Genomic DNA, 44,693 nt, shown 5'->3' with positions numbered 1-44,693 from the left:
GCCGCTGCGCGGCCCGCGCCGCCCCATGCCGCCGCGCTACCAGGCGAATCCGGCGCGTCGGCCCCCGCGCCCCGCGCCGCCGCCCTTGCCCTACCTGCCGCCGCGCTACCGGGGCTGGGGCGGCTATCCGGCCATCTATCCCACGCTTTATCCGGCACCCTATCCCGTGGCGGAACCCGCGTTTGGCGACCAGCAGGAGCCGGAACCTGACCAGGATCAAGGGCAGGATCAGGGACAGGATGACGGCCAGCAGCAGGGCGAAATCCCGCCGACCCTGGCCGGCACCATGGGCCGGGTGCCGGAAGCGGCCGCCCTGAGTTACCTGGCACTGGGGACGCTGGACAATGCCTTGCGCGATCCGAATGGCCGGGGGCCGGGCCTGTATGTGATCGAATTCGATGCGGGCGGGCGCCGCCGCGCCTACAGCGGCCAGACGGACGATCTGCACCGGCGCCTGCTGCAGCACCGGCTGTGCGGCCAGATGATGGGCGTCGACTTGAGCACGCACCAGGTGTACGTGGCGCCCCTGTCCTCGCCGGCGCAGCGGCGCCGCATCGAGCAGCGCATCCACGACGACATGTTCGCCCACCAGCGCGGCGTGCTGACCAACCAGCGGCGCGAACTGGAACTGGCCGTGCTCGGTGAAATGTGGAGCTGAATGTGGACCTGGTGGCCACGCCTTGATCATTGCAAAGGAGAGCATCATGCACCAACTCGAATGCGCATGCGCACAATGCCGGCAGCGGGCCGGCATCGCGTTTGAAGTGCTGGAATTTGGCCGGGACTGGCCCGGCAAGGGCACGGCGCCGGCCGTCTTGAGCGAAGAGGAGGAATTGCAGCTGGCCATGGAATTGCTGGAAGTGGCCAGCGAGGAGGAACTGGAGCAGTTTCTCGGCAAGGTCTTCAAGAGCGTGTGGAAGGGCGTCAAGAAAGTGGGTGCCACCGTCGCCAAGGTGGCCCAGCCCCTGGGTGGCGCCTTGAAGGCCATGGCCAAGACGGCCTTGCCCTTTGTCGGCGGCGCCCTCGGTTCGATGATACCGATACCGGGCGTGGGCACGGCGCTCGGTTCGGCCCTGGGGCGCGCGGCCAGCGATGCGCTGGAGCTGGAAATGGAGAGCGAAGCGCCGACCGACCGCGAACTGGAGATGGCGCGCCGCTTCGTGCGCATCGCCGGACAGGCGGCGCGATTGGCGGCCGACGGCGATGGCAGTGCGCGCGCCGTCGAGAGCGCGCTGACGCGGGCCCTGCATCAGCAATTGCCGCAGTTCCGCTCGCCTGCGCCGCAGCAGGAAGAGGAAAGCGGGCGCTGGCGCCGGCGCGGCAACCGCATCGTCGTCATGGGCGACTGGCATTAGCGCGCCATCATGATCATCGATTGCCATTGCCATGCGGGACCGGGCGACGGCTTGAGCGGGCCGTGGGACAGCGATGCGCCGCTGCGCGCCTATCTGCGCCGTGCCCAGGCGGCCGGCATCGCCCGCAGCGTGCTGTTCGCTGCCTTCCACTCCGATTACGCGATCGCCAACCACGGCGTGGCACGCCTGGTCGCCTCTGATCCGCAGCGTTTTTATGGCTTTGCCTTCGTGCATGCGCGGCGCGACCGGGGCCGCATCATGGACCTGGTGCGCACGGCTGTCGAGCGCTACGGCTTTGTTGGCATCAAGGCGCACCGGTTTGACGCGCGCATCAGCGGCGAAGTGTGCGACGCGGCGCGTTTCTTCGGCTTGCCCGTGCTGTACGACCCGGCCGGCGAGGTGGCCGTGGCCGAACTGCTGGCGCAGCAGTATCCCGACGTCAACTTTATCCTGCCCCACCTGGGCAGCTTCGGCGACGACTGGGCGGCCCAGCTGGCGCTGATCGACCATCTGGTACGCCACCGCAACATCCATACGGACAGCTCGGGCGTGCGCCGCTACGACTTGCTGGAGCAGGCCGTACGCCGCGCGGGGCCGCACAAGGTCTTGTTCGGCTCGGATGGTCCCTGGCTGCATCCGGGGCTGGAATTGCACAAGATTCACTTGCTGGGCTTGCCGCCGCGGGATGCGGCGCTGATCACGGGCGGCAATTTTCTACGGCTGGCGGGGCTGGCGTGAGGAGGGGCATGGGGCGGACATGAGGTCGATTACGGAGCGGCCGGCGTGGCAGGCGGTGTTGCGGCGGCGGCAGCGGCCAGCTGCGCCGCGCAGGCGGCCGCCTTGCGGCGTATCTGCAGGGCGCGGTCCGTCACGCCCAGGCGGGCGGCGGCGCGCTGGTTGTTGCCGTGTTCCTCGGCCAGCACCAGGCGGATGGCCACGTCGGCGGCGCAGCGTGTGATGTGCGACAGCTTGCAGCCCTGGGCCAGGGCGCGTCGCACGGCCGCCTCGAAATGCTGGTCGGGCCAGGCCGGCGCCAGCAGCCGTTCCTCGGGCGGCAGGGCGCCGATGGTGATGGGGCCGGTGCCGCAATGGCGGTGCCAGATGCGCGTGACGGTCTGGCGCAGTTCGCGCACATTGCCCGGATAATCGCGCAGCAGCAGGTATTCGCGCACGGCGGCGTCCAGCGGGGGCGGTTCTTGTTGGGCCAGTTCGGCCAGGAAATGCCGGGCCAGCGGCAGGATGTCGTCCTGGCGCTCGCGCAGGGGCGGCGTCTGGCAACGCCAGCCGGCGATGCGGTAATACAGGTCGGCGCGGAAGGCGCCGCGCGCCACTTCGTCTTCCAGCGCGCGGTTGGTGGCGCACACGAGGCGGAACTGCGTCGGCTGCCAGGTATTGCCGCCCACGCGCTTGTATTTGCGCTCCTGGATGGCGCGCAGCAGCTGGGCCTGCAGCGGCAGCGGCAGTTCGCCCACCTCGTCGAGGAAGAGCACGCCGCCGTCCGCGAGGGCAAAAGCGCCGTCGCGCGCGGCCGCCGCGCCCGTAAAGGCGCCCCTTTCATGGCCGAACAGTTCGCTGCCCGCCAGTTCCGGCGACAGGGTGGCGCAGTCGAGGATGGTGAAGCCGCCGCTGCAGTTGCCGAGGCGGTGCACCAGTTGCGCCAGTAAATCCTTGCCCGTGCCCGTTTCGCCCGTGATCAGCATCGACGCCTGGCTGAAGGCGGCCATTTCCACCACCTGGTGCAGCAGGGCGGTCCAAGCCGCGCTGTCGCCCACCAGTTGCCGGCGCACGGCGCCGGACGCCAGCAGCTGCGCCACGGCTTGCCAGCGCTGCAATCGCGCCAACACCTGGCCCGCATCGATGCTGCCCGCCGGCCACAGCAGCACGTCGAGCGCGCCTGCCGCCAGCAGGGCGCGCTGTTGCGCGCAGCTGGTAGGCTGGCCGCAGGCGGCAATGGCCAGCACCGAGGTGTGGCGGCACAGCGCCGGCAGCGCTTGCAGCAGCGCCGTATTGGCTTCGGCGAACAGCACGATACCCGCAGCCTCCGCCTCGCCGTCGTGCCGCCGGGCTATAGTTACCTGAGCCTGCTTCAAGGCCGCCGCCAGCAAGGCGCCACTGCCAGCCGCCGCCTGCTGCATGATTTCCAGCCACACCTTGAGCGTCATAGGTCTGCCGTCACGAGGGCACGAGTCGCCCATCTTAGGAGCCCGATACCCCAGCCGTTTGATCTGGCGCAAGCGTGCGCGCTAGCCCACAATGAAAAACGCCGCCTGATCTGCATCAGGCGGCGCTATTGACTGAAGTTCAACGAACATCATGATGACGTTCAACGAACATCACGACGGTTCATCCAATCGTAGCGAACGGAAGCGAATTGTGGCCGAGAAGCGCAACCGTACTGAAGTACGGTGAGCCTCGCAGGCCGCAAGTCGCGGCGCGCGGTAGATTGGATGGGCCTTCACTAATCATCCAATTTGACACAATCTACAAAATAGCCGCGCTTGCCATCGACTTCGCGTTTCACCAGGCCATGCACATCCGTCTCGAAGCCGGGGAAGCGCTCGTTGAAGTCGCGCGCGAAGCGCAGGTAGTCGACGATGGTCTTGTTGAAGCGCTCGCCCGGGATCAAGAGCGGGATGCCCGGCGGGTACGGCGTCAGCAGGATGGACGTGATGCGGCCTTCCAGTTCGTCGATGGCCACGCGCTCGATTTCGCGGTGCGCCATCTTGGCGAACGCGTCCGACGGCTTCATGGCGGGGATCATGTCCGACAGATACATTTCCGTCGTCAGGCGGGCCACGTCGTAAGCCTTGTAGAAATCGTGGATTTGCTGGCACAGGTCGCGCAAGCCCATTTTTTCGTAGCGCGGGTTGGCCGCCGCGAACTCCGGCAGGATGCGCCACATCGGCTGGTTCTTGTCGTAATCGTCCTTGAACTGCTGCAAGGCCGTCAGCAAGGTATTCCAGCGGCCCTTGGTGATGCCGATGGTAAACATGATGAAGAACGAGTACAGGCCGCACTTTTCAATGATGACGCCGTGCTCGGCCAGGTATTTGGTGACGATGGACGCGGGAATGCCCGTGTCGCCGAACTGGCCGTCCAGCGACAGGCCCGGGTTGACGATGGTCGCCTTGATCGGGTCGAGCATATTGAATCCGGGAGCGAGGTCGCCGAAGCCGTGCCAGTCATCCTCGGCGCGTATCATCCAGTCTTCCTGCTGGCCCATGCCTTCGTCATTGAAGCTGGACGGACCCCACACCTGGAACCACCAGTCCTGGCCCCATTCCTGGTCGATCTTCTTCATGGCGCGGCGGAAATCGAGCGCTTCCAGGATCGATTCTTCCACCAGGGCCGTGCCGCCCGGCGCTTCCATCATGGCCGCGGCCACGTCGCACGAGGCGATGATGGAATACTGCGGCGAAGTCGACGTGTGCATCAGGTAAGCCTCGTTGAAGGCGTCCTGGTCCAGCTTGACCGTGTCCGATTCGCGCACGAGGATTTGCGAGGCCTGCGACAGGCCGGCCAGCAATTTGTGCGTGGACTGGGTCGAGAAGATCATCGATTCCTTGGCGCGCGGACGGTCCTTGCCGATGGCGTGCATATTCTTGTAGAAATCGTGGAAGGTCGCGTGCGGCAGCCATGCTTCATCGAAGTGCAGGGTGTCGATCTTGCCGTCGAGCATTTCGCGCAGGGTTTCCACGTTGTAGATCACGCCATCGTAGGTCGATTGCGTGATGGTCAGGATGCGCGGTTTCTTGTTCTTCGCTTCGCGCGCGAACGGGTTCGCTTCGATCTTGCGGGCAATGCTTTCCGGCGTGAATTCGTGCAGCGGGATGGGGCCGATGATGCCCAGGTGATTGCGCGTCGGCATCAGGAACACGGGAATGGCGCCGCACATGATGATCGAATGCAAGATCGACTTGTGGCAGTTGCGGTCGACGACGACGATGTCGCCCGGCGCCACGGTCGAGTGCCACACCATCTTGTTCGAGGTCGACGTGCCGTTGGTGACGAAATAGCAATGGTCGGCATTGAAGATGCGCGCCGCATTGCGTTCCGAGGCGGCGACAGGACCCGTATGGTCGAGCAGCTGGCCCAGTTCCTCGACGGCGTTGCAGACGTCGGCGCGCAGCATGTTTTCACCGAAGAACTGGTGGAACATCTGGCCGATCGGCGACTTCAGGAAAGCCACGCCGCCCGAGTGGCCGGGGCAGTGCCACGAATAGGAGCCGTCGTTGGCGTAGTGCACCAGCGCGCGGAAGAACGGCGGCGACAGGCCGTCCAGGTAGGATTTCGCTTCGCGGATGATGTGGCGCGCGACGAATTCCGGCGTATCTTCGAACATGTGGATGAAACCATGCAGTTCGCGCAGGATATCGTTGGGGATGTGGCGCGAAGTGCGCGTTTCGCCATACAGATAAATGGGGATGTCGGCGTTCTTGTAGCGGATTTCCTCGACGAAAGCGCGCAGCGATTTCAAGGCGTGATCGGTTTCCTCGATGGAACCGCCGCCGAATTCTTCATCGTCGATCGACAGCACGAAGGCCGATGCGCGCGATTGTTGTTGGGCAAATTGCGACAAATCGCCGTAGCTGGTCACGCCCAGCACTTCCATGCCTTCTTTTTCCATTGCGGCGGCAAGGGCGCGAATACCCAGGCCGGACGTATTTTCAGAACGGAAATCCTCGTCAATGATGACGATGGGGAAACGAAATTTCATGCATGTCTCCAAAAAAGCAAGCCGCCCCTGACAGATGTGAAGGGGCGGACTAGGGCGCGACGGTCAGGCGGTGGTACAACCCGGCAGCCGCAGAAAAAAAATAAGAACGGGATTCTCGCAGAAATGCGGCGTCTGCGGGAAAAAAATATCGCACCAAAGCGTCACAATCGTACGCTAGCGTGACGCATGGGTGTGACAGGGGTATTACAGCAACATTCTGGCTATCAACATCACCTTATCAGGCTTTGCGTTCCAGCGTGACAAAGGCGTAAGGCAGGCCGGATTTCTCCGAAACATGGGCCTCGCGCGCGGTTTCTTGCCACATGGCATGGTCCACGGCAGGGAAAAACGCGTCGCAATCAAAGGTCTGGCCGATTTCCGTGATGACTAAACGCTGGGCCAGGGCCAGTGACTGCCGGTAAATTTCGGCGCCGCCGATGACATAGCCTTCGGCGCCATCGAGCAGGGCGATGGCCGCTTCCACCGATGGCACCGCTTCCACGCCCTCATGGCGCCAGTCGGCATTGCGCGTGATGACGATGTTGCGGCGGTTCGGCAGCGGGCGGCCGATGGAATCGAAGGTCTTGCGGCCCATGAGGATGGGGTGGCCCGTCGTCAAACGCTTGAAATGCGCGAGGTCTTCCGGCAACTTCCACGGCAAGGTGTTGTTGATGCCGATGCCGCCTTGCTGGTCGGTGGCGACGATGATGGTCAAATGGCTCATTGGTTCTGTGAAAAAGGTGGGGGCGGGGCCCGATGCCCGTCATTATCGTTGAAATCGCCGGCAGCCTCCAGATGCGCACGCATGGCGTCGGCCAGCGGACCCGGCGCTTCCAGCGGAATCATGTGGCCCGTGTTCTCTTTCAGTATGTGCAGGGTGGCTTGCGGCAGGCGGGCCGCCATGGCGCGCAAATCGTCGGGGTTGACGAGCTTGTCGTCTTCGGCGCCCACGATCAGCACGGGGAAATCGAGCTCCGGCAAGCGTTCCATCAGGTCGGGGCGGGCTATCGTGGTGATGAATTGCGCCAGCAACACGTCCTTGCCCAGGTCCAGGCCCATTTGCTGGATCAGGCCCGTGATGGCGATATCGTCCAGGTGCGACGGGTGCAGCAGTTCGCGCAGGCGCTGGCGCGTGATGCCCGTATAGGCGTTGCGCTCCAGCATGGCGACGATGCGCTGGCGCGCTTCGATTTCGGCCGGCAGCAAACCCTTGGCGGAATTGGCGATCAACGTCAAGGATTGCACGCGCCGCGGCTGTGCCAGCGCGTGTTCGAGCGCCAGGTAGGCGCCCAGCGAAAAGCCCACCAAATGGGCTTGGGGCGCACTGTGGCTGGCGATCATCGATTGCATCTGCTGGCGCGTGCGCGCCTGGTGCAGGTGCACGTGGCGTAGATCAAAGGCGCGGCCCAGGGCAGGCGCCAGGCGCGACCACAGGCGTTCGTCGCACAAGGTGCCGGGGATGCAGTCGAGTTGTATCTTGTTCAAGGACAATCCCGGGATCAAGTCGCTCATGAGGGTGAAAATTTTCGTCGAGCGGCATTATCCGTCATTTTGCGCATCGGGGCAGCGGTATGGTATTTTCCCTATAGCATTATTTTCAATAGTGCGCGGCTGACAAGCAGGCACTTTATGGTAGGCTCATGGCTCATCAAGCCGGGTACCGGCGAGGTGACCTGAAACACCGAATGCAACCCACTCATTAAACAAAGGGAAATACCATGGCGATCAGTTTGCAAAAAGGCGGCAATGTCAACCTGAGCAAGGAAGCTCCTGGCTTGAAGAAAATCGTGATTGGCCTGGGCTGGGACCCGCGCGCCACCGATGGCGCCGCTTTCGACCTGGACGGCAGCGCCTTCCTGCTGAAAACGGATGGCAAGGCCCGTTCCGATGCCGATTTCATTTTCTACAACAACCTGAAGTCGGCCGACGGCTCCATCGTCCACGCGGGCGACAACACGACGGGCGGCGGCGATGGCGATGACGAAAAAGTGGCCGTCGACTTGGCCAACGTGCCGGCCGACATCGACAAGATCGCCGTGGCCGTCACCATCCATGACGCGGAAAACCGCAAGCAAAACTTCGGCATGGTAGGCAAGGCCTATATCCGCTGCCTGAACGGCGACAACGGCGCGGAAATCGCCCGCTACGACCTGTCGGAAGACGGCTCGACGGAAGCGGCCATGATCTTCGGCGAAATCTACCGCGCCGGCAGCGAATGGAAATTCAAGGCCATCGGCCAGGGTTTCAAAGGCGGCCTGGGTCCTCTGGCACGCTCGTTCGGAATTAATGCATAAAAAGTAATTGTTTGCGTCAATGTACCGGGTGGCGTCGCTGCCCGGTTCTGTATCCCCTTCTTTTCTACCTGATCCCATGGAAAACCTGATCAAGGGGCAGCGCCTGGCGCTGTCCGGCCTCATCACGGGCAACGTCGTGCAACTGGGCCTCGCCAGTGCCGGCGTGCCGCTCGATTTCGCGTGTTTCGGCCTCGATGCCGCCGGTAAATTGTCCGATGACCGCTACATGACGTTCTTCAACCAGCCGCGCACGCCGTGCGGCGGCGTGGAAGCGGCGGCGCCGTCCGGCGATGCGGCCGGCTTCAGCTACCAGCTGGACCGCTTGCCTGCGTCCATCGAGCGCCTGGTCGTCACGGCCGCCATCGATGGCGCGGCCACCATGGCGCAGCTGGGCAGCGGCTACCTGCGGCTGCTCGACGGCGGGAGAGAATTGGCCCGCTACACCTATGCGGGTGCTGATTTTGCGCAAGAAAAAGCCGTCATGCTGGGCGAGTTCTACCGCAAGGACGGGGGCTGGCGCTTCATGGCCGTGGGCCAGGGTTTTAACGGCGGCCTGGACGCACTGGTCGCGCATTTCGGCGGCGAAGTGGCGCCGGCGGCAGCGGAACCGGCGCCGCCGCCCAAGATTTCCTTGTCGAAAATTTCGCTGACCAAGGCGGGGCAGACGCACAAGGTGTCGCTGGAAAAGGGCGCGGGCGCGCCGGGCAAACTGACCGTCAAGGCCACCTGGGTCGATAACGGCGATGGCGACGACGATAACGACGACCTCGATTTAAGAGTCGGCATCCTCTTGCCGAATGGCCAGATGCGCTTCATCCAGGCGCCCGATGCGGCCGGGAACTTCGACAGCATGCCTTTCGTGCGCCACCTGGGCGACGTGGCGGGCGCATCGGGCAAGGAGCCATCCACGGAAACGGTGGAAGTCAATCCTGCGCTGGCGCAACATTACGGCGGCACGGTGGGCCTCGTCTTCAGCGTGTATTCGGCGCTGGCCAATGGCGCCGTGTCGGTGGCGTCCATGCGGCCGAAGATGGTCATGCAGTATGGCCAGCAGGTCGTCGAGTGCGATTTCGATTTCCGTTTGTCCAAGGCGGCCGACGACGATACCGTCTACACCTATGTGATCGGCATGGCGCGCGTCACGCCCGACAGCATCATCCTTGAACCGTCCGGCAAGACGTCGGAGCCGGGCAGCGAAGCGACGCCGTGGCTGAGCTGGCAGGGCGAGCACCTGCAGCTGGCCTTCAACGGTCCCGTCGTCTTCAAGGGCGAGGACAAGGAAGATGAAGATGATTGCAATGCGGACAATCCACGCCGCTATATCGCCTAGGAGGCACTGATGGAAACCTTGTCCAAAGGTCAGCGCTTGCCGCTGGCCAATCTCGTTCCCGACGGCGTGCTGGACATCGGCGTCGCCGCGCTGGGCCTGGCGCTCGACGTGGCCTGTTTCGGCCTCGATGCGGCCGGCAAGCTGTCCGACGAGCGCTACATGACTTTTTTCAACCAGCCGCGCACGCCGTGCGGCGGCGTGGAAGCGCGCGCCGGCAGCGGTGGCGACATGGCCGCGTTCGCCTTGCAGTTGGCGCGCCTGCCGGCCAGCGTGGACCGTCTCGTCGTGACGGCGTCGATTGATGGCGGCGGCGTGATGTCGCAGCTGCAAGCTGGCCATGTGCGCCTGCAGGCGGGCGGACGCGAACTGGCCCGCTTCGCGTTTGCGGGCAGTGATTTCGCACAGGAAAAAGCCGTCATGCTGGCGGAAATTTACCGCAAGGATGGCGGCTGGCGCTGCATGGCCGTGGGCCAGGGCTTCAATGGCGGACTCGATGCGCTGGTGCGCCACTTTGGCGGCGAAGTCGACCAGGCCGCGCCTGCCAAGCCGGCGGCTTCGGCCGCTTCGGCCATCCAGCAGGCGAAGATCAACCTGGAAAAGCGCGTCGAACGCGAGGCGCCGCAACTGGTGAGCCTGGTCAAGCAGGCGGGCGTGTCGCTGCAAAAAGTGGGCCTGTCCGACCATCGGGCCAAGGTCTGCCTGTGCCTCGATATTTCCGGCTCCATGGGACGGTTATATAAAGAGGGGCTGGTGCAGCGCTTTGCCGAGCGCATCCTGGCCCTGGGCTGCAAGTTCGACGACGATGGCGAGATCGACGTTTTCCTGTTCGGCAAGAATGTCCACCATCCGGCACCGATGGCCTTGAGCAACTGCAATACCTATGTGGGCCAGGCCATACAGCGCCATCCGCTCGAGGGCGACACGCGTTACGGCGCCGCCATGCAGGCGATCCGCGCGTTTTATTTCCCGGACAAGGCCGGCGGCGAGCGCACGCGCCCCGTCGCTGCCGAGTTGCCCGTGTACGTGATGTTCGTCACCGATGGCGGCACCAGCGACCAGGCGACGACGGAAAAACAATTGCGCTGGGCCAGTAACGAGCCCATCTTCTGGCAATTCATGGGCATCGGCAAGGGACGCAAATCGAAAAGCAAGTTCCTCGCCGCCTTTGCCGATTCCGACTTCCCGTTCCTGGAAAAGCTCGACGAATTGCAGGGCCGTCTGGTCGATAACGCCAATTATTTTTCCGTCAGCTCGCCCGACGAGCACAGCGATGCGGAACTGTATGACTTATTGATGACGGAATATCCGGGCTGGCTGACACTGGCGCGCGGCAAGGGCTTGCTGAGCTAACGTCAAGATAGCGCAAAGCTCATCGGATGAGGCCGTACGGCCACAAGTGCCGGAGATTTGTAAATTGAAGTAAATAACAATGGTTCGCATTTGCTTTGCTGCTTGCAATCGTGGCATGCTTGGAATGTGCTCTCACGCTGCGGCGTAGTGCCTCATCCGTAGCGTCTCGATTATTTTAGCCAAATGCATAAACTTCTTTTCCATTGCCTGGCGGGCGGCAGCCTGCTCGTCTCCGGCGCCGCCGTCCAGGCGCAAACCGTCACCGGCGATACCGTCGTCAAGCCGGCCCCGGCCGCCGAATCTCCGCCGTCCGTCAGCGTGACGGCAGAACGTCCGACGGGCCGCATCGACCGTCAAGTCTACGATGTCAAATCCGACGTGGGCAGCACCAATGGCACGGCGGCCGATGCCTTGAACAATGTGCCGTCGGTGGCCGTCGATCCCGATGGTTCCGTGTCCCTGCGCGGCAGCAGCAATGTGCAGATATTGATCGACGGCAAGCCGTCGGCCATGCTGCAGGGCGATTCGCGCGGCGCCACCCTGAACGCCATGGCGGCAGACGATATCGAATCGGTGGAAGTGATCAACAATCCCGGCGCCCAGTTCGGCAACGAAGCCGGTGGCGGCCCGATCCTGAATCTGGTGATGCGGCGCAACCGCAAGCCGGGCGGTTTTGCCACCGTCAACGCGAATGTGGGCATCGCCGGGCGCTACAACAGCTCCGTCTCCGGCAGCTATAACGAAGGGCCGTGGGGCTACCAGGGTGGCATCAATGTGCGCCATGACGGCCGCAATTCCGTGGCCGAGGTCAGCCGCGAGCGCCTGGAGCGCGGTACCGGCGCTTTTGCTCCCAGCAGCCAGCAGTCCACCAGCAACGGCTTGAACGACTCGCTGGGCTTGCATGGCACCGTCAATTACAACCTGAACGCGAATGACACCCTGGCCGCCAGCGTGTCGTATAACGGGCGCAGCAACGACCAGCGCTCGCTCGACCGCTACCTCAATGGCGACAGCACGGGCAGCACGATAGGCGACTATGTGCGCAGCACCGTGCGCAACGGCGACAGCCGCAACTACAGCTGGGGCGCACGCTACGACCACAAGGGCGAGTTGCCGGGCGAAACCCTGAAAATCGACTTGCGCGTGTCGTCGTCGACCAACGAGAGCGATAGCGATTACGCGAATACCTACGCGGTCGCGCCCGTGAACGCCTATGACAGCCGCGCACGCCAGCACAGCGAGACGGGCAACCGCATCGTCGACTTCAGCGGCGACTATGAGCGTCCGCTGGCGGGCGGCATGGCCAAGCTCGGTTACAAGGTGGCCGACAACAGGAGCAGCTTCGACACCCTGTACACGGACATCAACCCGGCCAGCCTGCTGGAGACCGTCAACCCCATGCGCAGCAACCGTTTCGAGCTCGACGAACGCACCATCGCGCTGTACGGCTCCTACCAGATGCGCCTGAGCGAGCGCTGGGGCGCCCTGGCCGGCTTGCGCGCCGAATACACGGACTTGACCGTGCGCCAGATCACCAGCGGCGTCGAGGCCGGCAACAACTACGTCAACTACATTCCCAGCCTGTTTGCCACGTATAAGGTCAGCGACGAGAGCAATCTGCGCTTCAGCTATGCGCACCGCCTGCGCCGCCCGAGCGCGGGCGACCTGAACCCGTACGTGATCTACCGCGATGAGTTCAATGTGTCGGCCGGCAACCCGAAGCTGAAACCCACGCAGACGGATTCGTTCGAGATCGGCTATGAAACGAAATTGTTTGGCCTGGAAAGCAGCTTGCGCGGCTACCACCGCCGCGACACGGACGCCATCGTCGATTACCGCTACTTTATTAGCGACAACGTGCTGCTGACGACGCGCGAAAACGGCGCGGGCAGCCATTCGAGCGGCCTGGAGTTCAGCGTCAGCGGCAAGCTGACGCCATCGCTGACCCTGAACACGAGCGGCAACCTGGCGCGCAGCCAGCAAACCAGTTCCGACGACCTGGGCAACCGCAGCACGCGCACGGCGAATGCCCTGAGCGGCCGCGCGCGCCTCAATTACCAGATCAATCCCGCCAACCAGCTGCAACTGGCCCTGCAAATGCAAGGCAAGATGCTGTCGGGACAGGGCTACCGCTCGCCGAACAACACCTTGAATATGAGCTGGCGCCACACGGTGACGCCGCAATTGAGCCTGGTCATGAATGTGACCGATGTGTTCAGCAGCAACAAGATGGAAACCGTCATCAACAGCGCGTCCCTGCGCGAGACGAGCACGCGGCGCTTCGATGGACGCATGATTTATGTGGGACTGTCGTACCGCCTGGGCGGCGCCACGTCGGCGGCGAAAGAGGGCGGGCGGGAACCGCACTTCGGTCCGCCGGGCGGACGGGGGCCGGGCGGCCCAGGCGGCCCCGGCCCGGGCGGACCGGGAGGCGAAGCAGGCTAGGCCGCTGCCGCGATCTCGTTGAGGAAATCGATGAAACTGTCCGCATGGCGTTCGAAGCGCCATGTGCCCATGCCGTGTTCAGCCGTGTACACGGGCGCATCGCCGCCGGCAATGGTGCCCAGGTCCAGGCAATACGGATCGGCGCCCGCGTCGGCGATCACCAGGTATTGTTCCGGCCAGCCGGCGATGGCGGCGCCGCTGACGGAATCCCATGCGTAACCGTGCTGGGCCTTGACCAGCCCGGCCGCGCCGTACAGGCTCAAGCCCTGGAAATAATCTTTGCTGTCGATAAACACCCTGAGCGGCGAATAGCAGGCCAGGAAGCGCCGGTACTGCTCCGGCAAGGCCCAGCGCTGCGCGATGCCGGCCATGTCGGCGGCGCTGGCGATGGTCAGCCAGTTCGATGGCTGCGCCAGGTCCTGCTCTTTCCTGCGCCGGGCCGCCAGTTTTTTCTCCAGCCTGGCGGCGGCTTTTTCCAGCGGCGTGCGCGGATCATCGAGCGACGCGTGGGTGGCGGGCGCCGCATGGCCTGCGCCATCCGGGTAGCCATTGCGCTGCCAGGCCAGCACGGCAGCTAGCGGGAGGCTGTCGGGCTTCCAGTGGCCGGGGTCATGCGGCAAACCCGTGTCGAAAGGCTGGCGGCTGAAGACGGCCAGGCTCTTGATCGCCCTGGCCCGCACTTCCAGGCGCGCGGCGCCGGACTCGGCCAGCGCCACCAGCGGCGCATAAGCATCCTTGCCTATGCTTTTCAGCATGCCGTCGACGGCCCGGTAGGCCAGCTCGGGCTGCGTCAATGCCCAGGCGAAAAATGCCGTATGTTCATTGGCTTCCGCCAATTGCACGATATCGCTCATCAGAAAGGCGCGCCAGTGCAACAGTTGCCCATCGCGCGCATATGCCGTCAGGATGGCGAGCACGGCTTGCCGCTCGTCGGCAGCATGCTTCTTCAGCAGCCGGTCTTTCAAGTTTGAAAACTTGACGCCGTCCGTTTCGTCAAACAGCTTGCGGTGCAGCGCCGCCAGCGGTGCGGCCGCCATCAGACGGCCATCGCCGCCTTGATCGGCGCATGGTGTTCATAGCCTTCCAGCGAGAAATCCGACGGTTCGATCTTTTCCAGCCATTCCGGCTCGTACTTGCCCGTCTTGGCATAGTCGGGCACGCGGTCGGAAATGATGAACTTCGGCGCGGGGAAGGGTGTGCGCTTGAGTTGCTCTTCCACCATGTCGAGGTGGTTTTCATAGATGTGCGCGTCGCCGATGAAGTAGGTGAACCAGCGCGGCGTGTAGCCCGTCAGGCGCGCCACGAGGTGCAGCAGGGCCGCGCCTTCGGCGATGTTGAACGGCGTGCCCAGGCCGATATCGTTGCTGCGCACATATAAACACAGCGAGATTTCGCGCGTGCTGGCGTTCGGGATGAACTGGTACAGCAAGTGGCAGGCGGGCAGGGCGACGGCATCGAGCACGGCCGGGTTCCAGCCGTGGAACAGGATGCGCCGGCTGCCCGGGTTGTTCATGATGGTGTCCAGGCATTCGCGCAACTGGTCGACAGCCTTGTACAGCAGCACTTTTTGCACGCCGTCTTCGGCGATGGGGGCGATCAGGGTGTACCCGTTCGCTTGCGCGTCGGCGATCTGCGCGGGCTTGGCCGCGTCGAGCAGCTTGTACGCGGGCCATTGACGCCATTGCACGCCATACACTGGACCGAGGTCATCCTCGCCTTCACGGTAGGGGTTGGCCAGCCATTGCGCATTTTCATTGGCGTTCTGGTCCCACACCTTGCAACCGAGCGCGCGGAAGTCGGCCGCGTTGCGCGAGGCGCGCAGGAAGGCGCACAATTCGCCGATCACGGATTTGAAAGCCAGTTTCTTGGTCGTCACGGCAGGGAAATTGCCGTTGGCCAAGTCGAAACGCATCATGGCGCCCGGCACGCTCAGGGTGCGGATGCCCGTGCGGTTGTCTTGCCAGCTGCCCGTTTCGAGCACGGTCTTGATCAAATCTTGATATTGCTGCATGTATTTCTCCAACGGTAAGGATGGTGATTGTAACGCAGGCGCGACAGGCGGTCTGCGGGCCGCATATATAATTACGCGGCCGGCTTACCTGTAAACATGACTCTGTGGTAATTTGTGTGTCCTTGAGGAAATACACGGAAATGGCAGACGCTGCACCATGTTCTTGCGACAATTTGTAAATAATCATAACGGTGCCGTAGTGGAGATGAGCAGGGCCGATTTTTTCAAGGCCAATCTGCGCCTGATTTTGGCCTGGCCCTTGCTGGGGCTGGTCCTGTGCGCGGTGCTGTGGACGGCCACCTTGCTGCAGCTGGAGGCGGAAAAAAAGGTGGCGCAGCAGCAGGCGCTCGACAGTGTTTCCTCGTTGTCGAAAGCCTATGGCCAGTATCTGCTGCGCACCCTGGAGCAGATGGACCAGCTGACCTTGCAGCTCAAGTATGAATGGGAAAATTCGCGCGGCCAGTTGCGTCTCGACCAATTGAAGACGCAGGGCATGTATGCCTTGCCGCAATTTGCCATCGTCGCCATTCTCGACCGCAAGGGTCATCCCGTGACCGCAACGGCGCCGCTGCAGCGCCTGCGCGTCAACGAGCGCAGCGATTTCCTGCTGCGCCATTGGCGCAGCAATTCCAGCGCGCTGCGCATCGCGCTGGGGAGGGCGAGCGAAGCGGCGGCAACCCCGGGCGCCGACGAACGCCTCGTGCATTTCACGCGCCGGCTGGAAGATGGGGATGGCAATTTCGACGGCGTGCTGCTGATCTCCATCCACTCCAGCTATTTTTCCGAATTCTACAACAGCGTCAATTTCGGCAAGTTCGGCATGTCCGCCATGGTGGACGAAGAGGGTGAGCTGTTCAGCACGCGTCTCGGCTCGCGCGTGCTGCCGGCCCGGAGCGGCCGGGGCACGCCCTTCCTCGACACGAGCTTCCTGGAAACGGAGAGCGGCGCCCTGCATTCGGGCGGCAGGATCGCTTTTTCCGACAAGCAAAGCCGTTATGTGGGCTGGCAGGCGCTGAAAGCCTATCCGTTTACGGCCGTGGTCGGCCTGTCGGATGGCGAAATGCTGCATCCCTACGAGGAAACGCGCACCATCTATATCGGCATCGCCCTGGCCGTCACCGTGCTGCTGCTGGCCTTTGCCGCCGTCGCCACGGTGCTGTCGCTGCGCCTGGCGTGGCGCCACCACCAGTCCGAAGGCGTGCGCAATGCCTACCGCATGGCCACCGAAGGCACGAGCGACGGCTTTTATATCATCGCCGCCCTGCGCGGCGCCGATGGCAGCATCCTCGATTTCGAGATGGTTGACTGCAACGAGCCGGGCGCCGGCTACTTCGGCGTGCGGCGCGAACAATTGCTGGGCATGCGCCTGCAGTCGCGCGCCCATGAGCCGTACTTCCGCGACCTGATCCACAATTACCGGGCCGCCATGGAGTCCGGCTTCTCCGAGGAAGAGATCGAGCTGCCGGAAGGCAATCCCTTCAAGCTGCGCTGGATACGCCGGCGCCTGGTGCGCAGCGGCGACCGCTTGGCCGTTACCCTGCAAGATATCAGCACGGCCAAGGAGCACGAGCGCGACTTGCGCCGCCTGGCCAACGAGGATGGCTTGACGGGCTTGCCCAACCGATACTGGCTGCAGCAATTCCTGCCCGGCGCCCTGGGCCGCGCCGCCATCGCGCGGCGCATGCTGGCGCTGCTGTTCATCGACCTGGACGGCTTCAAGGATATCAACGATACGCAGGGCCACGCCGAGGGAGATAAAGTGCTGCGCGCCGCCTCCTTGCGCCTGAAGGCCGTGCTGCGGCCGGGCGACCACGTCGTGCGCCTGGGCGGCGACGAATTCGTTGTCGTGCTCGACCCGGTGGAGGACGACAGCCGCGCCGAGCAGGTGGCGCAGCGCATCGCCATCGCCTTCGACGAACCGTTTTACCTGGGCAGCGAACGCCACAAGATGGGCGCCTCGATCGGCATCAGCCTGTATCCGCGCGATGGCGCCGAGACGGAAGTGCTGCTGAAGAACGCCGACATCGCCATGTATGCCGTCAAAGTGGCGGGCAAGGGCCATCACCGATTTTTCCAGCCGGAATTGTTCGAAACCATCCGCAGCCGCCGCGAACTGGAGCAAAGCCTGGTGGCGGCGCTGGAGCAGGACCAGTTCCTCGTCGTCTACCAGCCGAGGGTCGACGCCATGAGCGGGCAGCTGTGCAGCATGGAGGCGCTGGTGCGCTGGCACCATCCGCAGCATGGCATGGTGCCGCCACTGGAATTCATCCCCGTGGCCGAGAGCAGCGGCCTGATTTCGCAGCTGGGCGAAGTCGTCATCGAAAAGGTGTGCCTGCAAATGGCGCGCTGGCAAGCCAGCGGATTGGAACTGGTGCCCGTATCGATCAACGTCTCGGCGCGCCAGTTCGGCCGTGGCGACGTACACCAGGTGCTGGCGTCCGCGCTGACGCGCCACCGCATCGACGCGCGCCTGATCGAGGTGGAGATCACGGAATCGGCCATGATGGATGAGCAGAACCGCGCCGTGGAGCAGCTATCGGCCATCCGCGCGCTGGGCGTGCGCCTGCTGGTCGACGATTTCGGCACCGGCTATTCCTCGCTGTCGCAGCTGCAGAAGTTCGCCATGGATGGCTTGAAGATCGACCGCGCCTTTACCATGGAGCTGGGCCGCTCGGAGCAGGGCGAGGTCTTCGTGCGCGCCATCCTGTCGATGGCGCATGCGCTGGGCATGAGCGTGGTGGCCGAAGGCGTGGAGACGCGCGAGCAGCTCGACATTCTGCGCGTGCTGCAATGCAATGAAGTGCAGGGCTATTTCATCTCGCGTCCCGTGCCGGCCGAACAGATGCTGGCGCTGATGCATCAGCGCTTCCTGATACCGCTTCCAGCCCCGGCGCCGGTCCTGTAGGACGCCGTGACTGGCGCGGAAAACAACGCCGTTTTATAAAAAGAGCGAACGTTCGCTTTTTCCCAAAAAATATTATATGCTTCGCTCATGCCGTCGGTGAATTGGAGTTCACGGCGGCAAGAACAGTGCAAGACGGGTGAGGTTGAGCTACCCGGGACAATGTGACGAAGACACTTCATATAATAAAGAGAGACTAACTTGAAACATAAATATCTGCCCCTCCTCATCGCCGTCGCATGCGCCGGCTTCGCTTCCACCGCCCAGGCATCGGGCTACCGTTTCGGTTCGCAAAGCGTTTCCGCCCAGGGCACGGCGGACGCCAGCGGCGCCGAAGCGGCCGACGCGTCGACCATTTTCTATAACCCGGCCGGCATGGCGCGCCTGGAAGGCACGCAATTCGTCGGCGGCGGCACCCTGGTTGTACCGCATTCGACCTACACGGATTCGGGCTCCAAGCCTTTCTTCCCGGGCAACCGCACGCCTTACGCGGCAACCAAGGACTATGCGCCGGATGCCGTGTTCGCGCCAGCGCTGTATGCCAGCAAAAAAATCAATGAGCAGTGGACCGTCGGCGCTGGCCTGTTCGTGCCGTATGGCGCCAAGCTCGACTACGGCAACGACTGGTATGGCCGCTACGCGATCACCAATATCAAGCTCGAAGCCATCGCCCTGAATCCTTCCGTGTCGTTCAAGCTGGACCAGCACCACTCGTTCGGTTTCGGCGTGACGGCCGAATACATGAAGGCGGAACTGGGCCAGGGCGTGGACGTGCCCGGTTCGGTTGCCTTCCTGGGCAAGTTTGCCCCTAGCGCATCGCAGGCCTTCCTGGCCAATATCGCCAAGACGCAAGGTCTGGCCGCGGCGCAAGCTGCGGGCGCCGCGCTGCAGGGCCCGATCAAGGATGGCCACGCCTCGATGGACGGCCATGACTGGGGCTTCGGCTTCAACCTGGGCTACCTGTACCAGCTGAACGAAGGCACGCGTTTCGGTATCGCTTACCGCTCGTCGATTTCGCACAAGCTCAAGGGCAGCACCATCTGGGACTTCTCGCAAGTGACGAGCAATCCGGCCGTGAACGCTTTTATCGCCAAGGCCTCGAACAAGGTCAATTCGCAAGCGCTGGTGGAATTGCGCACGCCGGAAACCCTGTCGGTCAACGCCTTCCATCAGATGGATGATAAGTGGGCCTTGATGGGCGACGTCACCTGGACCCGCACTTCGCGCCTGCAGAACCTGGACATCCAGTTCCCGCCGACGGCCGAAGGCGCCGAGCGCATTCGCCAGAACTGGAAAGACACCTACCGCGTGTCGCTGGGCACCAACTACAAGTACAGCGAAAGCCTGATGCTGCGCGCCGGTATCGCCCACGACCAGGCGCCGGTCCGCAGCGCCGAATTGCGCCACCCGGCCTTGCCGGACAGCGACCGCATGCAGTATTCGATCGGCGCGAACTGGAAGCTGAACGCCAATTCCTCGATCGACCTGGCCTACAGCTATATCGACTTCAAGGATGCTGACGTCAACTACACAAACGACTGCTCGCCGGTCAAGACGGGCTGCACCGGCAACGGTGAAACGACCAAGGGCCTGTTCAAGACCCGCATGCAGTTGATCGGTCTCGCTTACAACTACAAGTTCTAAGCAGGTAGTGGCGGCCAACCCGGCCGCCATGAATGAAAAAAGCGCCTTCGGGCGCTTTTTTTTGGCCAGACCCCGGCTTTACGGGTTTCGTGGATGGTGGTGCGCTGTTGTGCACGGTAGGGTGCAGGTCGGATTAGCGTGGCGAAGCCGCGCGTAATCCGGCGGTATTGTTGGCTGTGGTTACGGTTGTGGCTGTGGTGTTGTCGGCTTACGCGCTGTGCGCTAACCCGACCTACGCCGATGGTGCCTTGTTACGCATGGCCTGATCCAGCAGCCTCAGGGCGTGGCGCACGCTGTCGTCCGGCAGGTCCAGCAAGTTATCTCCCACATACCACTCCACCATGCTGTGGCCGGGCAGGGCCGCGTGGCTGGCGCGGCCGAACAGCCAGATGCCGTGGTCTTCGGCCACCTGGTTGCGGATGGCGATCGCCCGCTCGCGTGACACGGGCAGGTGCAGGTGCAGCATGTTCGCTTGCGGCTGGGCGGGATTGACGGCTATCGATGGAAAATCGCGCAGCAGCGCGTACAGCCACTGCGTGCGCGCAAAATACTGCGGCATGGCGGCGAGGCGGGCGTCGAACTGCATGGCGGCGGCCACCACGTAGGGCGTGCGGTGCACGATGTTGCCGCCCTGGCGGTGGAACCACGCGCGCGCACGCTCGACAAACGGGCGGCTGCCGGCCAGCATGGCGCCGCCGAGGCCGCCGACGCCCTTGTACAGCGACACATAGACGGAGTCAAAACCGTCGCAGATGGCGGGCAGGGACTGGCCAAAACCGGCTTGCGCTTCCCACAGGCGCGCGCCATCCATGTGCAGGTGGATATTGTGCTCGCGGCAGTGCCGCTTGATGTCGTTCAATGTATCCCACGAGGGGCACTGGCCGCCGATTTCGCGCATCGGCAGTTCGACCTGCGCGGCGCCCAGCGCATCGGGTACGGCGCGCAGGTCGTCCGCCGTCCACGGGCGGTGCGGGTCGCCGATCATCAAGCCCTTGAAGTGGTCGAGCAATTCATGGTTGCCCCGCTCGTGGCGCAGGAAGTGCGACGTCGGATGCAGCGCCACCAGGCGCGAACCGCGGTCCTGGCAGGCCAGGCGCAGTGCAGTCACCTGCGTCATGGTGCCCGTGATGCAGAACACGGCCGCTTCGAAACCGAGCAGGCTGGCGATCTTGTTTTCGAACTGTTCGATCAGCGCGCCTTCGCCATAGGTATCGTGCGCAACATCGTTGGCGCCGCACCAGGCGGCCATGGCGGCGAAGGTGGCCGCTGGCGTGGGCTGGCGGTGGCCCGGCAGGACGGTATGGCAGCGCTGGCGCAGTTCAAGCTCGTTCACGGCAGTTCCTTACAGTGTGGCCGTGGCCAGTTTCGCGCCAAAGCCGATGAACATGGCGCCCACGCCGCCGCCCATGCCGGCCGACAGGCGGCGACGGCGGCGGAAGGTCTCGGCCAGACGCGCGCCGACAAAGATGATGGCCGTCAGGTAGCTAAAGCTGATCACCTGGCAGATCAGGCCCAGGCCAATGAAGGACAGCACCGGGTTCGGGAAGGCCGGATCGACGAACTGGATGAAGAACGAAATGAAGAACAAAATCGCTTTCGGATTCATCAGGCTGATGATCAGGGCCTTGCGGAACGGATCGCTTTCCTTGACGGGGGCAGGTACGGCTGCCGCTTCGCCCTCAGCGGGAGCGGGCGCGCGCAGCTTGCGCCAGCAGCCTATCAGCATTTGCAGGCCGATCCAGCCCAGGTAGGCCGCGCCGATGTATTTCACGACGTAGAACAGGGCCGGGCTGGCCTTCAGCAGCGAAGCGACGCCGCAGGCCGACAGGACCATCAGAATCAGGTCGCCGGCGAAGATGCCGAAGGCGCCCTGGTAGGCGGGCCGCACGCCGCGCTGGGCGGCGACCGACAGCACGTACATGGAGTTGGGCCCGGGCAGGATGACGATGAAGATGGTGCCCAGTAAAAAGGTCCAGAAATCGGTGATGCCCAGGTTGGCATGGAAAAGTGCGTTCATGATTATTCCGCTGGATTGAGCTGTACGTGATGGAATTGCAGTGCTGCAAGATTTGCATAGATGCCCCCGAGCGCAACCAGCGACGCATGCGTGCCCGTCTCGACGATCCTGCCGTCTTCCATGACGACGATGCGGTCGGCCCGCTGCACGGTGGCCAGGCGGTGCGCGATGATGACGGTGGTGCGGCCCACCATCGCCGCTTCCAGCGCCTTTTGCACCAGGCGCTCCGATTCCGCGTCGAGCGCGCTGGTCGCTTCGTCGAGCAGCAGCAGCGGCGGGTTTTTCAGCAGGGCGCGGGCGATGGCGATGCGCTGGCGCTGGCCGCCGGACAGGCGCACGCCCCGTTCGCCAAGGAAGGATTTATAGCCATTCGGCAGGCGTTCGATGAATTCGTGGGCGGCCGCCATTTTTGCTGCGGCGATGACTTCCTCGTCGCTGGCGCCCGCGCGGCCGTAGCGGATGTTTTCCATGGCGTCTGCCGAGAAGATCACGGTATCTTGCGGCACGATGCCGATGGCGTCGCGCAGGGTGTGCAGGTCGAGCTGCTTGATGTCCACGCCGTCGAGGCGGATGCTGCCGCCTTGCGGGTCGTAGAAGCGCAGGAACAGCTGGAACAGGGTGGTCTTGCCGGCGCCGGACGGGCCGACGACGGCCACCGTTTCGCCGGCGCGGATGTCGAGGCTGACGTGGTCCAGGGCGTGGGTGTCAGGGCGCGACGGATACGAGAACATGACGTCGTCCAGCGACAGCGCGGCGCCATTTGCGGCGCGCGCGGGCAGCGGCAGCGGCGTGGCAGGCGATTCGATTTCCGATTTGACGGCCATCAGTTCCAGCAGGCGCTCGGTGGCGCCGGCGGCGCGCTGCGCTTCGCCCATGACTTCGGACAGGGCGCCGATGGCGCCGGCCACGATGGAGGCGTACAGGATGAACTGGCCCAGGTCGCCGCCCGTCATCGCGCCTTCCAGCACGGCGCGCGCGCCCAGCCACAAGACAAACACGATGGTGCCGAAGACCAGCAGAATCGCGATCATGGTCAGCAGGGCGCGGGCGCGGATGCGGCGCATCGCCGTCATGAAAGCGCCTTCGACGGAGTCGCCGAAGCGCTTCGATTCGATTTTCTCGTGCGTAAACGCCTGCACGGTGGGCATGGCGTTGAGGATTTCGCCAGCCATGGCCGAGGCGTCGGCGATGCGGTCCTGCGAGTCGCGCGACAGTTTGCGCACCTTGCGGCCAAACACGATGATGGGAACCACCACGAGAATCAGGAGGCCGATGATAATGCCGGCCAGCTTGGCGCTGGTGACGAACAGCATCACCAGGCCGCCCAGGAACAGCAGCACGTTGCGCAGCGCCATCGAGATGCTGGTGCCGACGACGGCCTGGATCAAGGTCGTGTCGGTGGTGATGCGCGACAGGACTTCGCCCGTCTGCGTGGTTTCAAAGAATTCCGGGCTTTGCGTAACGACGTGGCGATACACGGCGCTGCGGATGTCGGCCGTGACGCGCTCGCCCAGCCACGACACCGTATAGAAGCGCGCCGCCGTGGCCAAGGCCAGGATGGACGCCACGCCGAACAGGGCGAGGAAGACCAGGTCGACATGCTGGATGCTTTTCGAGCCGGCCGCGCCGCCGAAACCGAGGTCGATCATCTGCTTGAAGGCGGCGGGAATGGCCAGGGTCGAGGCGGCGGCCACCACCAGCGCGATACCGGCCAGGAAGAACTGCTTGCGGTACGGCGTCAGGAAGGGCATCAAGCCCTTGAAGGCGGCCAGGCTGCCCTTTTTCAGTTCGCGGCTGCTGCCGGTATCAAGAGTTGGTGTGACAGTTGCTGTACTGGTGCTGCCTGTTTCTGTACTGGTGCTGCCTGTTTCTGTGCTGGTTGTCATTGTTTTTCGCTTTGATTTACATATTCGATGGTGCTGATAACGCTTATAACTTCATCGGCTGGACATAGCCCGTCATTTCCAGGTAGGCGCGCCCCACGGGCTGGCCGTCGCGCTCCACCGTCACGGCGCCTTCCCAGTACACGGCCCCCGTCGAGCGGCGCGAATCGAGCTCCTGGTCCGCCTGCAGGGGCTTGATCTGCCAGCGCGTGGCACCCGTGCGGATCTCGGTGGCGACCGGGTATTCGGCCTGCGTGCGGGGCGAGCGCCACAGCTGCGTGGGCGTGAAATCGACGTCGCCGGGCATGAACTGCGTCATCTTACCGGACGCGTCGCGCCATGTCGCGTGCGCCCATAGTTTAGCACCTGTCTTGCTGCGGATCTGGAAGGCCATCAGGGCGCCGCCGTCATCAAGGTTGGCGCCGATCCAGTTCCAGCCGCTGGCATCCGCATCGAGCACCTGGCTCGACCACTCGTGATCGAGCCAAGTGGCGCCCGTCACGGCTTCCGCCTTGCCGCCCGCGCGGGCGATCGTGCCCGTCGTGCGCAGTTGCGGCTCGCTGTAGTAGTAACTCGATTGCGCGGGCCGCGCGCCCTTGCGCGAATAGCCGCCAACGCCTTGCAGCAGCACGGGCTGCGTGGGCGCCAGGGTCAGTTGCAAGTGAAAATCGCGCGCGGCCAGGCTGACCCGGTAGCTGCCGTCGGCTTGCCGCTGCATGCGCCAGTCGTCGAGTTTAACGTCCGTGTCGCCCACCTTGGCGTAGGCCAGGCCGAAACCCTCGCGCGCGCTTTTCTCGTCGTGCAGCAGCTTGCCCACTTTCGGATCGGACAGGGCCGCATGGCCGATGATCAGCTGCTTCGGCGCGAAGGCGCTGGGGTTGTCCGTATCGGCGGCCGTGGCGCTGCGAAAGAAGGTCACCTGGTAGCCCAGCTGCTCGCCACCGCTGGTTTTTACCCAGCCCGTGGCGTACCACCATTCCGTTTTATACGCGGGATGGGCGCCGAAATCGTGCGGCATGCGCAGGGTCTGGCCGGCCGGCAGCGGCGTGACGGGGGCGAACGCGGGCGGCGCGGCGATGGCGGCGGCGCTGCAGAACAACAATAAACAAGTCAAGCGGCGCATTACCAGTCCTCCCTGACGGCGCGGATGGGGCCAGCGGACAGCGCCTGGCGCCCCGCGATGAGGGCGGTGAGGGCGGCTGCCGTCAGCAGGGCGCCGGCCACGGTGGCGATCAGGGGCCACGGCAGGTGCAGCTGCATGGTCCAGTGGAACGATTGCGGGTTGACGATGAAGACCAGCACAAAGCTGATCAACAGGCCCAGGACAAAACCGGTGGCGATGCCCAGCGCCGTCAGCGCGCCGCCCTCGAGCGCCAGGATGGACAGGATCTGGCTCCGCGTCACGCCCACGTGGCGCAGCATGCCGAATTCGCGCGCGCGCGCCAGGGTCTGGGCCGAGAACGTGGCGGCCACGCCGAACAGGCCGATGACGATGGCGATGGCTTCCAATAAATACGTGACGGCGAAGCTGCGGTCGAAGATCTGCAGGCTCAGGGCGCGGATGGCCGACGGGTTCGACACTTCCAGGCTGGCGCCGAAAGGCAAGGCTTTCAGGCGCTGCTGCAACTGCTCGCCCGTCGCATCCTTGGCCAGCCACAGGGCTGCGTCGCTGACGTCCATGTCACCCGTCAGCGCGCGGTAGTCATCGAGCGGCATCTGGATGGCGCCGGACGAGCGCGCATAGTCGCGCCAGATGCCGGCGACGAAGAACTGGTGCAAGCCGCCCGCCAGCGGCAGGGCTATCTGCTGGCCGGGCTTGACGTTGTACAGGTCGGCCGCCGCTTCGGACAGCCACACGGGTTTCGCGCCATCCGGCACGGCGAATGTCTCGCCCACCAGCACCATGCTCTTGCCCGCGTCCTGCAAGTTGATGGGGCGCGCCAGCAGCATGACATTCGGGCGGTCGGGCGCCAGCGACAGCGAGCGAAGGCGCTGGAAATCGGCCCTCGCCACGCCGGGCAGGGCGGCGATGCTCGCTTGTTCGCGCGGATTCAGGCCCGCCGTGCCGCCGCTGGCCGCCGGGCGCGTGTACACGTCGGCCGGCAAGATCTGCAGCAGCCAGTCGTCGACGGAGACGCGGAAGCTCGACACCATGATGGCCATGGCCACCATCAGGCTAAAGCTCGACAGCACGCCACCGAGCGCGATGCCGGCTTGTCCCGAGGCGTTCGCCAGGCGGGCCACGGTCAGGCTGCGCACGGGCGCGTGCCGGCTCGCCTCCGTGCGCAGCCAGGCGGCTTGCAGGGCGCGGAAGACGACGGCCGCCAGCTGCGGCATCAGGGCGATGGCGCCGATCAGCAGCAGCGCGATGGAGATATAGCCGAACAGGGGCAGCTCGAATACGGGCGGCAGCAACGTCAAAGCGCCGGCCAGCAGCAGACACGCCAGCGCGGGCCAGGTCTTGGCCAGGCGCGTCGTCACGACTTCCTCGCTGCCCGATTTGAGGGCGATGGCGGGGGCGGCGCGCGCCGCTTCCAGCGCGGGCGCGGCGCAGCCCAGCAAGGCTACGCCCAGGCCCAGCGCGAAATACACGAAGGCGGCGACGGGCGTGAATTGCACCTGCGGCTGCACGCCCGCGAAATAGCCGGCGCCCAGGTCGCCGCCGAAAAAGCGCAGGGCCACGGCCGCCATGGCGTAGCCGCCGGCGATGCCGAGGGCCGCGCCGACCACGCCCAGGCTTGCGCCCTCGAGCAGCACCTGGCGCAGCAATGGCCGGCGCTCCATGCCCAGCACGCGCAGCAGCGCGAACTGGCCGCGGCGGCGGATGACGGACAGGGCCTGCGTGGAAAAAACGAGGAACGCCCCGGTAAACAAGGCGACCAGGGCCAGCACCGTCAGGTTGACCCGGTAGGCGCGGCTCAGGTTATTGTTGCGGCTATTCTGGTTTTCGTCATTCGGCTGGCCCACCTGGAAACGCCCCGGGTACCGTGCTTCGAGCGTGCGCGCGAGGTCCGCCTGGAAGGCGTCGCGGTTGACGCCCTGGCGCAGTTTCAAGTCGATGCGTGACAGCTTGCCCAGCTTGTTGAAGCGCCATTGCGCCGCGCCGATATCCATGACGGCGATGCGCTGGCCTGCGCGTGCCCGCTGCAGCGAGCCGGCCACGCGCAGCGAGACGCTGCCCGTGCCCGATTGCAGCGCGATGCTGTCGCCTTGGGCTACCTTGAGCCAGCGCAAGGCGGCCGGCGATAGAAAGACGGCATTGTCGGCCAGGGTGTCGAAAGGCTGGCCCTCGGCCGGCGCGCCGATCAGGTCGGGCGAGATGAAGCCGGCGCGGAAGACGTCGAGCGCCAGGATGTGCAGCGGGCCGCCGTCATTCTTGCCGCTCACGCCGGCCTGCAATTCCAGCACGGGCGACGCCACGGCCACGCCCTCGCGCTGCGCCAGCCACGGGTAGACGGCTTCGTCGAACAGCGCTTCGCGTCCGGCCACCTGCACGTCGGCCTGGCCGGACAGGCTTTTGACGGCCGTGGAAAATTCATTGAAGGCAGCCGCGTTGATCAGGTGGATGGCAAAGCCCAGCGACACGCCGATGGCGATGGCCAGGATGGCGACGAAGGCGCGCACGGGATGCGCGCGCCATTCGCCCAGCAGCAGCCAGCGCGACAGCAGGCGCATGCCCGCGGGATGTGCTGCCGGCGCACTCAATTCAGACATTCGACGGCCAGGCGCTCGCCGGCGCGCCGCGCTTTCAGTTGCGCCGCACCGCGGGTTTTGTCGCCCGCGCCGACGGCGTCCTGCGCCGCCCATTTTTGTTCCAGCCGTAGCTGGGCACAATGCTTCTCGTGCATTTCCTTCTGTTTGGCGGCCCGTTCGCGCGCCTGGTCTTCCAGGTTTTCACGTTTCTTGCGCGCCGCTTCCATCTGGCTGGCCACGCGTTCCTGACGCGTGGCCGCGCCCTTGTCGACGGCGGGCGGAGGCGAGGGAACTTCCAGGATCTGCAGCTGCCCGCCGGTGCAGGGCGTGGCGCTATAGCTGGTCTGGCCATCCTGCACGCATTTGTAGACGTCCTGCGCGCCGGCGGAACCGGCCAGCAAGGCCATGGCGCAGAGGAGGATGGACGGCGCCTTCACAGGATTTTCCCCGGATTCATGATGTTCTGCGGGTCCAGCGCCTGTTTGACGGCGCGCATCAGCTGCAGTTCCAGCGGCGATTTATAACGCGCCAGGTCATCCTTCTTCAGCGCGCCGATGCCGTGTTCGGCCGAGATGGAACCACCGAAAGCGTGCACTTGGTCGTGCACGATGCGGTTGATGGCGTCCTGGTTGGCGAGGAAGTCGCCATCCGTCATGCCGGCTGGCGGCGCCACGTTGTAATGGAGGTTGCCGTCGCCCAGGTGGCCGAAGCACACGAGCTGGCAGCCGGGGAAGGCTGACTCAAGGGCCGCATCCGTGACGCCGATAAAATCGGCGATGCGGGAAATGGGCAGCGAGATATCGTGTTTGATGTTCTTGCCCGCCTGCGCCTGCGCCAGCGGAATATGCTCGCGCAGCTGCCACAGGCCTTCGGACTGCGCCACGGAACTGGCGACGACGGCGTCTTCGATCAACTCGTCTTCCAGGGCCGCGCCGATGCTCGCCTCGAGCAATTCCACGGCGTGCGCCTCGGACTGGCTGCTCGATAATTCGAGCAGCACATATTGCCCATGCGACTGGCCGTGCGGCCCGGCGAAAGGACGCGGCAGCTGGGGAAACTGCTCGGCCACCAGTTGCAGGCAATACCGCGACATCAGTTCAAACCCCGTCAGGCTGGCGCCGCAATGGTCCTGCATCAGGCTTAACAAGCGCAGGGCGTGGGCGGGAGAGGGCATGGCGGCCAGCGCCGTGATGCAGGCTTTCGGCTGCGGATACAGTTTCATGACCGCGCCGGTAATGACCCCCAGGGTGCCTTCGGCGCCGATGTACAGGTCGCGCAAATCGTAGCCGGTATTGTCCTTGCGCAGGCCGCGCAAGCCGCTCCAGATCTCGCCCTGCGGCGTGACCACTTCCAGGCCCAGGCACAGCTCGCGCGTGTTCCCGTAGCGCAGCACGGCCGTGCCGCCCGCATTCGTCGCCAGGTTGCCGCCGATGGTGCAACTGCCTTCGGCCGCCAGCGACAGGGGAAACAGGCAGCCGGCGGCGCTGGCCGCTTCCTGGATGGTCTGCAAAATGCAGCCCGCATCGACGGTGATGGTGCGGTTGACGGGGTCGAGCGCGCGGATGCCGTTCAGGCGCGCCAGCGACAGCACGACGGCCGTGCCGGCGGCGTCGGGGATGCTGCCCAGCACCAGGCCCGTATTGCCGCCCTGCGGCACGACGGGCACCTGCCATTGCGCGCAGGCGCGCAGGATTGCGGCCACTTGTTCCACGGTGGCGGGGCGCAGCACGGCCAGGGCCTTGCCCGTAAACCGGTCGCGCCAGTCGGTGAGGAAGGGCGCCGTATCGGCATCGCGGGTGAGGACGTAGGTGTCGCCCAGCAGGTCGCGGCAGGCGGCGAGGAAGTCGGCTTGGTCATGCACTGGCTGTTCGATCATTTTTTGATGCTCACTTTATTCACTTTTTCCAGCAGTTCCTTGGCCATGCGCCTGGCGGCCTTTTTATATGGGCGCAGATACAGCACGGCGCAGGCAAAATAGACGCAGACGATGGCCGCCTCGCCCCAGGCCATCAGGGCCGAGGTGGGGTTGGTGTCGCTGTAGCCGCGCACCACGCCTTCCGTAAAATACAGCAGGATCACCATCGACGACCATTGCAGGGTGTAGACGTCGCGCTTGATCACGCCGTACAGGGGAATGAGCAGGGGCGCCGCCTTCAGCACGACCCAGGAGCCGCCCGGCTGCAGCGGCGCGACGACGGTTTCCCACAGCAGGCACCAGACGATCAGGGTGATCAGGCTGGCGATGGCGCCCCAGTGAAAATACTTGTGCAGTGCGCCGTGCATCATGCGCCTGCCAGTTTCGCGGCGTTTTCCGCCAGGCGCCGGCCCAGGGCGACGGCCAGGCGCTTTTCATCGTCGCTCAAGGCCTTGTCGCCGGCTATGCCCGACCAGTGCGTGGCGCCGTACGGCGAGCCGCCCGTGGACGTGGTCATCAGCTCAGGATGCGTGTAGGGCAGGCCCATGACCAGCATGCCGTGGTGGAAGAGGGGAATCATCATCGACAGCAGGGTCGATTCCTGGCCGCCGTGCAGGCTGCCCGTGGACGTGAACACGCAGGCGGGCTTGCCGGACAGGCTGCCGGCCAGCCAGTCGCTGGCCGTGCCATCCCAGAAGTACTTCATGGCGGCGGCCATGTTGCCGAAGCGCGTGGGCGAGCCCAGGGCCAGGCCCGCGCATTCCTGCAGGTCGTCCAGTTCCACATAAGGAGCGCCATCAGGCGGCACTTCCGGCGCCGTCGCTTCCGTTACGGTGGAGACGGCGGGCACGGTGCGCAGGCGGGCATCGCAGCCAGGCACGCTTTCCACTCCCTGGGCTATCAGCTCGGCCAACTGGCGCGTGGCGCCATGGCGTGAATAAAACAATACGAGAATAATCAGATTGGTTGGCTTCATCATTGGTATTATAGGGCGCTTTACAGCCTGATACGACTGCTGTCATGGCGCCGTTCTGATTTTGCACATGTTTTCAAAATATATATTCCCGTTCTTCCAATACCTGTGGCGCGCCCTTGGCCTCGGCCTCGATACCGTGCGCGGCCTGACGTGGTCCGAAACGCGCGACCTGCTGCAGTTCGCGCGCCGGCGCGTGCGCGAGGAAAGCCTGCCGCAAGTGGCCGGCAGCCTGACCTTCGCCACCGTGTTCGCGCTGGTGCCGCTGCTCACGCTGGCCCTGGCGATCTTCACCACGTTCCCCCTGTTTAATACCTTCCGCCACGCGCTGGAAGACTATTTCGTGCAAAGCGTGATGCCCAAGGGGATATCGAACACCATCCTCGACTACCTGACGACGTTTGCCTCGAAGGCGACGCGATTGTCGGCCATCGGCGCGGGCGCCCTGATCGTCACCTCGGTGGGCATGATGGGCTTGATCGAGCGCGTCTTCAACCGCATCTGGCGCGTGCGCCAGGAGCGCCGCTGGACCAAGCGTTTGCTCGTCTACTGGGCCATCGTCACCCTGGGTCCGCTGCTGGTGGGCGTGTCGCTGACGGTAACCTCGCGCCTCTTCATGGCCACCAGCGGCGTGGTGGGCGCCGTGCCTTTCATCGGCGCCGTGTTTTACACGCTGGTGTCGATCGGCCTGACCATGCTGGCGTTTACCTTGCTCTACATCGCCGTGCCGAACCGCGACGTGGACTGGCGCGACGCGGCCTGGGGCGGCTTGCTGGCGGCGCTGGCGTTCGAGGTGGCCAAGCGCGGCTTCGGCGAATTCATCCAGGAGTTCCCCACGTATTCGCGTATCTACGGCGCGCTGGCCGCCTTGCCGCTGTTCCTCGTGTGGATATACCTAAGCTGGATGATCACCCTGGTGGGCGCCTTGCTGGTGGCCGCCTTGCCCGTCGTGAAATACGAGCGCTGGTGGTATGAAGCGGCACCGGGCAGCGAATTCGTCGACGCGGTCGCCATCCTGAAAGTGCTGCACCAGGCCTGCCACTGCGCCGATTCCGCCCTGGTGGGCGCGGCCGAAATCCGCCGCAGCACGCGCCTGGGCTTCGAAGAGATGGAAACCCTGCTCGACAAGATGGTGCAGCAGGGCTGGGTGGGACGTGTGAACGTGGATGGCGCCGTGCGGGTGCAGTGGGGCAAGCGCGTGGCCGACAGTTCCGACCACTGGGTCTTGCTGGGCAACGTCAACCGCATCAGCCTGGCCGATGTCTACCGCCTGTTCGTCTTCGGCGGCATGCGCGTCAATTCCGGCTACCCGGCCGGCTCCACCAACGAGCGCGATATCCAGGCGGCGGAAGAGGCGGCCGCGCTGGCCGCGCAGGTGGAAAACGCCGTGGAGCAGGGACTGGGCCTGAGCCTGGCGCAGCATTTCGGCGAGGTCAGGTGCCAGTAAGCAGATGCCGGTAAACATGGCACTGTCACTGATTGAGGCATGCATGTTTGATCCGGATTAAGGCGAAAGCGGCGCACGGTGCCATCATGTGAAAAGACGAATGCCGTCTTCGTGCCGATGGATGGGCCATGTGATGAATGATCTGCTGCTGCAAAGTTGCGTACTCATATTCTTGCCGATGATACCGGCCGTGATCTTGTTCAAGTTTCTCGATAGCACAGGTGGCGGCGGCGGTGCATTTGCCGGCTGGCAATGGAAATTCAGCGGTGCCTTTGCCGCCTACGTGCTGGTGTTTTTCATGCTGTGGGCTGCCATCCAGGGCCAGCTCAAGGGCCGCGACGTGGAAGTCTGGACCGTGCGTGGCAATGTGCAGGCAAGCCAGGTGCCGAACATCGCCAACTTCATGACCATCAAGAGCGTACCGCAGATGCTGACCATCGAAGCCGATGGCAGCTACGAATTCAAGGTCATCGTGGGGCGCCATGGCGATCAGCTGGAGTTCCCGCGTATCTTCTTGGACCTGTCGCGCGCTTGCGCCGGCTATCGCAACATCAAGCTCGACGAGGCGCCTGGCACCTTTGTTTCCCTGCCCGCAGGGCCGGAGGTGAAGATCCGGCGGCTTGACGCCGCCCGTTCCATCGAAATCGCTCCCATCGTGCTGGGTCCGTTTGATCCACGCAAATGCGCAGGATGAACCGGGAGGGCCTGATGATCACCCGACCACTGTGTAGTCTCCTCGTCCTGTGCCTGGCGGCCGGCCCCGCGCCGCTGCTGGCGCAAAGCTATGGCGAGCATTTGCAGACGCGCCTGCCGACGGCCAGGCAAGCCGCCCTCAAAGGCGGCTTGCATGCCTTGCTTGATGCCTATGCGCTGGAAAAATACAAACTCAGCTGCGACCTGCCCAAGGGGGGTAGGGTGGGCATTGTGCTCGTCTATGACGTGGACGACTTTTCTTTTCTGGCCGTGCGCATCAAGGATGTTCCCGCCATTCTCGCCAATGAGCGCACCATTCCCGGTCGCGACCGGGCCTATGCCCTGTTTTCCTTTTATCGCGAATGCGGCATCCATGCCGTGCAGGACGTGACGGCAACTGGACCGGCCGACAGCGACAGCTACGATGCGGTCGTGGTGCGGGATGCGGAATGCCTGGCCGTCGGGCCGACGCAGTTGGCGCTCGGCGCTGGCACGGCGTTTCCGTTTGAGCGCATCGCCGGCCAGCTGCGCGAGGAATATGGCCGCCAGGCCAGCTCCAGCGCGGCGATGCTGCGGCGCTGTTCGCGCCAGGGCGAGCTGGATACCATCTCAAAAAGGCTGCTCGACACGCAGGTAAAACGCAAGTAGACGGCTCGCCCTAGTACACGACGGGCCTGAACGCTGCCAGCCGTGCGGCGCCAGTGAACGCGGCCGCATCCTGCGCGCGCACGACGCCCAGGTAATACGTGTCCTCGCCGCCGTGCAGGTTCACCAGGCGCAGCTGATGCGGCGCCAGGTGGGCGGCGATGGCGGCCAGGCCTTCGGCCATGGCGGCCAGGCCTTCGGCCATGGCGTCGCCGTCTTCGCGCTGCGCCCAGCGGAAGTCCTGCAGCGAAGGCAGGCCGATATGCTGGACTATGCGCGGCACTTCATCGACGGATTTCCAGTCCAGGGTGGTGCCGTGGCCCAGCGCATCGGCGGCCGTGGACCACAGCAGGAAGAAACAGGCCGCTTCGGGCGTGTCGCCTTCGTATTCTTCTTCCGGGTCGTCTTCCGCCAGTTCCTCCAGGGTGATGTCCACGCAGCGTGCGGCCAGCGCCGCATCGCCCAGCAATAGCAGCGCGGCCAGGCTGCGCAACTGGTCGCGGTCGGCCTGTGCCAGGATCTGCGCCGGCGTAAAGCTGCGGCGCCTGGCGGGCTTTTTCTTGCCCAGGCCGATGGATTCGCTCAGTTGCGCCGTGATGGCCGCCTTGAAGTTCTCCACCGTGTCGAACTGCTCGAGCAGCTGGCCCGTGAAATCCATGCTCCAGGCCATGCCATCGTTGATCACATATAACAAATCGCTTTGCACGGCCACGCCGCGCAGATGATGGGCGGGCGGATACAGCGGCGTGAAAGCCTGTTTTCCCTCGAGCGTCAGCATGCACGCGAGACCCTGCGCATCGATGGCGAAAATCAGATTCTTGCGCAGCTTGGGCGGCGACGATGTGGTGGCGCAGTCGATGGCTTCGTACTGGCAGGGCGCCAGCAGCTCGCCCTGGCTATTGACCAGGCCAAACAGGAAGCGCCCGGCGATGCGCTGGCTGACGACGGCGATTTTTTTCTTCGTGCCGAAATCCTGCACGGAGCTGTAGGCCGGCGGCACCACCACCTTGCCCATCTTGTCGACCACGCCGTGCACATTGCGCTTGTCGTCATCGTTTGTCTGGTCTGTCTGGCGTTCTATATCGATCAAACCATCGTCGCGCTGGCACATATTGTCCACCCTGTCGATGAGCAGCGCGCCATCGGGCAGGCGCAGCAGGCTGCTGACGCCGTCAGGCGCGATTCTCTGTAGCAGATGGGGGCTGATTACGTACAGGGCGCCGGGGAGCGGCGGGAGCACCACCGTGCCGTTGAGGTCCAGCACGCCGTGTGCATCGGGGGCGTCCGCCGTGGCAAAGGTGATCCAGCCATCGTCCGCGTAGCAGGTGCCCAGGTCGACATAGCGCTGCGACAGCGGCACGATCCAGCGGCCATAGGGCGTGACCAGACCGGTGACGTCCGGTTCAGCGGCGGCGCTGACTGCATAGCACAGCGCGTCCTCCTCCCATCCCATCACTTCCAGGCCTTGCAGGAAGGGGAGATCTTCCGCGTCGAGTTCCTCGACATCGGCCAGCTGCGCGTCTGCCGTGGCCGACCAGTAGCCGGTGGCGGGCGAGGCGGAACCGGCGGCCAGCAGCGGCGCCAGCGCTTCCCGGTCGCCGCGCAGCAGGGCAAGGTGCAGAGCTTGCGCCTCGGCGCGCAGGGCCTCGAGCGCGGCCGCGTACTCCGGCGTGCCGATATCGTGCGCGATCAGCTGCACGCAATCGAGGATCAGCCACGGCCGGCCGCTGGCCAGCAAGGCGCTGATGGCGCTGCGCGCGACGATGGCGGCCGCGTCGCGCGGCCGGTCCATCAGCGCGGACAACGCTTGCCAGCTCGCTTGCGCCTGCGCCATCGGCGCGGCCAGCACGCAGGGGCAGTCTTCGCCATCGCCGTAGATGGGCCAGGCGACGGCTTGCGTGCCGGCGCCGATGAGCAGCTTGAACAGCGTAGGGACGTCCAGCCGCCATTCGGCCAGGCCCGTGATCGTTTCGGTGTCGAAGCCGGCCTGGCCGGGCAAAAAGGCGGTGCTGAACAGGGCTGCGGTATTGATCATTGATATTGTATTTAAAAGTAAAACGGGGCATTCAGGGCGTGGGCGGCATCACCCAGTGGGCCAGCGCACCGCGCTCCAGGCCAAGGTGTTCGGCCACGGCTGCCGCCTCGAAGGCCCACAGGCCGTAATAGCCGCCCAGGCCTTGCGCGCGCAAATGGCCGTTGAACCAGTCTTCGCGCACCAGCGCGCCATGCCAGCCGGCCAGGTAGTGCCGCAGGTGCTCCTGCTGCTGCGCGCGATCGTCCGCGTCCAGGCACTCGTACAGGGCGGAATAGGGTTCGGCGAAATACCATTCGTCGACGGCGGGACGCTGCGGATCGATGGTCGACAGCAGCGCCTCATATACGCCATCTTCACCATCGAAGGCCGTCTGCAGGGCGGCCAGGCGCATGGCCAGGTCGTGGCGGCCGAACAGCAGCGCCGCGCCCAGCAGCTGCAGGGTGCGCGCATAGTCCGTCAACTGTTCGAAATCGAAGGCGGGCAAGGCGTCGTCATCGTAGGCGTGGGCCAGGGCCGCGCGCGCCGCTTCGCAGGCGGCGATGGCCGCTTCCAGCGCCGCGTCCACTTCAGGCAAGGGCAGGCCTGCCGTGTAGCGCAGCGAGAAGACCTGGTAAGCAGCGCTGGCCGCCGCGCATGCCCAGTAGGCGTCATCGCCGCCGTCGTTTGCCGCCTGCGCCTGCGCGCGCGCGTAGGCCGTCAGCAGGGTGTCGAGGTAGGCGAGGTTGCGGGCAAAGTCGAACGGTGCGGGCGGCGCCTGGCGCGGCGTGTGCGGCCACGGCGCGGATGCTGGCAGGCAGCTTGCGGCGCAATCGCGCTGGATGGCCCAGTCGGCGAAGATTTGCTGCAGATATGCCGCCGTCTCGTCGTCGTGGGCGATGGCGCCGGCGCCCACCAGGGTCGTGCCCAGCAGGGTGTAGCCGGGAAAGCGGCTGCTCTCGTAGGCGATGGTGGTCACGCTCTGGATGGCCTTGCCGTCGCTCAGGTCGCGCACGCGGAAGTACACATCGTCCCAGCCCGCCAGCGCAGGCGCTGGCGCTTCATTCGGCAAGGTGGTCCAGCTGCCGTCGGCCTCTTCTTCATAAGCGTCGAGCAGTTCGTCGATGCCGCCGGGGCGGTCGATGCGGTTGTTGGCGTCGTATTGCAGCCCCAGTTCGGCCGCAAACGCGGCAGCGTGGCGGCCCTCGAAGACCAGGTACTGGGCGTTCAGGGTGCCGACCAGCAGGTCGCTCGCCTGGCCCGCCACCGTCAGCACCTGCGGCAGCCGGTACCAGTGGTGACCGGGGATACCCGCCATGGGGCCACCTTCGTCCGCCAGCGGATTGGCGCAGCGCAGCTGTTCCAGCCAGTTGTAGCGTTCTTGCCGGGCCGCTTCCGTGCCGCTGCCGCGGCCGGTCAATTCATCGAACAGGGTATTCAACAACATGTGCATCTATCCTAAAAAAAGCGTTCATGCCGCTGCCGTTTGGGCAAACGCAAACAGCGCGTCGAGCACGGCGTCGGGCTGCTCGGCCATCAATTCGTGCCCGCTGTCGACCTGCACCACCGTGCCATGCGCGATGCTTGACGTCAGCAGCCGGGTCGATTTGGGCGGCGTCATCATGTCGCGCGCGCCGAAAATGAATAAAGTGGGGCAGTGTACCGAAGCGGCGGCGATTTCGCCGTTCGCATAGGCATTGCAGGCAAAAAAATCCGTGTGAAACACGTGATCGGGATTCTGGGCGGCGATGCGCTGCTTCAGGCGCCGCGCGCCGCCCATGGCGTAAAAGCCGGGGCCGGGAAACGACGGCTTTTGCGTGATCGATGAGTGCGACCAGATATTGACCATGTCGATCGCCGTCTGTTCATCGTTGAGCGCCGTTTCCAGCAGCGCGGGCGAGACTTTCATCGGGTAGGTGGAGCCGAGCATGGCCAGGTGGCTGATCCGCTCCGGCGCCAGGTGCGCCGCTTCCAGCGCGATCAATGAACCCATGCTGTGGCCGACCAGCATGGCCTTGGCCGCGCCGGCAGCGTCCAGCACGGCGAGGATCCAGCGCGCCAGGTCCTCGACCTTGGTTTTCGCCGCGCCGCCGCTGCGGCCGTGGCCCGGCAAGTCGACGGCCAGGACGTTCCAGCCGTGGTGGGCAAAATAGCGCGTCTGCAGGGCCCATACGCTATGGTCGTTCTGCGCGCCATGGATGAAGACGGCCGTGGGCAGGCCAGGGGTGAACGGTTTGCCGCCCGTGTAGCAGTAGGCCGTGGTGTTGTCGATGGTGAGCAGCATGTCAGGCGCCTTTCTGCGACAGTTTCAGGCCGCGGGCCAGGTCTTCGATCAAATCGTCGGCGTCTTCCAGTCCCACCGACAGGCGCATGGTGCCTTGCGTGATGCCCGCCTGTTCCAGTTGATCGTCGGGCACGCGGAAGTGCGTGGTGGAGGCCGGGTGGATGACGAGCGACTTGGCGTCGCCCACGTTGGCCAGGTGCGAGAAGATTTTCAGGCTGTCGACAAAGCGCTGGCCCGCCGCGCGGTCGCCGCGCAGGCGGAAGGTAAACACGCCGCCCGCGCCCTTCGGCAGCAGGGTCTTGGCCAGCGCGTAGTCGGGGTGCGACGGCAGTTCGGGATAGGACACCGATTCCACGGCCGCATTGGCCAGCAGGAAGTCGATGATTTTGCGCGTGTTGGCCACGTGGCGGTCCATGCGCAAGCCCAGGGTTTCGATGCCTTGCAGGATGGCGAAGGCGTTGTGCGGACTCATGACGGCGCCGAAATCGCGCATGCCTTCGCGCCGCGCGCGCAGGGCGAACGGCGCCACCGTCGATTCCTCGGCAAAGACCATGCCGTGGAAGCCGTCGTACGGTTCGCACAGTTCGGCGAAACGGCCCGTCTTGTCGTAGGCCGCCTGCCAATCAAAAGTGCCGCCGTCGACGAGCAAGCCGCCGATGGCCGTGCCATGGCCGCACAGGAACTTGGTGGCCGAATGGAAGACCAGGTCGGCGCCATGCTCGAAGGGGCGCAGCAAATACGGCGTGGTGAAGGTGGAATCGAGCATCAGCGGCAGCCGGTGCTCGTGCGCCAGGGCGGCAATCTGGGGGATGTCCAGCACGTCGAGGCCGGGATTGCCCAGGGTTTCGGCGAACAGCACTTTTGTATTCGGGCGAATGGCGGCGCGCCAGGCATCGACGTCGCGCGGGTCGACGAAGGTCGTCTCGATGCCGAAGCGTTTCAAGGTATAGGCGAGCAGGTTGTGCGAGCCGCCGTACAGGGCGCGCGAGGCGACGATGTGCGATCCGGCGCCGGCGATGGTACATAAACCCAGGTGCATGGCGGCCTGGCCGCTGGCCGTGGCGATGCCGGCTACGCCCCCTTCGAGCGCGGCGATGCGCTCTTCCAGCACGGCGTTGGTGGGATTCGAGATGCGCGAGTAGACGTGGCCGGCCCGTTCCATATTGAACAGCGAGGCCGCGTGGTCCGAACTCTTGAAGGCGAACGAGGACGTGAAATGGATGGGCGTGGCGCGCGCGCCCGTGGCCGGGTCGGGCGCGGCGCCCGCATGCAGGGATAAAGTGTCGAAACCGGGATATTTCGGGCCGCTCATGGTGTCTCCGCCAAGTTTTATAGTGGCAAGATCGTAACCTGATTTGCAGCTGAGCAAAAGGGCTGACGTGCAGGGCGCATGGCGCCGTGCCGGCGGACGGTCAGGCTCAGCTGGCGTGTAACCGGCAGTGTAAAAAAAGTGACCGGCGCGGTGCGGCGGTGGTACGATATCGTATCAGCGATATTCGGGCTGTTTTACCTGTGCGCGTGCGCCGCGCCGCAGGGAAGCAGTTGCAAGCAAACGAAATCCTGGGCTTCAGGCGCACTCTCATGCATGTCCACCAGGAAAGATTTTATGCCCGCAATATCGTTCGACGGCTCTCTGGCCGTAGCCGGACCCTCTATCGTCGACGGCCTCTGCCAGGCAGGCTGGCTCATGCAAGAGCATTTCATCTCCCCGGAACTGAGTCGCCAGCTGGCCGCCGAATGCGTGCAATCCATGCTTAGCGGCAAGATGAAGGGGGCCGGCGTGGGCAGCGGCCATGCGCCGCTGCTGCAGCCGGACATCCGCGGCGACCATATCGAATGGCTGGAAACGGGGCGTTCAGCCGCCTGCGACAGCTATCTGGCGCACATGGAAGCGCTGCGCCGCATGCTCAACCGCGAGCTGTTCCTGGGGCTGGAAGAGTATGAAAGCCATTTCGCCCTGTACGCGCCGGGCGCCTTTTACCGGGCCCATCTGGACCGTTTCCGCGACGACGACAAGCGCACCGTGTCCGTCGTGCTGTACCTGAACGACGACTGGCTGCCCGGGCACGGCGGCGCGCTGCGTTTGCACCCGCAGGATGGCGAGCAGGTGGATATCCTGCCGCAGGCGGGCCGCATGGCCATGTTCATGTCGGGCGAGATGCTGCACGAAGTGCTGCCGACGGCGCGCGAGCGCCTCTCGATTGCCGGGTGGTTCCGCCGCCGGGGCTGATGAAAAGTTGCGCGCAATCCCCCTCGATTTGATTGCGCGCAAGGCTGGATTTTTCCGCAGGCATAGGCTACAGTCGCAGTAAGGGCTTAGAATAACTAAAATACCAATCACGCGGACAGGACGGCCAATATGAAAGTATCTGAAATTCTCCAAGTCAAGGGCAATATCCTCTACACGGTCACGCCTGACCAGCCCCTGCTTGACGCGGCCAATACCATGGCTGAAAAAGACATCGGTTCGCTGGTGGTCATGGAATTTGGCGACCTGGTCGGCATGCTGACCTTCCGCGAAGTATTGAACGCCTTGCATGAAAACGCGGGCCAGATCGGCGGCGGCACCGTGCGCAAGCACATGGATGACCATCCGATCACCGTCACGCCCGATACGGAAGTCAATGAAGTGCGCCGCATCATGCTGGAAAAACATGCGCGCTACCTGCCCGTCATGAACGCCAAGACCCTGCTGGGCGTCATTTCCTTCTACGACGTGGCGCGCGCCGTGCTCGAAGCGCAAAGCTTTGAAAACCAGATGCTGAAAGCCTACATCCGCGACTGGCCGGCCGAAACCACCGACTAAGCGTCGCTCATGCAGTAAAAACAACGCCGGCATCGCCGGCGTTTTGCATTTGTGAATTCAGGCTGACGCCTACGCCGCCCCTTGCAGCGCCTCGTTGTTCAGCCAGGTGCCCAGCGCAGTGGCCGTCATGGGGCGGGCGAACAGGAAGCCTTGCGCCATCGGACAGCCCAGCGCCTGCAAAATCTGCGCTTGCCGCTCGTCTTCCACGCCTTCGGCGATCACGGCCAGGCCCAGGTTGCGGCCCAGCTGGATGACCATTTCGGCGATGCTGCTGCCGCGCGCCGATCCCGTGATCTCGGTGACGAAGGCGCGGTCGATCTTCAGGCGGTCGACCTGCAGGCGCTGCAAATAGGACAGCGAGGAAAACCCCGTGCCGAAGTCGTCGATGGCGATGCTCACGCCCGTCTGTTTGATCTGCCACAGCATCTTGATCAGCAGGTCCGGCTCTTCCATGGCCATCGATTCCGTGATTTCCAGCTCGATGAATTCGGGCGGCGCCTGCGTTTCTTCCAGCGCCGCGCGCAGCATGTCCAGGAACAGCGGGTGGCGGAACTGCACTTGCGACACGTTGACGGACATGACGAAGTTGCGGTGGCCCTGTTCGCGCAGCAGCACCAGTTCGCGGCAAGCCGTGCGCAGCACCCATTCGCCGAGGTCGATGATGATGCCCGAGTACTCGGCGATCGGGATGAAGCGGTCGGGCGAGATGAACTTGCCGTCCGGCGTCTGCCAGCGCAGCAGCGCTTCGGCGCCCACGGGACGGCGCGTGGTCAGGTCGATCTGCGGCTGGTAGACGACAAACAGCTGGTCCTGGCTGAAGGCCGTGCGCAGCGCGTGCATCATGCGCACTCGTTCGCGGATTTCGATCCCCATGCTGCGCGAAAAATAGAAGTGCCCGGCGCGCTGCTGGGTTTTGGCCCGTTTCAGCGCGATGTCGGCGTCCTTCAGCGCATCGGCGCCCGTGCCTGCATGTTCGCCCAGGCGCACCAGGCCCAGGGTGGCTGACAGCTGCACGTCCTGGCCATCGATGCAGAACGGCGGCTGGAACAGGGCCAGGATATTGCCTGGGTTGACTTGGGACGAGTCGCCCAGCACGCAAAAGATATCGCCGCCCAGGCGCGCCACCGTCAGCTGCGGCCCCAGCTGGGTTTGCAAGCGGCCCGCCACGGCGATCAGCAGCGTATCGCCGAACTGGTGTCCCAGCGCGTCGTTGGTTTCGGCAAAGTGGTCGAGGTCGACCAGCGACAACGTGGCGTCGTCGCGCGCGGGGCCGGCCAGCGTAGCGTCGAGAATCTCCACCAGGCGCGTGCGGTTCGGCAGCTTCGACAGCTGGTCGTAGAAGGCGGCGTTGTGCAAGTGCGATACCAGCTCGACGTTGTCCAGGCCCACGGCGACGTTGCTGCAGAATACTTCCAGCAGGCTTTCATCGATGGCGGAAAGGGGGCGCGGCAGCACGAGGTAGGCGGCCGCGTCGCGGCCGGCCTTGCCCGCGAAATACAGCGTGGCGTAGTCGTGCGCGTAGACATTGCGCCGCTGCGCCAGCGTGTGCTCGATGGCAGCCATCACGCGCGGGTTTTGCAGGCCGCACAGGGCGCTGTGCGGCAGGCTGGAAAAGCTGCCCGTGCAGGCCGAAACGAGCAGCTCCTTGCTGCCATTGTCCTGCAAGTCCTGCACGCACAGCACGCCGTCGGCGCGGGTGCCCAGCAGGTCGGCGATCTGCGCCAGCACGCCGGCCGAGAAATTCTGTACGCCATGCAGCGCCATCAGCTGCGTGCTGGCGTGGACGATACGGTCCAGGCCGCGCCGGCTGCTGTTGATTGAACGGATCTGCTCATACGAACGGATGGCGGCCGTTACCGTGGTAAACAGCTTGATGCGCGTCAGTTCGGACTTGGTCTTGTAGTCGTTGATGTCGAAATCGCGGATGGCGTCGATTTCCGGCGCATAGCCGGGCTGGCCCGTGCGCAGGATGATGCGCACGTCCGTCATTTTCAGCGTTTCGCGGATGTAGCGCACCAGGTGCAGGCCCGCGTCATCCTGTTCCATGACCACGTCGAGCAGGATGACGGCGATGTCGTCTTCATGCTTGAGCAGTTCGCGTGCCTGGCCGGCCGAATACGCATGCACGAATTCCAGCGGGCGGTGCTGCATTTCCAGATTGCCCAGGGCGAATGTGGTGGTGGAGTGGACGTCTTCATCGTCGTCGATGATCATCACCCGCCAGACGCTGCGCTGTGCGGCGGCCAGCGGCGCCGCTGGTTGTTCATCGAGGAATACCAGGTCGTCGTGATCGTCCTTGTTGGCGTCAAGGGGGATGATCGGTGCGGGCATGTATAGCTTCTCCAGGATGACTCAGTACGGAATGTGAGCACATCAGAAATGTCCATGGCGTTGTTGCACCGCCTCGCCGTACTCGCGTACTGTCTTCGACGGTGCGCCTAGCCCTGGGCATTTCTGAAGCGCTCTGGACGCATCAAAAAAACAGTACTCCATATAGCCGAGGCTTGAGTATTTTCTGATGGCGCTTCGTCCAAGTATATAGCTATTTAATAAGCAAAATGTTTTTTTAAATCTATTCTGTGGGGCAATATTTCTTGTTTTGCATGATTGCAACTCATATTTGGTGTTTTTGTGTGAAAAAATACGCGCGATGCCGAAATGGCGGGGCGGGCGGGGGAATATGCGGCCTGGCCGTGGCATTAGCGGCATGGCATGCCCCGCAGGCTGGTAGAATTGAGTTTTCCAGTCCTCACCACTTCCTACTATGTCCGGCAATTCTTTTGGCAAGTTGTTTACTGTTACCACTTTCGGCGAATCGCACGGTCCGGCCATCGGCTGCGTGATCGATGGCTGTCCGCCGGGATTGATCCTGTCGGAAGCCGATATCCAGCCCGAGCTGGACCGCCGCAAGCCGGGCACTTCGCGCCACGTGACGCAGCGCCAGGAATCGGATACCGTGGAAATCCTCTCCGGCGTGTACCAGGGCGTGACGACGGGCACGCCCATCGCGCTGTTGATCCGCAATGAAGACCAGCGCAGCAAGGATTACGGCAATATCGCGGAAAGCTTCCGCCCCGGCCACGCCGACTACACCTACTGGCACAAATACGGCGTGCGCGATCCGCGCGGCGGCGGACGTTCGTCGGCGCGCCTGACGGCGCCCGTCGTGGGCGCGGCGGCGATCGCCAAGAAATGGCTGCTGCAGCAGTACGGCACCACGTTCAAGGGCTGCATGAGCCAGCTGGGCGACATTCCCGTGCCGTTCCAGTCCTGGGAGCACGTGCATGCGAATCCGTTCTTTGCCGCCAGCGGCGACGCGGACCTGATCGCGCGCATGGAAGCGGCGATGGACCAGTTGCGCCGCGACGGCGATTCCATCGGCGCGCGCATTGACGTGATCGCGCAAAACGTGCCGGTCGGCCTGGGCCAGCCCATCTACGACAAGCTCGACGCCGACATCGCCTATGCCATGATGGGCATCAATGCCGTCAAGGGCGTGGAAATCGGCGCCGGCTTCGATTCGGTGGCGCAAAAGGGTTCCGAGCACGGCGACGAACTGACGCCGGAAGGCTTTATCGGCAATAACGCGGGCGGCGTGCTCGGTGGTATCTCGACGGGACAGGACATCAGTGTGTCGATCGCCATCAAGCCGACCTCGTCGATCCGCACGCCGCGCCGCTCGATCGATAAAGAGGGCAATCCCGTGATGGTGGAAACGTTCGGCCGCCACGACCCCTGCGTAGGCATCCGCGCCACGCCGATCGCCGAAGCCATGCTGGCGCTGGTGCTGATCGACCACGCCCTGATGCACCGCGCGCAATGCGGCGATGTCAGCGTGAATACGCCGAAGTTGAAGTAAATTGAAATGTTGTCGGATTACGGGCCCGCGGCCCTAATCTGACCTACGATCCATGGTGGTCGTTTTCTCGTTTAACAACGACGCTTGCGACACCTGACAAAACCGTCGCCATGTAGATACTGTTATCCCCGTCAAGCGGCGTGCAAGGCCGGATCAAATATTTTTCCCGACCTGAGCACGCCGAATGCCACGTGCACCAGCATGCGCATCATGGCGCCGATGATCAGCTTGGGCGCTTTGCCGGCGTCACGCAGGCGCTGACCGAAGCGCCTGCCCCAAAGCGTCTTATGGACGGCCACCATGGCCGGCATGTACAGTGCCTTGCGCAGGAAACTGTGGCCGACCTTCGACATGCGTGGCTTGCCACGCACGCTGGAACCCGACTCGTGCTGGCGCGGATCGAGGCCCGCAAACGCCAC

General features: G+C 64.3%; 35 protein-coding genes and 1 pseudogene. 15 read left to right on the top strand and 21 right to left on the bottom strand.

Annotated features, from left to right (window positions below):
• The 3 genes and pseudogenes from CBW66_RS29140 to CBW66_RS26545 all read left to right on the top strand — a co-directional run.
• Nucleotides 1-658 (top strand): annotated as a pseudogene (locus tag CBW66_RS29140) (GIY-YIG nuclease family protein); the annotation flags it as partial.
• A gap of 46 nt (nt 659-704) precedes the next feature.
• Nucleotides 705-1,355, top strand: a complete 651-nt coding sequence (locus CBW66_RS26550) for a hypothetical protein (RefSeq protein WP_086140583.1) — start codon at nt 705-707, stop codon at nt 1,353-1,355.
• Between the two features lie 9 nt (nt 1,356-1,364).
• Nucleotides 1,365-2,093, top strand: coding sequence for an amidohydrolase family protein (locus CBW66_RS26545; protein ID WP_086140582.1), 729 nt, complete (start codon nt 1,365-1,367; stop codon nt 2,091-2,093).
• Nucleotides 2,094-2,122: 29 nt separating this feature from the next.
• On the opposite strand, the gene CBW66_RS26540 is transcribed toward CBW66_RS26545, so the two are convergent.
• The 4 genes from CBW66_RS26540 to CBW66_RS26525 form a co-directional block, all read right to left on the bottom strand.
• Nucleotides 2,123-3,517 (bottom strand): sigma-54 dependent transcriptional regulator, encoded by a 1,395-nt coding sequence (locus CBW66_RS26540; RefSeq protein ID WP_230492296.1) that lies wholly within the window; start codon nt 3,515-3,517, stop codon nt 2,123-2,125.
• Between the two features lie 296 nt (nt 3,518-3,813).
• Entirely contained in the window at nt 3,814-6,072 is a 2,259-nt protein-coding gene (locus tag CBW66_RS26535; protein WP_086140580.1) for an arginine/lysine/ornithine decarboxylase, read from the bottom strand.
• A 238-nt stretch (nt 6,073-6,310) separates the two neighbouring features.
• Nucleotides 6,311-6,796, bottom strand: a complete 486-nt coding sequence (locus CBW66_RS26530) for a dihydrofolate reductase (RefSeq protein WP_086140579.1) — start codon at nt 6,794-6,796, stop codon at nt 6,311-6,313.
• A complete protein-coding gene (locus CBW66_RS26525; protein WP_086140578.1) occupies nt 6,793-7,584 on the bottom strand; it encodes an alpha/beta fold hydrolase in 792 nt (263 codons plus the stop codon). Before CBW66_RS26525 ends, CBW66_RS26530 begins: the two co-directional genes overlap by 4 nt.
• 206 nt (nt 7,585-7,790) lie before the next feature.
• Between CBW66_RS26525 and CBW66_RS26520 the strand changes: the two genes are divergently transcribed.
• From CBW66_RS26520 to CBW66_RS26505, 4 genes are all read left to right on the top strand, one after another.
• Nucleotides 7,791-8,366, top strand: coding sequence for a TerD family protein (locus tag CBW66_RS26520; RefSeq protein WP_034784423.1), 576 nt, complete (start codon nt 7,791-7,793; stop codon nt 8,364-8,366).
• 76 nt (nt 8,367-8,442) lie between these two features.
• Complete coding sequence (locus CBW66_RS26515; RefSeq protein WP_086140577.1) at nt 8,443-9,696, top strand: TerD family protein; 1,254 nt, start codon at nt 8,443-8,445, stop codon at nt 9,694-9,696.
• A 9-nt stretch (nt 9,697-9,705) separates the two neighbouring features.
• Entirely contained in the window at nt 9,706-11,046 is a 1,341-nt protein-coding gene (locus CBW66_RS26510) for a VWA domain-containing protein (RefSeq protein ID WP_086140576.1), read from the top strand.
• A 183-nt stretch (nt 11,047-11,229) separates the two neighbouring features.
• Nucleotides 11,230-13,491 carry an outer membrane beta-barrel family protein gene (locus tag CBW66_RS26505; protein WP_086140575.1) on the top strand — a complete coding sequence of 754 codons (2,262 nt, stop codon included), beginning with the start codon at nt 11,230-11,232 and terminating at the stop codon, nt 13,489-13,491.
• On the opposite strand, the gene CBW66_RS26500 is transcribed toward CBW66_RS26505, so the two are convergent.
• Both CBW66_RS26500 and CBW66_RS26495 read right to left on the bottom strand, forming a co-directional pair.
• A complete protein-coding gene (locus CBW66_RS26500; RefSeq protein ID WP_086140574.1) occupies nt 13,488-14,528 on the bottom strand; it encodes an SMI1/KNR4 family protein in 1,041 nt (346 codons plus the stop codon). The genes CBW66_RS26505 and CBW66_RS26500 overlap by 4 nt on opposite strands.
• Nucleotides 14,528-15,502, bottom strand: a complete 975-nt coding sequence (locus CBW66_RS26495) for a thymidylate synthase (RefSeq protein WP_086140573.1) — start codon at nt 15,500-15,502, stop codon at nt 14,528-14,530. Before CBW66_RS26495 ends, CBW66_RS26500 begins: the two co-directional genes overlap by 1 nt.
• A 205-nt stretch (nt 15,503-15,707) precedes the next feature.
• Between CBW66_RS26495 and CBW66_RS26490 the strand changes: the two genes are divergently transcribed.
• Both CBW66_RS26490 and CBW66_RS26485 read left to right on the top strand, forming a co-directional pair.
• Nucleotides 15,708-18,407 (top strand): EAL domain-containing protein, encoded by a 2,700-nt coding sequence (locus CBW66_RS26490; protein WP_230492297.1) that lies wholly within the window; start codon nt 15,708-15,710, stop codon nt 18,405-18,407.
• A 198-nt stretch (nt 18,408-18,605) separates the two neighbouring features.
• Nucleotides 18,606-20,048 (top strand): OmpP1/FadL family transporter, encoded by a 1,443-nt coding sequence (locus CBW66_RS26485; RefSeq protein ID WP_086140571.1) that lies wholly within the window; start codon nt 18,606-18,608, stop codon nt 20,046-20,048.
• Nucleotides 20,049-20,280: 232 nt separating this feature from the next.
• Here CBW66_RS26485 and CBW66_RS26480 read toward each other — a convergent pair whose 3' ends face one another.
• The 9 genes from CBW66_RS26480 to wrbA are packed head-to-tail and all read right to left on the bottom strand — an operon-like array spanning nt 20,281 to nt 30,532.
• Entirely contained in the window at nt 20,281-21,381 is a 1,101-nt protein-coding gene (locus CBW66_RS26480) for a low specificity L-threonine aldolase (protein ID WP_086140570.1), read from the bottom strand.
• A 9-nt stretch (nt 21,382-21,390) separates the two neighbouring features.
• Nucleotides 21,391-22,065, bottom strand: a complete 675-nt coding sequence (gene leuE, locus CBW66_RS26475; protein WP_086140569.1) for a leucine efflux protein LeuE — start codon at nt 22,063-22,065, stop codon at nt 21,391-21,393.
• A 2-nt stretch (nt 22,066-22,067) separates the two neighbouring features.
• The gene (locus tag CBW66_RS26470; RefSeq protein WP_268992769.1) at nt 22,068-23,951 is read right to left on the bottom strand and encodes an ABC transporter transmembrane domain-containing protein; all 1,884 of its coding nucleotides are present in this window, start codon (nt 23,949-23,951) and stop codon (nt 22,068-22,070) included.
• A 43-nt stretch (nt 23,952-23,994) separates the two neighbouring features.
• Entirely contained in the window at nt 23,995-25,071 is a 1,077-nt protein-coding gene (locus CBW66_RS26465) for a lipocalin-like domain-containing protein (RefSeq protein WP_086142997.1), read from the bottom strand.
• Nucleotides 25,071-27,662: an FtsX-like permease family protein gene (locus tag CBW66_RS26460; RefSeq protein ID WP_086140567.1), complete on the bottom strand. Its 2,592-nt coding sequence runs from the start codon at nt 27,660-27,662 to the stop codon at nt 25,071-25,073. Before CBW66_RS26460 ends, CBW66_RS26465 begins: the two co-directional genes overlap by 1 nt.
• Nucleotides 27,650-28,078, bottom strand: a complete 429-nt coding sequence (locus tag CBW66_RS26455; protein WP_086140566.1) for a DUF4124 domain-containing protein — start codon at nt 28,076-28,078, stop codon at nt 27,650-27,652. The genes CBW66_RS26460 and CBW66_RS26455 overlap by 13 nt, the downstream gene beginning before the upstream one ends.
• On the bottom strand, nt 28,075-29,517 hold the full coding sequence (locus CBW66_RS26450; RefSeq protein ID WP_086140565.1) for an FAD-binding oxidoreductase: 1,443 nt from the start codon (nt 29,515-29,517) through the stop codon (nt 28,075-28,077). Before CBW66_RS26450 ends, CBW66_RS26455 begins: the two co-directional genes overlap by 4 nt.
• Complete coding sequence (locus CBW66_RS26445; protein ID WP_086140564.1) at nt 29,514-29,927, bottom strand: DUF2069 domain-containing protein; 414 nt, start codon at nt 29,925-29,927, stop codon at nt 29,514-29,516. Before CBW66_RS26445 ends, CBW66_RS26450 begins: the two co-directional genes overlap by 4 nt.
• Entirely contained in the window at nt 29,924-30,532 is a 609-nt protein-coding gene (gene wrbA, locus CBW66_RS26440; RefSeq protein ID WP_086140585.1) for an NAD(P)H:quinone oxidoreductase, read from the bottom strand. Before wrbA ends, CBW66_RS26445 begins: the two co-directional genes overlap by 4 nt.
• 67 nt (nt 30,533-30,599) lie before the next feature.
• On the opposite strand from wrbA, the gene CBW66_RS26435 reads away from it, so the two are divergent.
• The 3 genes from CBW66_RS26435 (at nt 30,600) to CBW66_RS26425 (ending at nt 33,317) form a co-directional block, all read left to right on the top strand.
• The gene (locus tag CBW66_RS26435) at nt 30,600-31,976 is read left to right on the top strand and encodes a YihY family inner membrane protein (RefSeq protein WP_086140563.1); all 1,377 of its coding nucleotides are present in this window, start codon (nt 30,600-30,602) and stop codon (nt 31,974-31,976) included.
• A gap of 130 nt (nt 31,977-32,106) precedes the next feature.
• Entirely contained in the window at nt 32,107-32,670 is a 564-nt protein-coding gene (locus tag CBW66_RS26430; protein WP_139841790.1) for a hypothetical protein, read from the top strand.
• Nucleotides 32,671-32,684: 14 nt separating this feature from the next.
• Nucleotides 32,685-33,317, top strand: a complete 633-nt coding sequence (locus CBW66_RS26425; RefSeq protein WP_139841789.1) for a hypothetical protein — start codon at nt 32,685-32,687, stop codon at nt 33,315-33,317.
• A gap of 10 nt (nt 33,318-33,327) precedes the next feature.
• Here the strand turns inward: CBW66_RS26425 and CBW66_RS26420 are convergent, their stop codons facing one another.
• The 4 genes from CBW66_RS26420 to CBW66_RS26405 are packed head-to-tail and all read right to left on the bottom strand — an operon-like array spanning nt 33,328 to nt 38,921.
• On the bottom strand, nt 33,328-35,349 hold the full coding sequence (locus CBW66_RS26420; RefSeq protein ID WP_086140560.1) for a WG repeat-containing protein: 2,022 nt from the start codon (nt 35,347-35,349) through the stop codon (nt 33,328-33,330).
• A 31-nt stretch (nt 35,350-35,380) separates the two neighbouring features.
• Entirely contained in the window at nt 35,381-36,772 is a 1,392-nt protein-coding gene (locus CBW66_RS26415) for a PoNe immunity protein domain-containing protein (protein ID WP_170933073.1), read from the bottom strand.
• Nucleotides 36,773-36,796: 24 nt separating this feature from the next.
• The gene (locus tag CBW66_RS26410; protein WP_086140558.1) at nt 36,797-37,609 is read right to left on the bottom strand and encodes an alpha/beta fold hydrolase; all 813 of its coding nucleotides are present in this window, start codon (nt 37,607-37,609) and stop codon (nt 36,797-36,799) included.
• A 1-nt stretch (nt 37,610) separates the two neighbouring features.
• On the bottom strand, nt 37,611-38,921 hold the full coding sequence (locus CBW66_RS26405; RefSeq protein ID WP_086140557.1) for an O-acetylhomoserine aminocarboxypropyltransferase: 1,311 nt from the start codon (nt 38,919-38,921) through the stop codon (nt 37,611-37,613).
• A 375-nt stretch (nt 38,922-39,296) separates the two neighbouring features.
• On the opposite strand from CBW66_RS26405, the gene CBW66_RS26400 reads away from it, so the two are divergent.
• Complete coding sequence (locus CBW66_RS26400) at nt 39,297-39,839, top strand: 2OG-Fe(II) oxygenase (protein WP_230492298.1); 543 nt, start codon at nt 39,297-39,299, stop codon at nt 39,837-39,839.
• Nucleotides 39,840-39,968: 129 nt separating this feature from the next.
• On the top strand, nt 39,969-40,415 hold the full coding sequence (locus CBW66_RS26395) for a CBS domain-containing protein (RefSeq protein WP_010398828.1): 447 nt from the start codon (nt 39,969-39,971) through the stop codon (nt 40,413-40,415).
• Nucleotides 40,416-40,484: 69 nt separating this feature from the next.
• Here the strand turns inward: CBW66_RS26395 and CBW66_RS26390 are convergent, their stop codons facing one another.
• A complete protein-coding gene (locus tag CBW66_RS26390; protein ID WP_086140555.1) occupies nt 40,485-42,746 on the bottom strand; it encodes a bifunctional diguanylate cyclase/phosphodiesterase in 2,262 nt (753 codons plus the stop codon).
• A 433-nt stretch (nt 42,747-43,179) separates the two neighbouring features.
• Between CBW66_RS26390 and aroC the strand changes: the two genes are divergently transcribed.
• Nucleotides 43,180-44,274, top strand: a complete 1,095-nt coding sequence (aroC, locus tag CBW66_RS26385; RefSeq protein ID WP_070224428.1) for a chorismate synthase — start codon at nt 43,180-43,182, stop codon at nt 44,272-44,274.
• A 131-nt stretch (nt 44,275-44,405) separates the two neighbouring features.
• On the opposite strand, the gene CBW66_RS26380 is transcribed toward aroC, so the two are convergent.
• On the bottom strand, nt 44,406-44,693 hold a 288-nt coding region (locus CBW66_RS26380), incomplete at its 5' end, for a transposase (protein ID WP_139841788.1).

Origin of the sequence: Janthinobacterium sp. GW456P (genome assembly GCF_002127655.1) — a bacterium.
Classification (GTDB): Bacteria; Pseudomonadota; Gammaproteobacteria; order Burkholderiales; family Burkholderiaceae_D; genus Janthinobacterium.
This window is presented reverse-complemented; position numbering and strand designations above follow the sequence as displayed.

What these genes read in the sequence shown, in the direction of transcription:
- CBW66_RS26550 (WP_086140583.1), top strand. Translation starts at nt 705, where the DNA reads ATGCACCAACTCGAATGCGCATGCGCACAATGCCGGCAGCGGGCCGGC.
- CBW66_RS26545 (WP_086140582.1), top strand. Translation starts at nt 1,365, where the DNA reads ATGATCATCGATTGCCATTGCCATGCGGGACCGGGCGACGGCTTGAGC.
- CBW66_RS26540 (WP_230492296.1), bottom strand. Translation starts at nt 3,517, where the DNA reads ATGACGCTCAAGGTGTGGCTGGAAATCATGCAGCAGGCGGCGGCTGGC.
- CBW66_RS26535 (WP_086140580.1), bottom strand. Translation starts at nt 6,072, where the DNA reads ATGAAATTTCGTTTCCCCATCGTCATCATTGACGAGGATTTCCGTTCT.
- CBW66_RS26530 (WP_086140579.1), bottom strand. Translation starts at nt 6,796, where the DNA reads ATGAGCCATTTGACCATCATCGTCGCCACCGACCAGCAAGGCGGCATC.
- CBW66_RS26525 (WP_086140578.1), bottom strand. Translation starts at nt 7,584, where the DNA reads ATGAGCGACTTGATCCCGGGATTGTCCTTGAACAAGATACAACTCGAC.
- CBW66_RS26520 (WP_034784423.1), top strand. Translation starts at nt 7,791, where the DNA reads ATGGCGATCAGTTTGCAAAAAGGCGGCAATGTCAACCTGAGCAAGGAA.
- CBW66_RS26515 (WP_086140577.1), top strand. Translation starts at nt 8,443, where the DNA reads ATGGAAAACCTGATCAAGGGGCAGCGCCTGGCGCTGTCCGGCCTCATC.
- CBW66_RS26510 (WP_086140576.1), top strand. Translation starts at nt 9,706, where the DNA reads ATGGAAACCTTGTCCAAAGGTCAGCGCTTGCCGCTGGCCAATCTCGTT.
- CBW66_RS26505 (WP_086140575.1), top strand. Translation starts at nt 11,230, where the DNA reads ATGCATAAACTTCTTTTCCATTGCCTGGCGGGCGGCAGCCTGCTCGTC.
- CBW66_RS26500 (WP_086140574.1), bottom strand. Translation starts at nt 14,528, where the DNA reads ATGGCGGCCGCACCGCTGGCGGCGCTGCACCGCAAGCTGTTTGACGAA.
- CBW66_RS26495 (WP_086140573.1), bottom strand. Translation starts at nt 15,502, where the DNA reads ATGCAGCAATATCAAGATTTGATCAAGACCGTGCTCGAAACGGGCAGC.
- CBW66_RS26490 (WP_230492297.1), top strand. Translation starts at nt 15,708, where the DNA reads ATGAGCAGGGCCGATTTTTTCAAGGCCAATCTGCGCCTGATTTTGGCC.
- leuE (WP_086140569.1), bottom strand. Translation starts at nt 22,065, where the DNA reads ATGAACGCACTTTTCCATGCCAACCTGGGCATCACCGATTTCTGGACC.
- CBW66_RS26470 (WP_268992769.1), bottom strand. Translation starts at nt 23,951, where the DNA reads ATGACAACCAGCACAGAAACAGGCAGCACCAGTACAGAAACAGGCAGC.
- CBW66_RS26465 (WP_086142997.1), bottom strand. Translation starts at nt 25,071, where the DNA reads ATGCGCCGCTTGACTTGTTTATTGTTGTTCTGCAGCGCCGCCGCCATC.
- CBW66_RS26460 (WP_086140567.1), bottom strand. Translation starts at nt 27,662, where the DNA reads ATGTCTGAATTGAGTGCGCCGGCAGCACATCCCGCGGGCATGCGCCTG.
- CBW66_RS26450 (WP_086140565.1), bottom strand. Translation starts at nt 29,517, where the DNA reads ATGATCGAACAGCCAGTGCATGACCAAGCCGACTTCCTCGCCGCCTGC.
- CBW66_RS26445 (WP_086140564.1), bottom strand. Translation starts at nt 29,927, where the DNA reads ATGATGCACGGCGCACTGCACAAGTATTTTCACTGGGGCGCCATCGCC.
- wrbA (WP_086140585.1), bottom strand. Translation starts at nt 30,532, where the DNA reads ATGAAGCCAACCAATCTGATTATTCTCGTATTGTTTTATTCACGCCAT.
- CBW66_RS26435 (WP_086140563.1), top strand. Translation starts at nt 30,600, where the DNA reads ATGTTTTCAAAATATATATTCCCGTTCTTCCAATACCTGTGGCGCGCC.
- CBW66_RS26425 (WP_139841789.1), top strand. Translation starts at nt 32,685, where the DNA reads ATGATCACCCGACCACTGTGTAGTCTCCTCGTCCTGTGCCTGGCGGCC.
- CBW66_RS26420 (WP_086140560.1), bottom strand. Translation starts at nt 35,349, where the DNA reads ATGATCAATACCGCAGCCCTGTTCAGCACCGCCTTTTTGCCCGGCCAG.
- CBW66_RS26415 (WP_170933073.1), bottom strand. Translation starts at nt 36,772, where the DNA reads ATGTTGTTGAATACCCTGTTCGATGAATTGACCGGCCGCGGCAGCGGC.
- CBW66_RS26410 (WP_086140558.1), bottom strand. Translation starts at nt 37,609, where the DNA reads ATGCTGCTCACCATCGACAACACCACGGCCTACTGCTACACGGGCGGC.
- CBW66_RS26405 (WP_086140557.1), bottom strand. Translation starts at nt 38,921, where the DNA reads ATGAGCGGCCCGAAATATCCCGGTTTCGACACTTTATCCCTGCATGCG.
- CBW66_RS26400 (WP_230492298.1), top strand. Translation starts at nt 39,297, where the DNA reads ATGCAAGAGCATTTCATCTCCCCGGAACTGAGTCGCCAGCTGGCCGCC.
- CBW66_RS26395 (WP_010398828.1), top strand. Translation starts at nt 39,969, where the DNA reads ATGAAAGTATCTGAAATTCTCCAAGTCAAGGGCAATATCCTCTACACG.
- CBW66_RS26390 (WP_086140555.1), bottom strand. Translation starts at nt 42,746, where the DNA reads ATGCCCGCACCGATCATCCCCCTTGACGCCAACAAGGACGATCACGAC.
- aroC (WP_070224428.1), top strand. Translation starts at nt 43,180, where the DNA reads ATGTCCGGCAATTCTTTTGGCAAGTTGTTTACTGTTACCACTTTCGGC.